General features: G+C 69.9%; 51 protein-coding genes, 2 tRNA genes and 2 pseudogenes (1 of these 55 running past the window's edge). 24 read left to right on the top strand and 31 right to left on the bottom strand.

All coding sequences use genetic code 11. From position 1 onward, the window contains the following. Window positions 1-647 precede the first annotated feature (647 nt). The 3 genes from ACNAVT_RS14990 to ACNAVT_RS14980 all read left to right on the top strand — a co-directional run bounded on the left by ACNAVT_RS14990 (window position 648) and on the right by ACNAVT_RS14980 (window position 5,341). The gene (locus tag ACNAVT_RS14990; protein WP_416296654.1) at window positions 648-2,321 is read left to right on the top strand and encodes a thiol-activated cytolysin family protein; all 1,674 of its coding nucleotides are present in this window, start codon (window positions 648-650) and stop codon (window positions 2,319-2,321) included. A gap of 277 nt (window positions 2,322-2,598) precedes the next feature. Next, entirely contained in the window at window positions 2,599-4,449 is a 1,851-nt protein-coding gene (locus ACNAVT_RS14985; RefSeq protein ID WP_416296652.1) for a caspase family protein, read from the top strand. A 13-nt stretch (window positions 4,450-4,462) separates the two neighbouring features. After that, a complete protein-coding gene (locus ACNAVT_RS14980; protein ID WP_416296650.1) occupies window positions 4,463-5,341 on the top strand; it encodes a hypothetical protein in 879 nt (292 codons plus the stop codon). A 299-nt stretch (window positions 5,342-5,640) separates the two neighbouring features. Here ACNAVT_RS14980 and ACNAVT_RS14975 read toward each other — a convergent pair whose 3' ends face one another. From ACNAVT_RS14975 to ACNAVT_RS14955, 5 genes are read right to left on the bottom strand one after another with little or no spacing between them, the layout of a single operon-like run. Then, window positions 5,641-7,842: a phage minor head protein gene (locus ACNAVT_RS14975; RefSeq protein WP_416296648.1), complete on the bottom strand. Its 2,202-nt coding sequence runs from the start codon at window positions 7,840-7,842 to the stop codon at window positions 5,641-5,643. A gap of 3 nt (window positions 7,843-7,845) precedes the next feature. Next, complete coding sequence (locus ACNAVT_RS14970) at window positions 7,846-8,073, bottom strand: hypothetical protein (protein WP_416296646.1); 228 nt, start codon at window positions 8,071-8,073, stop codon at window positions 7,846-7,848. Further along, window positions 8,066-8,296 (bottom strand): hypothetical protein, encoded by a 231-nt coding sequence (locus ACNAVT_RS14965; RefSeq protein WP_416296644.1) that lies wholly within the window; start codon window positions 8,294-8,296, stop codon window positions 8,066-8,068. The genes ACNAVT_RS14970 and ACNAVT_RS14965 overlap by 8 nt, the downstream gene beginning before the upstream one ends. After that, window positions 8,293-10,170 (bottom strand): hypothetical protein, encoded by a 1,878-nt coding sequence (locus ACNAVT_RS14960; protein ID WP_416296642.1) that lies wholly within the window; start codon window positions 10,168-10,170, stop codon window positions 8,293-8,295. Before ACNAVT_RS14960 ends, ACNAVT_RS14965 begins: the two co-directional genes overlap by 4 nt. Window positions 10,171-10,173: 3 nt before the next feature. Then, on the bottom strand, window positions 10,174-10,488 hold the full coding sequence (locus tag ACNAVT_RS14955) for a hypothetical protein (protein WP_416296640.1): 315 nt from the start codon (window positions 10,486-10,488) through the stop codon (window positions 10,174-10,176). A 166-nt stretch (window positions 10,489-10,654) separates the two neighbouring features. Between ACNAVT_RS14955 and ACNAVT_RS14950 the strand changes: the two genes are divergently transcribed. Next, window positions 10,655-11,272 carry a hypothetical protein gene (locus ACNAVT_RS14950; RefSeq protein ID WP_416296638.1) on the top strand — a complete coding sequence of 206 codons (618 nt, stop codon included), beginning with the start codon at window positions 10,655-10,657 and terminating at the stop codon, window positions 11,270-11,272. Between the two features lie 213 nt (window positions 11,273-11,485). After that, window positions 11,486-12,502: a competence protein CoiA family protein gene (locus tag ACNAVT_RS14945; RefSeq protein WP_416296636.1), complete on the top strand. Its 1,017-nt coding sequence runs from the start codon at window positions 11,486-11,488 to the stop codon at window positions 12,500-12,502. Between the two features lie 128 nt (window positions 12,503-12,630). Here the strand turns inward: ACNAVT_RS14945 and ACNAVT_RS14940 are convergent, their stop codons facing one another. The 4 genes from ACNAVT_RS14940 to ACNAVT_RS14925 all read right to left on the bottom strand — a co-directional run bounded on the left by ACNAVT_RS14940 (window position 12,631) and on the right by ACNAVT_RS14925 (window position 22,482). After that, complete coding sequence (locus tag ACNAVT_RS14940) at window positions 12,631-13,083, bottom strand: endonuclease domain-containing protein (protein ID WP_416296790.1); 453 nt, start codon at window positions 13,081-13,083, stop codon at window positions 12,631-12,633. Between the two features lie 374 nt (window positions 13,084-13,457). Continuing rightward, entirely contained in the window at window positions 13,458-16,085 is a 2,628-nt protein-coding gene (locus ACNAVT_RS14935) for a DUF499 domain-containing protein (RefSeq protein ID WP_416296634.1), read from the bottom strand. Between the two features lie 305 nt (window positions 16,086-16,390). Then, window positions 16,391-19,180 (bottom strand): hypothetical protein, encoded by a 2,790-nt coding sequence (locus ACNAVT_RS14930; RefSeq protein WP_416296632.1) that lies wholly within the window; start codon window positions 19,178-19,180, stop codon window positions 16,391-16,393. Beyond that, window positions 19,177-22,482: a helicase-related protein gene (locus ACNAVT_RS14925; RefSeq protein ID WP_416296630.1), complete on the bottom strand. Its 3,306-nt coding sequence runs from the start codon at window positions 22,480-22,482 to the stop codon at window positions 19,177-19,179. The genes ACNAVT_RS14930 and ACNAVT_RS14925 overlap by 4 nt, the downstream gene beginning before the upstream one ends. A gap of 119 nt (window positions 22,483-22,601) precedes the next feature. Here ACNAVT_RS14925 and ACNAVT_RS14920 point away from each other — a divergent pair, with 119 nt between their 5' ends. The 4 genes from ACNAVT_RS14920 (at window position 22,602) to ACNAVT_RS14905 (ending at window position 25,474) form a co-directional block, all read left to right on the top strand. Continuing rightward, window positions 22,602-22,838, top strand: a complete 237-nt coding sequence (locus ACNAVT_RS14920) for a hypothetical protein (protein WP_416296628.1) — start codon at window positions 22,602-22,604, stop codon at window positions 22,836-22,838. 131 nt (window positions 22,839-22,969) lie between these two features. Next, the gene (locus ACNAVT_RS14915) at window positions 22,970-24,139 is read left to right on the top strand and encodes an ATP-dependent DNA ligase (protein WP_416296626.1); all 1,170 of its coding nucleotides are present in this window, start codon (window positions 22,970-22,972) and stop codon (window positions 24,137-24,139) included. 180 nt (window positions 24,140-24,319) lie between these two features. Beyond that, a complete protein-coding gene (locus ACNAVT_RS14910) occupies window positions 24,320-25,156 on the top strand; it encodes a DUF4352 domain-containing protein (RefSeq protein ID WP_416296624.1) in 837 nt (278 codons plus the stop codon). Between the two features lie 126 nt (window positions 25,157-25,282). Then, entirely contained in the window at window positions 25,283-25,474 is a 192-nt protein-coding gene (locus tag ACNAVT_RS14905; protein ID WP_416296622.1) for a hypothetical protein, read from the top strand. A gap of 1 nt (window position 25,475) precedes the next feature. On the opposite strand, the gene ACNAVT_RS14900 is transcribed toward ACNAVT_RS14905, so the two are convergent. Then, window positions 25,476-25,682: a hypothetical protein gene (locus tag ACNAVT_RS14900; protein WP_416296620.1), complete on the bottom strand. Its 207-nt coding sequence runs from the start codon at window positions 25,680-25,682 to the stop codon at window positions 25,476-25,478. Between the two features lie 178 nt (window positions 25,683-25,860). Here ACNAVT_RS14900 and ACNAVT_RS14895 point away from each other — a divergent pair. Continuing rightward, a pseudogene (locus ACNAVT_RS14895) lies at window positions 25,861-25,947 on the top strand (transposase); the annotation flags it as partial. Window positions 25,948-25,954: 7 nt separating this feature from the next. On the opposite strand, the gene ACNAVT_RS14890 reads toward ACNAVT_RS14895, so the two are convergent. Further along, window positions 25,955-26,290, bottom strand: coding sequence for an STAS domain-containing protein (locus tag ACNAVT_RS14890; protein ID WP_416296618.1), 336 nt, complete (start codon window positions 26,288-26,290; stop codon window positions 25,955-25,957). Next, complete coding sequence (locus ACNAVT_RS14885; RefSeq protein WP_416296616.1) at window positions 26,287-26,766, bottom strand: ATP-binding protein; 480 nt, start codon at window positions 26,764-26,766, stop codon at window positions 26,287-26,289. Before ACNAVT_RS14885 ends, ACNAVT_RS14890 begins: the two co-directional genes overlap by 4 nt. Window positions 26,767-27,325: 559 nt before the next feature. On the opposite strand from ACNAVT_RS14885, the gene ACNAVT_RS14880 reads away from it, so the two are divergent. Both ACNAVT_RS14880 and ACNAVT_RS14875 read left to right on the top strand, forming a co-directional pair. Beyond that, window positions 27,326-28,540 carry a hypothetical protein gene (locus ACNAVT_RS14880; RefSeq protein WP_416296614.1) on the top strand — a complete coding sequence of 405 codons (1,215 nt, stop codon included), beginning with the start codon at window positions 27,326-27,328 and terminating at the stop codon, window positions 28,538-28,540. Between the two features lie 64 nt (window positions 28,541-28,604). Further along, window positions 28,605-28,982, top strand: coding sequence for a hypothetical protein (locus ACNAVT_RS14875; protein WP_416296612.1), 378 nt, complete (start codon window positions 28,605-28,607; stop codon window positions 28,980-28,982). A 58-nt stretch (window positions 28,983-29,040) separates the two neighbouring features. Here the strand turns inward: ACNAVT_RS14875 and ACNAVT_RS14870 are convergent, their stop codons facing one another. From ACNAVT_RS14870 to ACNAVT_RS14815, 12 genes are all read right to left on the bottom strand, one after another. Further along, complete coding sequence (locus ACNAVT_RS14870; RefSeq protein ID WP_416296611.1) at window positions 29,041-29,334, bottom strand: hypothetical protein; 294 nt, start codon at window positions 29,332-29,334, stop codon at window positions 29,041-29,043. A gap of 11 nt (window positions 29,335-29,345) precedes the next feature. Then, a complete protein-coding gene (locus ACNAVT_RS14865) occupies window positions 29,346-30,098 on the bottom strand; it encodes a hypothetical protein (protein ID WP_416296609.1) in 753 nt (250 codons plus the stop codon). Further along, on the bottom strand, window positions 30,095-31,729 hold the full coding sequence (locus tag ACNAVT_RS14860) for a ParB/RepB/Spo0J family partition protein (RefSeq protein WP_416296607.1): 1,635 nt from the start codon (window positions 31,727-31,729) through the stop codon (window positions 30,095-30,097). Before ACNAVT_RS14860 ends, ACNAVT_RS14865 begins: the two co-directional genes overlap by 4 nt. A gap of 88 nt (window positions 31,730-31,817) precedes the next feature. Further along, a complete protein-coding gene (locus ACNAVT_RS14855) occupies window positions 31,818-33,212 on the bottom strand; it encodes a terminase large subunit domain-containing protein (RefSeq protein WP_416296605.1) in 1,395 nt (464 codons plus the stop codon). 3 nt (window positions 33,213-33,215) lie between these two features. Then, window positions 33,216-33,617, bottom strand: coding sequence for a hypothetical protein (locus ACNAVT_RS14850; RefSeq protein ID WP_416296603.1), 402 nt, complete (start codon window positions 33,615-33,617; stop codon window positions 33,216-33,218). Then, window positions 33,599-33,754: a hypothetical protein gene (locus tag ACNAVT_RS14845; RefSeq protein ID WP_416296601.1), complete on the bottom strand. Its 156-nt coding sequence runs from the start codon at window positions 33,752-33,754 to the stop codon at window positions 33,599-33,601. The genes ACNAVT_RS14850 and ACNAVT_RS14845 overlap by 19 nt, the downstream gene beginning before the upstream one ends. After that, the gene (locus ACNAVT_RS14840; protein ID WP_416296599.1) at window positions 33,732-34,346 is read right to left on the bottom strand and encodes a hypothetical protein; all 615 of its coding nucleotides are present in this window, start codon (window positions 34,344-34,346) and stop codon (window positions 33,732-33,734) included. The genes ACNAVT_RS14845 and ACNAVT_RS14840 overlap by 23 nt, the downstream gene beginning before the upstream one ends. Window positions 34,347-34,402: 56 nt before the next feature. After that, the gene (locus tag ACNAVT_RS14835; RefSeq protein ID WP_416296598.1) at window positions 34,403-34,693 is read right to left on the bottom strand and encodes a hypothetical protein; all 291 of its coding nucleotides are present in this window, start codon (window positions 34,691-34,693) and stop codon (window positions 34,403-34,405) included. A gap of 184 nt (window positions 34,694-34,877) precedes the next feature. After that, window positions 34,878-35,798 (bottom strand): ParB N-terminal domain-containing protein, encoded by a 921-nt coding sequence (locus tag ACNAVT_RS14830; protein WP_416296596.1) that lies wholly within the window; start codon window positions 35,796-35,798, stop codon window positions 34,878-34,880. Then, window positions 35,795-36,253, bottom strand: coding sequence for a hypothetical protein (locus ACNAVT_RS14825; RefSeq protein WP_416296594.1), 459 nt, complete (start codon window positions 36,251-36,253; stop codon window positions 35,795-35,797). The genes ACNAVT_RS14830 and ACNAVT_RS14825 overlap by 4 nt, the downstream gene beginning before the upstream one ends. Continuing rightward, window positions 36,250-37,602, bottom strand: coding sequence for a hypothetical protein (locus ACNAVT_RS14820; protein ID WP_416296592.1), 1,353 nt, complete (start codon window positions 37,600-37,602; stop codon window positions 36,250-36,252). The genes ACNAVT_RS14825 and ACNAVT_RS14820 overlap by 4 nt, the downstream gene beginning before the upstream one ends. A gap of 25 nt (window positions 37,603-37,627) precedes the next feature. Next, window positions 37,628-37,700, bottom strand: a tRNA-Gly gene (locus tag ACNAVT_RS14815). A 169-nt stretch (window positions 37,701-37,869) separates the two neighbouring features. On the opposite strand from ACNAVT_RS14815, the gene ACNAVT_RS14810 reads away from it, so the two are divergent. The 3 genes from ACNAVT_RS14810 to ACNAVT_RS14800 all read left to right on the top strand — a co-directional run bounded on the left by ACNAVT_RS14810 (window position 37,870) and on the right by ACNAVT_RS14800 (window position 39,230). Next, window positions 37,870-38,052: a helix-turn-helix domain-containing protein gene (locus ACNAVT_RS14810; protein WP_416296590.1), complete on the top strand. Its 183-nt coding sequence runs from the start codon at window positions 37,870-37,872 to the stop codon at window positions 38,050-38,052. Window positions 38,053-38,362: 310 nt separating this feature from the next. Further along, the gene (locus tag ACNAVT_RS14805; protein ID WP_416296588.1) at window positions 38,363-39,043 is read left to right on the top strand and encodes a hypothetical protein; all 681 of its coding nucleotides are present in this window, start codon (window positions 38,363-38,365) and stop codon (window positions 39,041-39,043) included. Continuing rightward, entirely contained in the window at window positions 39,009-39,230 is a 222-nt protein-coding gene (locus ACNAVT_RS14800; protein WP_416296586.1) for a hypothetical protein, read from the top strand. The genes ACNAVT_RS14805 and ACNAVT_RS14800 overlap by 35 nt, the downstream gene beginning before the upstream one ends. 409 nt (window positions 39,231-39,639) lie before the next feature. On the opposite strand, the gene ACNAVT_RS14795 is transcribed toward ACNAVT_RS14800, so the two are convergent. From ACNAVT_RS14795 to ACNAVT_RS14780, 4 genes are all read right to left on the bottom strand, one after another. Next, window positions 39,640-40,233 carry a hypothetical protein gene (locus ACNAVT_RS14795; RefSeq protein WP_416296584.1) on the bottom strand — a complete coding sequence of 198 codons (594 nt, stop codon included), beginning with the start codon at window positions 40,231-40,233 and terminating at the stop codon, window positions 39,640-39,642. Window positions 40,234-40,388: 155 nt separating this feature from the next. Further along, window positions 40,389-40,736: a hypothetical protein gene (locus tag ACNAVT_RS14790; protein WP_416296583.1), complete on the bottom strand. Its 348-nt coding sequence runs from the start codon at window positions 40,734-40,736 to the stop codon at window positions 40,389-40,391. A 220-nt stretch (window positions 40,737-40,956) separates the two neighbouring features. Next, the gene (locus ACNAVT_RS14785) at window positions 40,957-42,168 is read right to left on the bottom strand and encodes a tyrosine-type recombinase/integrase (protein WP_416296581.1); all 1,212 of its coding nucleotides are present in this window, start codon (window positions 42,166-42,168) and stop codon (window positions 40,957-40,959) included. Between the two features lie 256 nt (window positions 42,169-42,424). Then, window positions 42,425-42,508: transfer RNA gene (locus ACNAVT_RS14780), tRNA-Leu, on the bottom strand. A gap of 234 nt (window positions 42,509-42,742) precedes the next feature. Between ACNAVT_RS14780 and ACNAVT_RS14775 the strand changes: the two genes are divergently transcribed. From ACNAVT_RS14775 to ACNAVT_RS14755, 5 genes are all read left to right on the top strand, one after another. After that, a complete protein-coding gene (locus ACNAVT_RS14775) occupies window positions 42,743-45,181 on the top strand; it encodes a tetratricopeptide repeat protein (RefSeq protein ID WP_416296579.1) in 2,439 nt (812 codons plus the stop codon). Window positions 45,182-45,329: 148 nt separating this feature from the next. After that, window positions 45,330-47,948, top strand: a complete 2,619-nt coding sequence (locus ACNAVT_RS14770; RefSeq protein WP_416296577.1) for a fibronectin type III domain-containing protein — start codon at window positions 45,330-45,332, stop codon at window positions 47,946-47,948. A gap of 30 nt (window positions 47,949-47,978) precedes the next feature. Continuing rightward, window positions 47,979-48,974, top strand: a complete 996-nt coding sequence (locus ACNAVT_RS14765; protein WP_416296575.1) for an AAA family ATPase — start codon at window positions 47,979-47,981, stop codon at window positions 48,972-48,974. Between the two features lie 11 nt (window positions 48,975-48,985). Beyond that, window positions 48,986-50,140 carry a DUF58 domain-containing protein gene (locus ACNAVT_RS14760; protein WP_416296573.1) on the top strand — a complete coding sequence of 385 codons (1,155 nt, stop codon included), beginning with the start codon at window positions 48,986-48,988 and terminating at the stop codon, window positions 50,138-50,140. Then, the gene (locus tag ACNAVT_RS14755; protein ID WP_416296571.1) at window positions 50,134-52,452 is read left to right on the top strand and encodes a transglutaminaseTgpA domain-containing protein; all 2,319 of its coding nucleotides are present in this window, start codon (window positions 50,134-50,136) and stop codon (window positions 52,450-52,452) included. The genes ACNAVT_RS14760 and ACNAVT_RS14755 overlap by 7 nt, the downstream gene beginning before the upstream one ends. 146 nt (window positions 52,453-52,598) lie before the next feature. Here the strand turns inward: ACNAVT_RS14755 and ACNAVT_RS14750 are convergent, their stop codons facing one another. Then, window positions 52,599-53,330 (bottom strand): hypothetical protein, encoded by a 732-nt coding sequence (locus tag ACNAVT_RS14750; RefSeq protein ID WP_416296570.1) that lies wholly within the window; start codon window positions 53,328-53,330, stop codon window positions 52,599-52,601. Between the two features lie 256 nt (window positions 53,331-53,586). On the opposite strand from ACNAVT_RS14750, the gene ACNAVT_RS14745 reads away from it, so the two are divergent. Next, complete coding sequence (locus tag ACNAVT_RS14745) at window positions 53,587-53,832, top strand: hypothetical protein (RefSeq protein ID WP_416296568.1); 246 nt, start codon at window positions 53,587-53,589, stop codon at window positions 53,830-53,832. A 216-nt stretch (window positions 53,833-54,048) separates the two neighbouring features. Further along, complete coding sequence (locus ACNAVT_RS14740; RefSeq protein ID WP_416296566.1) at window positions 54,049-54,558, top strand: hypothetical protein; 510 nt, start codon at window positions 54,049-54,051, stop codon at window positions 54,556-54,558. Window positions 54,559-54,847: 289 nt separating this feature from the next. Here the strand turns inward: ACNAVT_RS14740 and tnpA are convergent. After that, window positions 54,848-55,263: pseudogene (gene tnpA, locus ACNAVT_RS14735) on the bottom strand (IS200/IS605 family transposase). Between the two features lie 23 nt (window positions 55,264-55,286). On the opposite strand from tnpA, the gene ACNAVT_RS14730 reads away from it, so the two are divergent. Together ACNAVT_RS14730 and ACNAVT_RS14725 are read left to right on the top strand one after the other, a co-directional pair. After that, window positions 55,287-56,522, top strand: coding sequence for an RNA-guided endonuclease InsQ/TnpB family protein (locus ACNAVT_RS14730; RefSeq protein ID WP_416296564.1), 1,236 nt, complete (start codon window positions 55,287-55,289; stop codon window positions 56,520-56,522). Window positions 56,523-56,629: 107 nt separating this feature from the next. Further along, a complete protein-coding gene (locus ACNAVT_RS14725; protein ID WP_416296563.1) occupies window positions 56,630-57,523 on the top strand; it encodes an aminoglycoside phosphotransferase family protein in 894 nt (297 codons plus the stop codon). A gap of 143 nt (window positions 57,524-57,666) precedes the next feature. Here ACNAVT_RS14725 and ACNAVT_RS14720 read toward each other — a convergent pair whose 3' ends face one another. Continuing rightward, window positions 57,667-57,671: the 3' portion of a sensor histidine kinase gene (locus ACNAVT_RS14720; RefSeq protein ID WP_416296561.1), read on the bottom strand. Its footprint extends 1,060 nt past the window's final position; only the last 5 of its 1,065 coding nucleotides appear in the window; the start codon falls outside the window, past its right edge; its stop codon occupies window positions 57,667-57,669.

Here is a 57,671-nt window from a genome sequence, read left to right as displayed (position 1 = left end):
GCAGCCCGGTACGGCGGCGGGGCGCCGCGACCATTGCCGGATGCGGCTTGCGGGGATGGGCCTGCGGCGAGCAGCCGCCTTGCCGAGAAGATTGATTGGCTACGGCAGCCGAAAGATCTTGGAAAGGTCCGGGAGGACAAACGACGCCAAATGCCTCCTGCGCAGCGCAAGGTGGTCAGCAGGCCTAGAGAGGCGCATGACCGAAATTTCAGCCGCTGTCGCTTTGACTCTTCCATGCATAGGTGGGACGGCGTTCTTTACCGCGCTAGTAGTAGCGGGGGACGGTGGAACTGGGCTTACCCAAAACACGGCCACGCAGGCGACGCGGAGAGGGGCTAAGCATGGGTGATCGGCTTCGATCTGGGGAATTCCTCCAGGTGGGCGCCAAGCTCACGTCAGCAAACGGCCTGTTCGAGCTCGTAATGCAGGCAGACGGAAATCTAGTCCTCTACCAGAGAACGACTCCCGTTGTGGTTCCAAATATTGGAACCCTACACCAACCGGGACGCGTGCAAATTGGCCCGTTCGGCGCAGTCGTTCGCCGTTTTCCTTTTGGGTCTTCCACCGCATACTGGTCTACTGATACGTGGGCGATCCCAGAGCCTCAGCGTCCTGTTCGAGCTGCCATGCAGGCCGACGGACATTTCGTGCTGTACGACAAGAATGGGATCGCCCGCTGGAGCTCCGGAACATGGGGGCCGGCCTTCATTGATCCCTTCATCGTACTTGAGAATGACGGAAACCTTGTCATTCGGCACGACGGCATTCGACCCATTTGGGCAACAGGGATCCCCGGCGGCGCCGGAGCGATCGCTGGAGTAGGCTTCTTGAACGTGGCGCCAAGCCTGTCGGCCGCCTTGGACCAGCTCGGCCGGCTACCACCGGTTGTGACTGGGTCCAGCGACCTAGCGCCCCCACAGCAATCCACGGTTGACGCAAGCGGCGTAGCCTACATCGTGACTGAACAACGCCGCCGTTTGGTTAACGAGATCGTGGAGCAGGCATTTCTGCAGGATATTGCGGCAATGGGTGTGTGGCCAGGACGAGTCATTCAAGGCAGATCGCTCCTCGCGGGTGATGTAGCGCCAATTGGACCGCTGCCACGGGCACCGGGCAGCATCAGCGTCGTTACCGACCTAATCTCAAGGCAGGTTGGGGTAGGGCAGAGCGAACCGGTGGGCGAGCCTTCCTCTGCCAGCGTCGATGCGGCCCGACGCGCGATTATCAAGCGAGTCAATCCCACCGATTCCCCGGGAATCCTCAAGGTTGGTGTCGATAAGGCGTCGACTCTACGTGAGGCCGGCGTCAAGCTGGGCTTTACGGTTAAGGGCTCTAGCTTCGGCGTTGACGCAAACGCTGCTTTGACGCAAAGCTATAAACAGAGCGTTGCCGTTGCCGTCATCCGACAGGTCTTCTACTCGGTAACCTTCACTCCTGGAGGACCTCAGGCCAAAGGTTTTTGGGATGATTCCGTGCAATTCAAGGATATCGCCCCGTTTGTGGGCGCCGACAATCCGCCCCTATTCATAGACAGTGTCCAGTATGGCCGGCTCATATGCTTGACTGCTCAGGGTTCCTTCTCCAGCTCTGAACTCACTGCCGCACTTAAGGCAAACGTTCAAGGAGCCACATCGTTGACCGGCCAAGTGGACGCCCGGTTCAAGGAAGTAATGGAGAATTCGCAGGTTAAGGCCTATACGATAGGGGTTCCGGGAGGGCTCAATTTCCAGACTCTCTCCGATCCCATTGGCGAGCTACAGCAGGTCTACAAGAGTGGTCTGATGTTCAACAGTCAGAACCTTGGTGCGCCGATTTCCTTCACAGCCCGGCACATCGCCGACGGAACGCTCGCACGCGTCGCGGTGTCGGCCGAATACGTTCATGCACTGTCCGCGCAAGGGGCAGACGTCTCAGGTGCCCACTTTTACCCCTATGATGGACCAGGCGGAGGACTGATCGATACCGGGATCAACGTAAACCCGGGGGACAAAGTCACTGTAAGCACCAGTGGAGAGATATGGTCGGGAATTTTTTTGGCCGGCCTACATGGGCCGCAGGGCTGGCCGGGCCACAAGGCCGATAATGCTGCCCCCAAGCCTGATGGAACCGCATTCGCATTAGTCATCTCGTTCGGCGGTGCCGCCGGCAGCTGGATCGAGGCAGGGTCCTTCTGGGAAGGATCTCCGCCGAACGGAAAAGGCGGCCGGCTTCTGCTCAACATAAATGACAATAACCCATACAACGGAAATGACTGGCGTAAATTCCACAGCCAAGTAGAGGTGCGGCGGGGAAACGCTGGGTCTGCCGGTGTCTTTATTTGAGGCAAAAAGACTACGCAGAGTTGGAAGAAGAGTTCAATGCACCCCCGGACGAGTCACCCCATACCCGACCTTAGACAGTGGCGGGTCGGACGTGATGACGAGGGCTCAATTCCATGGCGACCGCGCCACGCAGGAGCTCTGGTTGGTGGTGTCAATTAGCCGACAAGTAGACACGTGGCTCTCAATTTGAGTAGATGATGCGAATATATGGTGTTGGGATGCCGGGCTTAGAGCCGTAGCGGCGGGCCTGAGTCTGCGATGCCACAGGGGGTGGCTAATGGCCCGACGGATTGCTGTCGCGATCGGCGTGAAATCGGTCCCGGACCTCGTGCCGCTGCCCGGCGCCGTGAACGGCGTCGCCGAGTTCACGTCCTGGGCACGCCAACAGGGCTTCGAGGTTGAGGAGATCACCGACTTCGGCGGTGAGCCCGTCCGGCTCGCCAGCATCTACCGGGTGATCGACAAGGCAGCGCGGGCTCGGGACGTGCAACAGCTCTTCGTCTACTTCGCCGGTCACGGGGTGACCTTGGGACTCGGCGCCGACCTGTGGCTGCTGAGCGAGGCTCGGGACAACCCGAACGAGGCGGTGAACGTGCGGCTAAGTCAACGGCACGCCCAGCAGTCCGGCATTCCGCACGTCGTCCTTTTCGCCGACGCCTGTCGTAGCCCGGCCGGCAAGGCGGAGTTGGATGTGATCGGCGGATCAATCTTCCCAGCCATCCGGTCTGTGGCCCTCGTTTCTGTAGACGAGTTCTACGCGACACGGGCCGGTAACGCGGCGATGGAGAAGATCCCGGACGGGCAAGCGGCGAAGGCGTTCGGCATCTTCAGCCGTTGCCTCATGGCGGCGCTTCGTGGGGATGCGCCCGGCGCGGTCGTCGAGGTCGCGGGCGGCCTGTCGTCGCGGGCGGTACTGGCCACCACCTTGCGGGATTACCTCGAGGAAGCGGTCCGCGACCTCGCCTCTCGCGAGGCGAACGTGCTGCAGATCCCAGAGTGCGTGCCAATGTCCAAATGGGAGCCCAACGTGGTGTCCTGGCTCCGCGATCCACCGACTGCGGAGCCAGAGGCTGGAGACGGATCCTCCAAGAAGGAACCAGACCGACAGCGGGTCCGAAACAGTGGGGACGCTGAGTCCACGTGGCTGTGGGGACCTGGCGAGGATGTTGCGTGGGCAGGGCCCGCCGAAGGGGGTACAGGCGAGGATCCCGGGTGGGCTGGGCCCGGCGAGACGGATGCAGGACCGGCGCGGGCGCCGGACGTGCCTGGCGAGGTGGAGCCGGCCTCGACGGCGCATGAGCCCACACATCTGGCGGAGCAGCAGTTCGTTGAAGAGGTTGCCAACCACTACGCGTCATCCATCGGCCGGGCCAACTTCGAAACCCGTGCCGGCGCGTCCGTCGTCGGCGCCGAGGTGGCCCGTGTCGAGGCCGCGGACTCCTCATCGTTCCTGTTTCAGGAAACCGGCGCATGGCACCTGCGGGGAGCGGGCGGCCCCGCCGCCGTCCTGTTGCGCCTCTTTCCCGACCAGGAGCGCCCCGGCTTTACCGGTTGGACGGGCACCGCACTGCTGCCGGGCTATGTCGGCACCCTCACCGTCGGTTCTCAAGGGGTTGAACACCTGGGCTACCTACCGGTGGACAACAACCGGCTGCCGTTGGAAGAGATGCGACGGGTCGTCGCGCGCGCCGGCGCCGACGACCATGTGGGCCGATTCGACCCGGATTCACGGGACGAGAGTCTCCGGGTGGCTCTGCACGAGCTGCTCAACCCGACGCTGGTAGTCCTAGCGGCCTACTACTACGACCGGCGCGGGCGGCAGGATGACCTCGAAAGCCTCCTGCGGCGGGTAAGCCTGCGCGGCTATGTACCCTTCGACCTGGTCCTGCTCGCCGACCGGACGCCGGCCGAGCTAAACGTTGCCGTGGTGCCATGCTTCCCGCTGATGTCCCGCGGATGGGCGCTGCTCGACGGCTCCGGCACGCCGGTGCCGGGCGTCCTGCGTGCGGCGCGCCGGTTGCTCCTGCCCTCCCCGTGGACCACATTCCGGCGGATGAATGATGACCTGGCGTACGAGCTAGCCCGGCTTTCACCTTCCGCCTTCGAGTCACCCCGCGCCCCGAACTGATGGGAGGTATGCCATGCGGTTGGTCTTCGTACATGGCCGGAGCCAGGGCAGAAAGGATCCGACCGAGCTGCTGCTGTCATGGCAGAACGCGCTCACCCGCGGTCTCGAGCTGGCGGGATGCCCGGCCCTAGATACCTCGGTAGAGGTCCGGATGCCGTTTTATGGGCGGCGTCTCGACGAACTCACCGAGGCCGGGCCAGCGCCAGGTGACGTAGTCCGGCGCGGGCCAGGCAACACAGTCGACCCAGTGGAGGGCGAGTTTGTCCTGGACATCGCCCACAGGGCTGGAATCACGGACGAGGAGATCAGCGCTGAGGCAGGTGAGGCGGTCGTGGCGCGTGGCCCACAGAACTGGCCGTTCGTTCTAGCAGCCGGGCGACTGGTGAGTCGCCGAATCCCATGGCTGGGGCGGGAGTTGCTCCCTTTGCTCACCACGGACGTCGCCGCATACCTCACCCGGCCGCACGTGACCAAGGAGATCAACGGCTTGGTCAAAGCCGATATCGGTGAAGGCCCAGTGGTCATGGTTGGGCACTCGCTGGGATCGGTCGTCGCCTACTGGGTGCTACGTACCGAGCTGCCAGCCGTGGATGTCCGATTGTTTCTAACTGTCGGCTCGCCGCTCGGCATCGACGTGGTCAAGCGGTACCTCCCGGTGCCGCTCGGCATGCCTGGCGGGGTGCGCAAATGGCTCAACGCAGCGGACCGGCGGGACCCCGTCGCACTTTTCTCCAGGCTTGACCGCGACGTCTTCCCGGCCGACATCGAAAACGTCGACGACATTCACAACCCGGAGGACAACCCGCACGGGATCGTCGGATACCTCTCCGATCGCATCGTATGCACGCGACTCAGCGAAGCCCTCTCTGTGTCTGCGGCGAACGGTGGTTGAGCACCCGCCGAGTGCCGTGAACACGAGCGCAAGTCCATCGGGGTTCACGCAAGGCGCCGCTTGCCCCGCGGGTGGCGGCCTATGACATAGACGTTACGGTGCTGCGCCCTGATGGCGCCGCACCGCTGTCTACTTCTGCACCTGGCGGATGGTGCCGCCGCCACCGCGGCGCACGTCGGCGATCTCCGCGTCCGTCTTCGACGCGAACTCGCCGCCCGCGCGGCCGTCCCCGTAGGACAGCACCCACACCGTCGCGCCCCGGCGTCTCGCGCCGCAGTTGCAGCCCACCGTCGTCTTCCCTACTCCCCGTGCACCTCGGCGGCCAGCGCCGCCACCAGCGCCTTGCGGTCCCGGCCGATCGACGCGGCGATCCGCTCGGCCGCCGCCGCAGTGGCCACGCGCTGCCGCTCGGCGGCGAAGCCCGCGGCGACCGCGCGCCGCACCGCCGCGTCGAGGGCGGCCGGCGACAGCGGCTTGTCCCGCCGCAGGTCGGCTGGATCCGACGGCTTCCAGCCGGCCCAGCCGGAGGCGACCATCGCGTAGGCCCGCCCGCCCGACGAACGGCCGCGCACCACCGGGAACCCGCCGACGTTGACGCACAGCGCTGCGACGAGCTGGCGCGCCCCGCCAATCCACCGCCAGTCCCCCGACAGCGGCGACCGGCGCAGCAGCTGCACCTGCTCGTCAGTGGCCTCCGGCACCAGCGACCCGGCGACCCAGGTGCCGTGGGCGTCCCGGCCGGCGCGCACCACGGCCACCTGCGTGCCCGTGTCGTCGTAGTGCGCCACGGCGGACGCCGCGCTCGCCTGCAGGTCGGCGTGCCCGGTGCCGGCCGTGATGTGTCCGACCGCCACCAGCTCCCCCTCGGCGGTCTGGATCTCCGGTCGGTGGAACCAGTCGAAGCCGCCCTCCTCCGGCGGCACCACGCACTGCCCGCCGACCAGGAACGACAGGTGGCAGTCCCGGTCGGCAAGGTGCCCGAAAACGCAACCGTCCGCGGTGACGGTGATCGGCGTCAGCTCGGCCAGGCCCGGGTCGTCGAACCAGGCGCGCGGCGGGTACAGCGGCGCGACCTGCTTCGATGTCGCTGCCGCGCCGGCCGCAGTGACAGGCTCTTCCTCCTTTTCCTCCTCATCGGAGGGCGCGCCGTCAGCCGGCTCCTCGTCGTCGACCAGCTCCAGCTTCGCGTCGGGGAACGCCTGCGTGCCGACGAGCGTCACCGCCATCACCCGGCCCCGGGTCACCGTGATGTACGGCTCCTCGCCGGCCTCCATGAAGGCTTCCCACTCCTCGTCGGACATGTCCTCGATCGGGGTGCCCTTCTCGTCGGTGAACATGAACTCGAAGTCGTCCAGGTCCACGCTCGGGAACAGCACCCCGGCGCGCAGCAGCTCCAGCGCCTCGCCCAGCTCCGGCACCGCGTCGATGAAGTCGCCCGTCCCGGCCAGCTTGCTCTTCTGCACCTCGCCGGCCGTGATCCGGCCGATCGTCACCGCGCCCTCGTGACCGGGGGCGTCCTCCCGCGCCCATCGCAGCGGCAGCGGCAGGTCGCGGAACGACCAGTCACCGTCCGCCGCGAAGATCCGCCGGTCGCCCGACTTGGCACCCAGCGGCGCCAGCACACCCTTCCACGTCGCCATCTGCTTGCCACCCTTCGCGGCTGCCGCCGCCGTCACCGTGATGTCCAACCCGGTGGCCCGGTCACGCCGGGGCCACGGGTGCTTCGGGACCACAGGCAGGGGCTCATCGGCCTCCACCTCGATCATCGTGCAGCGGCAGTTCACCGTCTGCCCGGGCGGCGCGGCCGGGTCGCCCGGGTAGCGCATCGGCACCCCGCCGACCATGAACACGCCGTCCAGGGCGACCCGCTGCCCGTCCGCGTCCCGGTGGTCGTGCCGGGTCCGCTCGTCGTGCGTGGCCACCCACACCTTGTCCAGCTTCTCGTCGAGGACGTCCTCGGCGGTCAGCCAGGCGGTCAGCGTCCCCGCGTTGTACGCGCCGATCGTCTCCGTCCGGGCGATCGTCACCGCCCGGTCCTCCCACGACCGCTCGCCCAGGATCGCCTCGATGGCGTCGCGGATGCGCGGCACGCTCGCGCCTTGGGCGGTGAGCTCGGCGACGGCTGCCGTCACCTGCTGCCACGCGCTGTCGGGCACGCCGACCAGCCGGTGCGGCAGCGCCGCCAGGTACTCGTCCTTCATCTGCGCGACCCGCAGCAGCTCCAGGTCGCCGCCCGCATCGCGCACGCCCGCCAGGAACGTCTGCTCGGCCGCCGGGAGCAGGTGCACCGTCATCGCCTCGAACCACGCCTGCCCGGCGCCGGCGAGGGCGCTCGGTTCCGGCGGCAGGGCCGCCGCGGTGACCGGCAGCGTCACCGCACGCGCGTCGCGCAGCCAGGCGCGCAGCGCCGCCCGGGCGGCCCGCAGCATCCGCCGCTCGGCGGCCACCACCCGCGCCTCGTGGTCGAGGCGCAGCGGCAGCCACGGGTCCGGCTCGGCCACGGCTCAGCCTCCCGCCGGTGGCTCGGGGACCACGGCGACCTGCACGCCCTGGATCTGCACACCGCCGTCGGGGCGGGACACCGGCAGCCCGGCCGGGCTGCGGATGAGCCGCTGGACGATGAGCACGTCGTCGTGCAGCTCCAGCTTCACGAAGTCGCCGCCGAGGTCGATGCCCACCGACGCGAAACACTCGCGCAGCTGGGTCAGGGTCACGCTCTCCGGGTCAGCCATCGGTTCTCCTCCTCGCCTCGTTGCGCCGCGCCACCGTGTCCGGGTCGCACACGTGGCCGGCGTCGGTCAGCGGCGGCTGGTCGCCCTCCCACAGGTCGCCCCACCATCCGCAGGTGCGGCAGATCGTCCACCGCAGCCGCTCGCAGCCCTTCCCGCGCCCGGACCGCCGGCAGGCGTACCCGTGGGCGAGCACCAGGTCCGGCGCGAGGATCGTCACGCTCATGCCGGCACCAGCTCCCCGGCGACGGTGGCGGCCAGGTGCTCGCGTAGCTCGTCGACGTCGTGCCGCGCGCCCGTGACGAGCAGCCCGCCGATGTACGCGGCCAGCGCCGCCGTCAGCTTCTCGTCATCGACGTCGAGCTTCGCCGCGACGGCCGGCACGGCCGTCCACGCTCCCTCGAGGAGCCGGGGCACCGACGCGGGCGCGGCCGGGCGCACCGTGTGGTACTCCCACGCCTTCAACCCTTGGTGCCGGTACCTCTCCCGGCCCAGCGCGCGCTTGCCGGCGATCTCCAGCGCCCGCAGCGCCAGCACCTCGCACGCGGCGACGAACGGCGCGCTCATCGGCCCGGCCGCCGCAGCGGCGATCGCGTTCTGCTCGGGCGGGCCGCGGTCCTCGGTGTCGCCGGGCGGCGGCGGCTCCGTCGCCGGATCCTCGTCGGCGGGCGGCTCCCCGCCGGGCAGCTCGCCCTGGCTCGGCTGCGGCTTCAACGCCTCCGGGTCGAGCCGCACGCTCACCCCGGCGACCTCCAGCAGCCGGGTCACCAGCAGCGGCCCGGCCGCCGGCACCGTGCGGATGATCTCCAGCAGCCGCCGCAGCTCCCGCTCCTCGTCTGTCGGCTTGTCGTCGTCGCCGAAGCCCGTCTCCCGGCGCAGCGCGTCCCCGGACAGCTCGCCCAGCCCGTACAGGTCCTTCGCGTCGGCGCCCTTATCCGGCGTCTGCGTCAGCTCGCTGGTGTCGTACCAGACGATCCACCGGCGCGGGTCGGCCACACCCTGCGCGCCTTCCAGCGCCGGCCACAACATCTGCTCGGTCAGCGCCGCGCAGAACAACTCCAGCTTCGACTCGACGTGGTACTTGATCGTCGCCTCGTCGGTCATCCAGGCACCCCAGTGGTTGGCCTGCGTCATGCCCAGCAGCATCTCCGGCGGGGCGTCCAAGCCCAGCGCCAGCCGCCGAATCGCCCCGTCCAGCATCGCCGGCACCGCGCTGCTCAACTCCGTGGCGAAGCTCATCAGCCGGGCCTTCTCCAGATGCTCAGCGGGACCCTGCACCACGATCGGGACGAGGGCGGCCACGCTGTCGCGATCCTTCACCGCGGTGGTCATCGCCTCCGTCAGCGTCGACAGGAACGACGACACCCCGTCCTCGGCGTCCTCCTCCTGCTCGGGCGCGACGAAGCTCAGCTCATTGGGCAGCAGCAGGATGCCCGCCCCGGCCAGCCGTGAGTCGATCTGCGACTGGACATACTGCGTCAGCCGCTCGATCAGCCGCAGCACCCGCCGGTTGGACTGCACCTGGCTCGACGGCAGCGCGTGCTTGCGGGGGCTCGGCACCCAGATCCGCACGATGACCGTCTCTTCAGGCTCCAACTCGCGCGCCCCGTCGCCCTGGTCGAGGACGTACTTCCCGGCCCGCTCGGTCAGCTCCTCCACCGACGCGATGAACCACCGCTCCCGGTCGGTGGCCTTGCCCTCGGCGTCGCGCTCCGGCTCGCCGATCAGGTAGCACTCGCCCGGCACACCGAGCTGGATCCCGGCGTCGCGCAGCAGCTCGGCCTGCGGGCCAGGCCCACCGAGGAACGTCTCGTTGACGCCCGCCGGCGCCTGGTCGGGCGTCTCCATCGGACGGCCCTCGTCGTCGACCTGCGTGATGTACAGCCGGGCCCGGCCCATCGCCTTCGCGATCAGGTCGACGAGGAACGCGAACTCACCGCACTCCTCGTAGTGCCGCCACGCCTCGTCCTGCCACTGCTGCTTGGTGACCTTGCGCAGGCTGCCGCTGGACTCGTAGCGCATCTTCGCCGCCGACGCGACGACCGCGGTCGCCTTGCCGACCGCGCTGTCGACGTTGGGCTTCGTGCCCCACCACGCCATCCGCTACTCCTCGGGCTCGGCGCGCACCAGCAGGCCGGTCGCGTAGGAGAGTGCGAGGGCAATGCTCGGCACGTCGACCCACCAGCGCCCGGACCAGCGCGGCACGACCGACAACGCCCACCAGCCAGCTGCCGCAGGGACGGCGATCCACACCGACAGGCACCAGCGGCAGAAAAGCAGGTACGCGATCGGGCTGCCATCGGGCAGCCGCCGCGCCGCCGCCTCACGGGCCGCGCGGGTGATCTCGTCGGCGGTGACCAGCCTCGTCAGCCGGGCGACCACAAACAGCACCACGAAGATCTGGACGAAGCCCACCACACATATGAGCATAGGCGGAGGGACTGCGACCGCATACACAGGCAACGAACGACGGCAGCGGTTCGAGGAGCGCTTGGCGCAAACCGGCCCCGCTGGCTAGCTCGCCTACGCCGACGAGTCGGATGGCCGACAGGCAACTTTGAAGCTGCTTTGCCATGATCAAGGTATGAAGCGACCCCTCGCCGCGCTGGCGGCGGCGCTCCCGCTGCTCGCCGTTGCCAGCTGCAGCGCGGACCATGAGCCGCAGGCTACCGGCAGTTCTACGCCGTCCACCGCAACCACCTCGGCCAGCCCGTCTCCGTCCCCCAGCGAGTCTCCTTCCCCATCGCCCGTCGCAAGCACGAGCCCGCCGGCGCCAACCCAGCCGAAGCTGGGCCAGAAGCAGGTGACTGAACTGGGCGACATCACCGTCTACAGCATCAAGTTCCCCGTCCAGGCGCAGAACGACGTGGCTACCCGCATCCGAACCAAGGGCATGCAGTTCGCGGTCGCCGACATCAAGGTGTGCTCCAACGGGACGGTGAACGCCGACGGCTACGGCTTCAGCGTCAGCGATTTCCAGCTCGTGGACACGGACTCCCGCGCATACACCTTTTGGAACGTGCAGGTGGGCGCGCGGTCACCCAACCTCACCGACACCGTCAGCTCAGTGGACACCCCGCGGAAGGGCGCCTGCAAGCGCGGCTGGCTGACGTTCGAGTTGCCACCGAAGACGCGGATCGAGTCGGTGGAGTACTCACCGTACGATGGCACACCGCTCGTCTGGACCGTCCCATCGCGCTGATGGTCGCCGCCGTCTACTGGCGATCGAGCACAGTCTCATCGGCATATCTGCCCATCGGTCGCGGCCGATCCTGCTTGTCCTGCCGCCATGGCTCGAGGTGCAGCTCTGGACTCAGGGCTGCACCCCGAAGATTGCCTGCGAAGGAGCCGCCGTGCCCTTGCTTGGGCTAGTCGATGGAAGCCGGACCGTTAGCTCCTTGCTCTCGGATGAGGAGTGGCAGTCGCTCAAGGCGGACGTTCGCGCCGGCCGAAGGCACGTGCTGCTGCCTACTGCGGCCTCGCTGGCTACCTACGAACCAGCAAACTCGGCGTCCGGCACTTTGCTCACAAGAGCGCCGGAGACTGCGCCAGCCATCCCAGCGAGACCGGTCAGCATCTCCGCGCCAAGAGCATCATCGTCGCGGCCGCTCGGACGGCTGGATGGGACGCCGAGCCTGAAGTACGCGGAAGCAACTGGGTCGCGGACGTCCTCGCGGTCCAAGGCGCCCGCAAGGTCGCGTTCGAGGTGCAGTGGAGCGCCCAGTCGCGCGACGAGTACGAGCGGCGGCAAGCCAAATACAAGGCCGAGGGCATCCGCTGCGCATGGTTCAGCCGCCACGATCGCAGCGTTACGCCGTCGAGCGCCGACGTGCCCGTGTTCCATGTGAGCGTCACCGACGAGGCTGTCACGACATCCATCAGCGGCATCCAAATGCCGCTCGCCGACGCGGTGATCGCTCTCCTCAAGGGGCGAATCCGCTTCCGAGATCATGTCAGCAACGGCCAACCGGCGACCATGAACGTTACGTGCTTCAAACATCCCTGCTACCGCTGCGACAGCATGTCCATCGTCTGGGCGGTCGACGGTGAGACGATCATCGGCCCGTGCGGCACGACCGCCGAACATCGGGAGGACGGAAGCATATGGGGCGATGAAAAGCCAGAGGCAGCCGCGGAAGTCCGTCGCGCCGTGCTCGCCGAAGCCCGCCGCCTCCGCGTATCTCCAGCCAAGCTCGGTCGGCGCTACAGCAAGACCGTCGGCGACTTCTATGTGGCCTTCGCCTGCCCCCAATGCAACGCCTTATTCGGGGACTACTTCCTCAGAAACTTCATGCTCGAACAACGCATGTGTGGAGACATCAGAGGCATCGCGCTCCCAGGCATGCGCCGCAAAATCGAAGGACCGCATTGGTGCATCGACGTGGGCCGGGGCCATTGCGCTACTAGCACCCCTTCAACGACACAGCCTTGAACGGTAGCCAAGGTGACCTGATAGAGACACGCCTCCGCTGCGGCGAGTAGGCTCCAAAACGCCGTTTGTCCGATCACGAGCTACGCTGAGCAGCGCTAGCCTGCAAGCGCTGCCCGCTTCAGGGGACGTCAGGGGGTCACCAGCCCTCCCTTCACCCTGATCTGGACAGGTGGCCGGAAGGATCCATGGCTGCATCCAACGGGGTAGACCCATTCAAAGGGCTTCGCCGGCGGGTTCGCGTAATAGTCGGCAAAGCAATTGGGGTCATGCCAACACTTGTTCTCGGCGTTGTTGCAGGCGGAGCACAGGAGGCCGCGTACGAGGAAGGTGTCATGGCAATGGTCTATCGATTGGGGTGCTCGACGGTGGCAGGCGGCGCATCGTCCGTTCTGTAGGGGGTAGAGCACGTACCAGATGAACCACTTGGGTGGCCGCGGGGTCGGCCACGACTTGGGCGCTGCTGCTGGAAATTCTGCAAACCCTGGCCAATGCACTGCTGGCCAGCCCTCTGCTAGTCCGCTCACTGGGTGTGGAGCACAGCGAACGGCTCGTGGCGTGGAGAGTATCGGCTGCCTCTCCATTGGCGCCGACAGCGCTGGGGCAGGTTCCTGCCCTCGGGCATGATCGCAGAGCGGGATGCCGGTCGCCGGATGCAGGGGGTGCCAGAACCCGTCTTCTCCGAGGCCGGCCTCGGTTGCAAGAGGTAACGGATCGCTCGGAAGCATCTCCGGACACGTACCGGTGCGGTGGTAACGGCTTGTCAGAACTTCCTCTGCACCTCTCAGCCGGTCCACTACTTCCGCAAGGATTTCGGGGTCGACGAGGACGCGTAGGCGCTCTGCAAGAGCGAACGCGTCATCCGTCGGAAGCGTGACCCTCTTGACGGCCACGGCCCCTCCTCAATGCAGGCGAGCAGGACCTCGCATCCTGTACGTCGAACGGTTCGATATCAGCCCTAGAAGTCGTCGTCTTCGACGCGTACCTGTGCACCGAGAGCCTGAGCCTTGGCCTCAATCTGCCCCTGGTCCCCTTCGGCGGTCACCAGGGTCAGGTCGAGGCTCAGCAGCTGATGGTCGGCGGGGTTGGCACTGTCGATGACCTTCGCAAGCTCCTTGAGTAGCTGCCAGGCCTGGTCGCGCTTGTCCGCACCGGTGATGCTGCGATTGGTCAGCTCGATCTTGTACCGCTTGTACACGGTCGGCCCAGAGGGCTGCGGCGGCGTGGGGTCGGGCTGGTCAGGGTCGGCGCGGTACTCGTCGCCCCCGAAGAGGGTGGCGCCACCCCCGTCCCCCCCGGGCCCGACGAGGGCGGGCACCGTCGTGCCAGCAGGTTGTGTGCGCGGCTTTGGGATTGGGCTTGGCTGTTCGACTCGGCGGCGCAGCGACTGGCTGATCGAGTTGATGGAGATCTGTCCAGGGCCGGTGATCGACAGCGGGTTCCCGTCCGCGTCGATGAGCTCCCAGCCGGTGGTCAGCAGCCCGAACAAGACGCGTCGGATCTCGTCCGTGGAGGTGACCAGCGGGAATGACGGGTTCTTGTAGAACGACTGCACGACCTCGCGTGGGGTCAGCGCACGATTGAAGCCGTCGAGGAGCGCGGCCAGGTAGCTGGCGGACAGCGCCGTGGGCAGCGTCGCTCGACCCGCCTCCACGAGCGCGGTCCATACGTGGCCGCCATTGAGCGCGGTCCTGCTATCGTCGTCGAACCGCTTGAACTCGACGTACAGTTCCCCGGCACGAACCAGGTAGGCGTAGTGCTGGTAGGCCCGTTCGACGTCGCGGCGCAACTTCCCCGCCGCGTCGTCGTGCTTGCTGCGGGCGTCCCGGAGTTCGTCCTCGGTGTCGTCGGTGAGCTGCTTGATCACCTCGCGCCAGGCCAGAACCTCCGCAGCCCGCTTCAGTGCAATGTCGCGGCGCTGGGTATTCACACAGACGACCACGCAGCTGGCAGCGTTGTCGACGCGCAGCGGGTGGTCACCGAGCCCGAGCAGTGCGGTGATGTCGTCACGGCTGGCCGAGTCCTTGCCGTTCAGCAGTGTCCATCGGCGCGGATCCAGCAGCACGAGACGGTTCTCGGCACTGTCGACGCCCTCGAACACCTTGTCCAACGGCGCCCGGTCGTCAGCGGGCTTGTCTACAAGCACGAGGTCGTCGAAGGTGCCCTTCGACGCTAGCCGCTGCGCCTCCCGCCACACCAGCTCCCCACGGGCCTCGGGCGGCACCAACGCCATCGCAGCGGTGAAGTACATCCGCAGTGTCTGCTTGATGGACAGGTGCCATCTTGCTGGCGCGTTCGTTGGCGTGGTGACCTCCAGCGCGCCAAGACCCTCGTCGCCGGTGAGCTTGTTGAACACCTCGTCGGCGGCAGGATAGGGCACCGCGGCACCAGCCGGCCCGAAGATGGCAGCCAACAGTTCTGCCTTCGTCGCACCGCGCCGGCCTTGAGGCCGGCCAACGATCGAGTAGCACAGCAGGGCGGTAGCCATCCGGACGGCTGGCGCGGGCTGCGCGACGGCCACGCCGTCATGACGAAGCGCTGCGTCGACGACAACGGCGCGACCCGTGCGGCCGTCCGTGCTGGTGACGTCGGTGCTAGCGACCGCCCGGTAGCCCTGGATGGCCCGGTCATTGCCGAGCAGCAGTCCAGACGACAGCAACTGCTCAAGGGCCACCGTAAGCGGAATGTCGCCGACGCCGATCAGTGGCGGCGACCACCGCCCGGCCTTGTGCTCGGTCACCCAATGCAGGGCGGTGCGGGCGAAGATGGCGACGGTGGAACGGACCCGCTGGAATCCGCTGACCTGCGCCCACTCCTCGCGGACCAGCCGCATCAGCTCAGGATGGAACGGATAGCTGGCCCCAGTCCTCTCCTCGAAGCCGGACAGGCCACGGTTGGGTCCAAGCTTTTCGAACGCCTTGTCGCGCCAGGCCTGCTCAGCCGCGGCCACGTACCGGCGGGCCAGGTCGTGGATGGGCAGCTCACCGTCGGGAAGCTCGAACAGCCGTCGGCGGATGATGGCGGAGAAGTCCTGCGCCTCGGTGACGGCGACGGTCTGGCCGTTACGGACAAGCCGAGCAGCGACATAGTCCCGGAAATCGAGAGCCTGCGGAGGGTAACCGCGCTCGTCCAGTTCCGAGCGGATCATGACGACGACGAACGCCACCCGGGGCACGTCGTCGCAGGCGTCCAACAACGCGTTCAGAAACGCCTTCTCGCTCGGCATGGTGTCGATGTGCGCCGCGTCGGAGAGCGCCAGGACGTAGTCCATGAGCTCGTCCAGCAGGATGAGCACCGGCCGGCCGTTCTCAGTCAGCGCCTGCTGGATCGTGCCCTTGTTCGGGCCGGCGGCAACGTAGCGCTTGTAGCGATCCATGTCGCCGCCGACCAGCGCCCACACAAACCGCTCGAACAGGTTGGTCGCCGGACCGAACACCTCGTTCGTGCTCCCCGGGCTGAAGTAGTCCGCAGTCAGCGTGACCACGGTCGCGCCGGCGAGGTCCACGGCTGCCGCCCCCCGTGCCGCCTCCTGGTACACCCGCTGGCCGAGCTCGGTGGCGAAGAACTCCTCCGGGCTGTTGGCCATGTGGTACAGCCCGACCAGGGCGTGGCTCTTACCGCCACCCATCCCCTGGTCGAGGTGGAACAGGGCCGGAGCGTCGGCTCCGGTGCCGAGCCGACGGGCGACCCGGGCGAAGAACCCGACGAGGTTCGGGGTGGGCTCCGTGATGTCGCCGTAGTAGCCGACCTTGCGGTAGGGCACGTCGATGGTCTGGTAGACGGCCTTGTACAGGCTCATCTGCAGCTCGCCGATGGATCCGTCGGAGGCGCGCACCTCGGGGCGCAGCTCGAGGACGTCCGCCCAATGGGGAGAAGTTGTGGCGGTGGTTGTCACGACAGGTCCTCCTCGAAGGGCAACGGCAGCTGGGCCTGGGCTTCAGCCTCTCTCTCAGCGGCCGCGGCGGCGTACTGAATCATGGTGCCGATGGTTCCGGCGTTGCGTTGCACCGCCGTGAGTGCCTTTGCGACCGGGTCACTTGCTGGCAGCTGCCGCACTATCTCGGCGACGACTGCCCACAGGTGTGCGTCGTTGGCCTGCCTGTCTGCCTTCGCAAGCATGGCGGCCACCGCTTCGCTGCCGCCTTCTTCCCAGGCCTTCGCCATTACCCGGGCGATCTCGAAGGTCGAAGACCGGTCGCTGAACGAGTCTGGGGCGTCCAAGCGCAGCTTGAACCCGCTCTTGCTTTCGGTCAGCAGTGCACCGCGCATGTCCTCCAGCCGCAGGTTGTCGGCCTGTGCGAGGAACCGGGCCTCCCCCTTCGGGACGTCCGTCCGGCCGTAGAGCCGCTGCCAGAAGACGGCGAACCGGGTCGGGGCGTCGAAGGTCTCCAAGGGCAACTGGTCGAGCTTGAGCGCGGTTGCGTCTCGCACGGAGGTTCGCGCCAGGGTGAGGTAGCGGTCGAGGCTGGCCTGTTCACCGTTTGGCAGCAACACGGAGCTGTACCGGCCGTAGACCTCCATCGCTGGGCCGTACGCAGCCATGAGCTGATCGGTGAGCGCCAGGCCGTCGGCGTCCCACTGCTTCACCGCGGCCTTAGCAGCCGTCGCGACTTCACGGTCAACCTGCGCCGCGGTAGCGATGGGCCGCTGCGGGGCCGCTACCCGGCACCCGATCGTGACCGTCACCTTGATGCTGGCGACGCCCGTGTTCGATGTCTCCGTTCGCGACGGCCACGCGCTGGTTACGACGAAGCCAGCGTCACGCAGAGCGCCCAGCAAGCGGAGCCAAGCGTCAGGGTCGGAGTGACCGAAGACGACGACAAGGTGCCCGTCGGATCGAAGTACCCGGCGTGCTTCGTGGAATGCCCGGGAGAGCGACCGCTCATAGAACTCGCGGTCGTGCCGGACGCCGCCGTTGAATACGCGGCGGACGATGATCTCGTCATCCTTGTTCTGCAGATCGGGAGCGACCTCGGTGCCGATAGTCTCGGCGAACAGGTCCGGCTGAACGTCGACGAGGATCCGGCGCAGCCACACGTAGAAGTAGTCCGATGCGTCGGAGTACTCGATCATGTCGTAGTACGGGGGGTCCGTGACCACGGCATCGACGGTGCCGTCGCGGAACGGCAGCGCCATCGCATTCGCCTGCCGAAGCCGAGCAGGTTTGCCCCTCGCGCCACGGACGTGAGCAGCGAGCGATTTCAACCCTGTCTCCGAAATGCTGCGCCACGTTCCTGGGCCACCCTCGATACCGGCCTCGAAGAAGTCGAAGTTGAACGCCAGGCTTGCCTCGTTCGAGAAGATGTGGTCGATCTGGACCCGGTTCTGACTGGTGCCGTCGGGGCGTCCGTGGGGGTGGAGGCGGGCGCCACGCGTCGCCCGCTTGATCATCCGCATTAAGGTCGCGGCAGTGAAGCTCGCAAGTGCGTGCGCGTAGTCGTCGGACGCACCCGCCGCGAGCACGTCCTCGTGGCAAGCCCGGATTTGCTGGGCCAGTGTGGCAAACAGCAGCGTCTGCCGGTCGCACATGAGCTGGCCATAGTTGGTGTAGCCGTAGCCGCTGGCCATGACGGTGTGCACATTTCCGGCGGGGATGGCCTCGTCGGGGATGGCCGTCAGTTGCCCGGCCATTGGCAGCGTGCGCGGGTTGGCTGTCAAAGCGGCCTGCCGCTCGTCGTCCCTCAGGACCCGGAAATGCTTCTTGATATCGGCGTCGCCGGCGGCGAAGTCGGCGGCAACGAGTGGCTCGTCGCGGTACTGGTCGGCGAAGCCCTTCGCCTTGACGGTCTCCAAGCTGTGCACGTGACTGCAGAAGGGGCAGCGCGCGCTTTTGCCCTTCTTGCCGGCCGAGGCGTAGGTCGGCTGGCCGGTCGCCGGACCATCGACGACGTCCACACGCCAGGTGTCCCCGTCGGTGACCAGGCTCATCGATTGACCGAGGTCCTGAGTGCGGTGATAGGGCTGACGCAGCGTGTAGCTACCGAGGAGCGGGAATCGCCGACGGCACTGGTCACAAGGCATCGTCACTGTCCAGAGGTAGCCCCATGGTCGGCGACCGTCCGGGTTCACCGGATAGAAGTCGGCAAGCGCCTCGCGGGTCCGCCGGCCGACCTCCTCGTGAAATAGCCGTACGTCGACAACCAGTCGGTCGACACTGACCAGCTCCAGAGGAGCGTCGCTGTTGAACGGCAGCGGCGGTTCGGCGGACCAGTCCCGCATCGCCCAGTCGGCGAGGAGGCGTCCGGCGAGCGTGGCCACCGGGCTCAGATCGGTGCCGACGGCCTTTGCGCCTACTCGTGCCGCCTCGAGCGGGATGATGCCGCGACCGGAGAAGATATCGACGACCACGGGCGTGCGGCCTTCGTAGTTGTCGGCCACGCATTCCGCCAGCCTGTCGAACGCCTCGGAGGAGCCAGTGCGCACGGCGGCCTCGACAAACTTCCGGAGCCCATCGTCGTTCGGTAGCAGCGTCGTGAGGACAGCGGCGCGCGCCTGAGCGATGGGACGGGACGCGAACCACGGGAAGATCGCCTTCTCGCTACGGCCCGACCCGGCGGGCGTCCCAACGGCAGCGTCAACGGCGGTGCAGGGGAACCAGTGGTCGATCAGCCGCTCGCGCACGTCGCCTGCCCTGCTGGAATCGGCCGGCGCGTAAGTCGGCTTGACCTCGTCGACACTCATTGCTCGCCTTTCATCAGCCGTCTCAGGTCGGCCACCTTGATCTGGAACCGTTCGATGCGCCGCGCCCCGGTGGACAGCTGCCCGGCGGGATCCTGCGCGCGGACGACGACCGTGGGCGCGGTCGCGCAGTTGATGACAACGTATAGCCAGTAGTCCTGGCCGCGTTGCTGAGCCTGCGCCCACTCGTGCTGCTCGAGCCACACCGCCTGGAGATTGCTTTGGAAGCCCTTCACCTCGACCAGGCGTTGCTCGCCAGCATTGCGGTGGCGGGCGAACAGGTCGTAACCGACGCCGGCGGTCTGCCGGTCGTCAACGGCGTAGCCGAGGCGCTCGAGCTCGTCGAGGACGGTCGCTACGGCGGCGCGCTCGCTGTCGGGGTCGTAGCCGAGCTCGGCGCTGCGGGCGCCGGCGACGACGTGCGCCCAACCGACGAGGCGGGGGGCGGTGCCGGTGACCTTGCCGATGTCCTCGAGCTGCCGGACGCGCTCGGCCTTCAGGACTGCGAACTGCTCGCGCCGCTCGCGGCGGAGCTCGGCAGGAAGCTCGTCAAGCTCGTCGAGGTAGCGATACTCGACCTGGTCGAGCTGCTCGCGGGCCTTCTCCACCCACGCCGTCCGTTCGGCACGCTGCCGGTCGACCTCCCGCGCCAGGGCTGCCTGCGCCTGTGCCAGCCCCTCGATGCGCATGGCTGGCGTGAGAGTGCCGCCAGCGGCGTCCGCGGTGCCGGGCCGCAGGGTCATCAGCGATTCCCAGGCCACCTCGAACGCTCCAGCGCCGGAGAAGCGGATAAGCAGCGGCGCCTTGCGGCGTAGCCGTCGGAGGCCGTCGTGGACTTCGACCTCAGAGTCGTAGACGAGCAGCGTGTAGCCGGTCAGGGCGGCGGTGTCGACCAGGTGGGTGCCGCGGATCAGCTCAGCCTCACCGTCGTGCAGCGCAAGGTCGACCAATTCGGCGAATGGTTCCTCAGTCGGGCCTAGAACGACGACGTCATCCAAGCCCTGTGAGCCGTCGTTGATCGCCTGTCGCACTGATGCGCCGTCTGCGGCGACAAGACGCTGGGTAGAGCCGCCGAGCGCGGCTGGCAGGGGGGCACGGGAGGTGATCTCGCGGATCCCCTTCGCCGGCCCCGGCCCGAGCAGCCAGCCGTGGGAGCGGGCGAGCTGGTCGAGGAACGCATCCACGATGACCGGGTTGATGGCCTCAAGCCGGTCGGCGCGGAACCGAGCCATCGCGGCGTCGGTGTTCGCCGGTGTGTGCAGCCTGTCCTCGTCGGCAACGAGTTCGCGGGCGGCCGCGAGCAACTCCTGCGCGCCGGGCATCGAAATGCGTCCTGCGCCGCCGGCCTTCTGCGCCTCGACGAGCGCACGGCCGTAGTCGAACCCGGCACGGGCGGCGGTCGCGTCCAGCAGGTCAAAGATCCGGCCGCCGAGCGCGTCGCCGGCGTTCTCGAGGTTTTGCAGCATGACCTCTTGGACACGGCCTTCCCGGGTCGCGGGCGCGACCAGGTGGTAGATGTGCACCGGCCGGGTCTGGCCGATGCGATGCAGTCGGCCCATGCGTTGTTCGAGGCGGACCAGCGACCAGGGGATGTCCCAATCGATCATGACGTGGGCGCTCTGCAGGTCGATGCCCTCGCCGCCGGCGTCGGTGCTGATCAGCACCTGGAAGTCGCCGTCGAGGAACCGCTGCTGCAGCTGGTCACGTTCCCGGTGCCCCACGGCGCCCTCGAGCGTTTCGACAGTGAAGCCAGCGTCGGCGTACGTGCCGGCTAGCCAGCGCGCGCTGTCGGCGAACTCGGTGAACACCAGCAGCTGGCCGTCCCCGGGGCGGATCCCGTGCCGCTCCATCAGCTCGCGCGCCCGCAGCCATTTGGTCGGCATGCCGGTGGCGGTGGCCAGCCGGAGCGCCTCCAGGACAGCTTGGATCCGCTCGAGTTCTTTGGCCTTGTCCTTGCTGCGGGCAGAGACGACCGCGTCCTCGGCGCGCTGCCACGCCTCGTCGTCGGCGACCTCGAGCTGCAGGTTGACCCCGTCACCGACGAACTCTTCGGGGACCGGCGCGTCGGAGCGGCCGCTCGCCGGGCCGCGCAGCGCCGCCTCGCGTCGGCGGATGGTGGCTGCGGCCGCTACGACGGACGACGCGGCGCGCTTGCCGTAGATGGACCGTGCGAGGGTTGCGTTCTCGCCGTAGAAGTTGTCGACGTAGTCCATGACCGCGGTGTAGGCCGTCTCCTCCGCGCCGGTTAGGTCGACCGGGACGGTCTCGGCGTACCGCGGCGGAAAGAGCGGTTGGCCCTCCAGGTCCTTGAGCTCCTCCTTCATTCGGCGAAGGAACGACAGGGTGCTCGGCCGCAGCGCCGTTTCGTACTCGGTCTGCCGCGGGTCCCATGGATAGAGGGTGGGGTCGAGGAGGTTGAGCAGTCCGCGGAAGAAGTGCTCCTTGCCCCGGTGCGGTGTGGCGGTGAGTAGCAAGAGATGGTGGGTGCGGGCCGCCAGTTCCCGGGCCGCGGTCAGGTACTGGGAGGTAGGGGTCAGCCTGTGCGCCTCGTCGAAGACCGCGAGCGACCAGGAGGCCCGGGTGCCTGCAACCTTGCGCCGCACGTCACGGTTGTAGGTATACAGATCGACCGAGACGACCCACACGCTGACGCGCGGGTCGAGATCCTTGGGGTCGCGGGCGAGCTCCGGCGTGAGCCGGTCAGCCTCGATGGCGAAGTACCGGCGCAGGTCCCGCCGCCACTTCTCCACTAGGTGAGCGGGGACGACGATGACGGTGCGCCCGGGGATCAGCCCGCGGCGCGTCCCCTCGGCTATATACATCCCGGTCATGATGGTCTTGCCGGTGCCGGGCTCGTCAGCGAGCAGGAAGCGAAGGCGCGGCTGGGCGAGCATGTGGGTGAAGACAGCCTCGTCCTGGTGCGCATACGGTCGCAGCGGCCTGGTGGCCAGCACTGCGGAACGGATGCGGGGTACCGCGTACTGCATCCAGCGGCCCCACAGGCCGGTCAAGGCGCGCTCCGGGTGTCCCCCGGCGTCGTTGACGGGCACTAGAGCGCGGCGCAGGTCGTCGGCATCCAACGACGCCTCATCTAGCGTGCCATCGCTGCGACGGAAGACCAGATCGGCCCCGGACAGGTTCGGCGTCACCGCCAGCAGCGTGACGAGCTGGCCATCGACGGTCAACTGCGCGCCTGGATCAGGCACAACGCTCACGTGCACACCCGTCACGGCCCCTCCCGTCATCACGTGCGGCGCGGTCTTTCCCGGCAACGCCCGCAGCACCGGAATGGCGGCCGTCAGCATACTCTCGCCGACCGGCGAATTGGATCCCCCGGGTCCGCCAAAGTCCGCCCTCGCCCACCGTGGTCTACGTCCGCGATGGATGTCAACCACAGCGAAGCGCGGGGCGGCATGATGGCCGGATGGCGGCAGTAGAGGCGTGGTTCCTGGGCGGACCGGTCGACGGGAGACTGATGCCCGTGGAGGTCGCCGCCGACGGCAGCCCACCGGCGGTGGTCAAGCTGCCTCAGACTGACTTCTACGTCGGGGCAGGCGACGTCGCCGCGCCTGCGGTGGAGCACGTCTACGTCCTCGCGGACAGGCTCGATGACGTCGAGGTCTACCAGTACCGGCAGCCCGCTTCGGAGGCGGCCGGCTAACAGCTACCGTCGACGGAACGGCTCGTGTCGCCTTCGAGACACTGCTTGTCTGAGGGCAACCAATGCCGCTGATGATCACTAAGATCCACGCGCATGACCGACGTGCGCGGGCCGTCGTCGTGTCAGGGGTATTGAGCCATTCGCCCTGCCCGATCTGCGCCCGCGGCGCCATGCCGGTCCGGCACGATCGCGGCAGGGGGCCGGATGAGCACGGTGCGCAGCCAGGGCGGCTCGGCCCGGCCGGGGTGACCCTCGGCCGGGCCGAGCCGGTGCTGCGCAGGCCGGTCGCCCCGATGCTCGCGGCCCCGGTGGACGCGGTGCCGCAGGGGCCGCGCCTGGCCTACGAACCCAAGTGGGACGGCTTCCGCGCTATCGCCTTCGTCGAGGCGGCCGGCGTCTACCTGCAGTCGCGCGCCGGCAAGAACCTGACCCCGTACTTCCCGGACATCACCCGGGCGATCCGCCACACCTTCCCGCCGGGGGTGATCCTCGACGGTGAGCTGATCGTGTGGGATCGGGGGCGGACCAGCTTCGCCCGGCTGCAGCGCCGGATCACCGCCGGCCGGGGCCTGCTGATGATGGCGCGGGAACACCCGGCGCACTACGTCATGTGGGATCTGCTGGCCGACGCCGGCGGCCACGTCGTGATCAACGCCCCGCTGTTCGAGCGGCGGGCCCGGCTGGCGGAGCTGCTCGAGGCCGCGCCCGCGCAGCTGACCCTCACGCCGCAGACCACCGACATGGACGAGGCCGGCGACTGGCTGACCACCTACACGGCGGCCGGGATCGAGGGGGTGGTCGTCAAGCGCCTCGACAGCCGGTACGAGCCCGGCCGGCGCGGATGGCAGAAGTTCCGGGTGCGCGCGGCGACCGAGGCGATCGTCGGCGGGGTGACCGGCAGCCTCGGCAACCCGAGCACCCTGCTCCTCGGCCGGTTCGATCGACGGGGATCCCTGCGCTACACGGGAAGGACTCACCCGTTGGCGATGGTCCAACGCCGGGAGCTCGCGGCGCTGCTGTCCCCACCCCGGCTGCAACGCCGGGGCATCGTCGCGCACCCCTGGCCGCAGCCGCTGCCCGCGAGCTGGATCGGGCAGCTGGACCGGCCCGAGCCGTTGCGCTACGTGCAGGTGGAGCCGACGGTGGTGGCTGAGATCGAGGTGGACACCGCCTTCGAGCACCGGCGCTGGCGCCACCGGGTCTGGTTCCTGCGTCCGCGGCTGGACCTGTCGGTGTACGACGTGCCGCTGTTGCTCGGCGAGGAGGCCGACCCGTTCTGGGACGCCGCAGCCGGAGCGTGAACAAGTTGGTGGCTCAACGGCTGACGGCCGGGTCACCAGGTCGGGTGTTTCTCGAGCTGACCGGGTGTGTGGGTCAGGCCAGCCGGAGGACCGTTGCCCGAGGCAAATTGTGCCAGAGTGGAAAGTATTGCGCTCAACTAACCGGGCAGCACGAACCAAGACCTGGGAGAACACCACTCAATGACCACCCCCTACGACCCTGCGCAGAACCAGCCGCCGGCCGGCCAGCAGCCGATGCCGCCCACCGCTCAGTTCCCGCAGGTGCCCGCCGGCCAGTTCCCGCCGCCGGCGCCCGGGCAGTTCCCTCAGCAGCCCGGCCAGTTCCCGCCGCCGCCCGGCACGCCGGCGCCCGCCGCCCGCAAGCGGCCCTGGCTGATCCCCACCCTCATCGGCATCGGCGCGTTCGTGGTGCTGTGCTGCGGCGGCTCGACGGTGATGGGCCTGGTCAGCGGCGACGACAAGAAGACCGATGTGTCCGCCAGCAGCGACATCCCCGCTGCCAGCCCCAGCACCTCCGCCCCCGCTGCCGTCGCCCCGAGCACGTCGGCCCCCACGCCGGCCAAGCCGGAGCCGGCGGAGACGACCGCGGCGCCTGCCCCTGCCAAGCCGAAGACCTTCGGCGTCGGCGACAAGGTGCGCGGCGGTGACTTCGAGTTCACCGTCAACAGCGTGAAGTGCGGGATCTCCCAGGTGGGCAGCAAGTACCTCAACACCAAGGCGCAGGGCACCTTCTGCAAGGTCAACGTGACCGTCAAGAACGTCACCAAGAGCGCGCACACCTTCCACGCCGACGGCACCCTCACCGCCCAGGACGGCGCCGGCCGCGAGTACGAGGCCGACGGCGAGGCCGGGATCTACGGCAACAGCGACGGGCAGGGTTTCCTCGACAAGATCAACCCTGGCAACTCGGTGAAGGCGAACGTCTACTTCGACGTACCCAAGGGCACGAAGCTCAAGACCATCACGTTCGACGCCGGCCTGTTCACCCTCGCCGAGGACGCCGTCGTCACCCTCTGACCGGCCGCCCGCAGACAAGTGTGACCTAGCGACGACAGCCGACAGCCCCGGAGATCCTCCGGGGCTGTCGCTGATGTGGCGACCCTGATTGCCTTGCTGATTCCCAGCGGGTCATCCTCACCGGACATGCTCTCCCGCATCTGCGCCAAGCTACGGCCGGCGATCGTGGTGCTGATGTCCGCCCAGGGCCAGCCGGCCCCGGACATCGACCACCGGCGGGTGGCGGGTGTGGGCAGCCGACTGGCCGCCCTGGTGCGGTCTGCACGTCCGGGCAGATGCCTGCCGTTGAGCGCCAACCGCCAGCGACCGGCCGGTTAGGTCAGAGACTCCCGCCGCCCACGCCGCGGCTGTCGATGTTGCTGCCGTCCGTCCGGTTCCGGTGGTCGTCGAGCCGGCGGCGGGCCTCGGCCGACGCCTGCAGGTCACGCACCTGACGGCCGTCGACGGGGGTCCGCCGGCTGCGGCGCCACAGTCCGGCCGCAGCCACGGCCGCCGCGATGATGATCAGAAGGATGAGCCACCGCATCTCGACCTCCGCATGTGAGCTGCCTACGTCCAGTGTGCGCAGCCGGTCAAGGGCCCGACCCGCGGTCGGTGCAGGACTAGTGAGTCCGTCGGTGGTTGGACTCTCGCCGGATTGCCTCCATGAGATCCCGCCAGGTGTCAGCCGAGGTCTTCTGGTCGACCATCGACCGGGCGGATGCTGGCGCAACCAGCGCGCGAAACCGAAAACCGCATTCGCCACCGGATCCAAGATCCGCCACCCGGATTACCCGGTCAAGGCTGCATGACGAGGAACTAGTCGCTGGAGTCGGGCTTGGCGAGCATTGGCAGGATCCCGGTCATCGACAGCACACGCTGGACATGGCCGGTGGGATTGACCAGGGCGAGGCTGACGCCCCTGTCGGTGGCACGGCCGTGGGCGTTGACGAACGTGTTCAGCACGGTGGAGTCGATGAAGCTGACCCGCGCCAGGTCGACGTGGACGCGGGGCGCGCTGGCGATCGCCGCCTGCAGGACGTCCCCCAGGGGGCTGCTTGCGGCGATGTCGAGTTCGCCGAACAGCGCCACGACGGCGGTGCCGTCGCTCACTGTTGTCTCCGACTGCCACGTCTGTTCCACGCCGAGCCTCATCCGCTCGACTGTAGCCCGGGGAGGCGGGCGGTGACGGTTGCTGTCGTCCCGTGCGGCCCGCTGTCGATAACCAGGCTGTCGGTGAGCTGCTGGGCCAGCCACAGACCCCGGTGGCCCGGGGTTCCAGGGCGCGGCAACGCGATCGGAACATCCTCTGTTCCAGGACCGTGGTCTATGACCTGGCAGGACAGGGATACGGCGTCGCACAGCAGGCGGAGGCGTCCGCTGCCGCCGCCATGGCGCACGACATTGGTGACCAGCTCGTGCACGGCCAGGACGAAGTCTTCCAACCCGTCACCGGCGAGACCGGCCGCGCCGGCAGACGCGGCGACGGCGTGCCGCAGCCGCGTCACCGCCACCTCGGTGATCGACTCCGACAACAGAGTCACGCCCCGGACATCGTCCGGATCGCCCCCACCGGCCCCAACGGGGCCACGCCAGCTCACCTGCGCACCGTACATGCGGTGGATGACCACCGCATGCGATGGGGCGTCGTTGCGACCGCTTCATGGCCTGCCGCAGCCTGGCTTAACCGGCGCCGCTTCTGCAGGTGCCGCGAATCCTGCCTGGTATGTTCCCCCGATGCGCCAGTGACCGGTTTGGGAGGTCGGAGTGCGCGACCACCATCCGGCGCGGGTATGCCCCTCGACCCCCGGGGTTCCCATATGGCGCACAGGAAGGCCCCGTTCCCCCCCAGAACGGGGCCTTCCGCGCGGCGAGCAGCCGCCGGCATTCGCCACCCGGCCAGCTCGGATCGAGCAGACAGTTGTCTATCCGCGCTGCTGTCTATCCGCGCGGCTGATGGCGTCGGATCTGCTCCGCGAGCACTGCAAGGCGCGCATGAATTCGGCCAGCTCAGGGCAGCGCGCGGTCCGATTCGACGATCACTCGGACCTGGCAACTTGATCCAGCAACGCGCGGCCGGCACCCGAGGTCTGTTGTCTGTTCGTCCGATGAGCTGGGTGGACTTTTGGCTGATGGTGAGTAAGGTCGTCTAGCTGTCCGCACCTGTGCGTTCAGAGGAGGCCGGCGACCGTGGCCGAGAGATCGACTGCTCGCCCCGCCGATGGGGCTGCCCAAGACGACGACCCAAGTGAAATTGACAGCTGGATCGCTGACCTGTCGCGGCCGGCAGCAAGCGACTCCGACACGTACGACGAGTGGTCGGAGGCCGCCGCGCCGCAGTGGCGCGAGGACGTGTCGGACCCGTACGAGGAGTCGTACCAGCCCGAGGACACGGAGCGCGAAGCGCGGCACGCAAGACACCGGCCGGACCAGCAGTACGAGGAATACGAGCAGTACGACGGGGCCTACGGTCAGGACGAGTACGCGTTCCGGGGGTCCGACCGGGTGGCAGAACCCGCGCCGGCGGGCTACGAGTCCGACCAGACCTACCGGTACGACGAGCACGAGCAGGCCTCGTGGGAGGAACGGCGGGCCGAGGCGCCGTACGGACCGAGGGATGCCGGTCCGGTGCGCGAGGACGCGTATGTCGGGCTGCAGGACACATACCTCCCACCGGACGTGGGCTACGCCCAAGAGGAGCATCTCCCGCACGACGATTACGGCGGCCTCAACGAGTACCGCTACGGCGGGTCCGCCCAGCAGGATCCCGAGGCGGTCGACGACGCTCCGACCCAGGTGCTGCACCCCCTGGAGCTTGGTGCCCGCCCGCGGCCGGCCGGTCGGCGGCGCTGGCTGATCGGGGTCGGCGGGCTCGCGGTGGGGGCGCTGGCCTGCGCCATGGCGTTTACCTGGGGGTCGGGCGGGCCGCCGGAAGGCGCGCTGCCGCTAGTGATAGCCACCGTCCCGCCGGAGGCGTCTGAGGAGCCGGTTGCCCTCCCGGAGATGCCGACGGCGCCGCCGAGTTCCGCGACCCCGCCCAGCTCCTCCGCCACGCCCAAGACCACACCGAAGGTCACCCGTTCGCCCAGCGTCGCACCGTCGGTCACCCGCCCCGCCGCGCCGCCCCCGACACGCGCCGCGCCGGCGCAAACCCGAAGCGCGAGTCCGCTCCTGGTCGGGCCATCGAGCAACGGCGGGGTGGCGAACATGGCTCAGGAATACTGCGATCGGCACGCTGGCGGGAGCTCCGCGGAGCCCCGCAACGACGGCAGATGGCAATGTACGAGGCTTCTCTCTGTTTCCGCCGTCGACATGGACGTCGCCTGCCGCGACACGTACGGTTCGGACGCCTACGCACGAACATCGAATCCTGGCGATCCATACGCCTGGCGGTGCTACCGGTGACCACCGGCGCCGCGCCGAGCAGGTTTCCGGCCTGCTCGAACATCTGTACGAGTAGTCTGCCCTCGTGGAGTGGCGCACGCGCTGGCACATCGCGATCCGCTGGGACCGGGCCGAGAACTCGCCCGCCGGCGTGACGCTGGTGGAGCGCGTCGTCGACTCCACCGCCGGGCTGCGCCGTCTGGTCGACCGGGCCCGCGCCGACCCGCACGTGGTCGCCTTCCCATACCGCCAGGTCCGCGAATTGGTAGGCGACGAGCCGCAGCTCTGCCGGGCCGGGCACCCATACTCGGGCGGGTCGGCGACCTGGCCCGTGCGTGACTGGTGGCCGTGCTCCTGCGGCGGGCACCTGGTGCTGCGGTGCCGCCGCTGCCCAGACGTGCTGGCGGACCCGCCCGTGGACGCAGACTGCGACACGAAGGGGCGGGCCATGGACTCGCCGTGACCCGCCCTGGTTGGTCCGTTGAGCGGACTAGCCTCGCGTCGCTGGTCCGCTCAGCGGACTAGCCCAGCTTCCGCGGTCGGCCGTCGCCGCCGCCGAGGTGCCCGATGACGCCGCCGCCGCGCTGCCGCTGCACCTGCATGGCGCACACCATGCACAGCACCACCGCGCCGTCGCCGAGCAGCGCCCGCGCCTGCCGCTGACGCGGCCCGATCCACACGCCCGTCCCGCACTTCTCGCACGTCGCCAGCGCGTGCTCGACGGTCGGCGCGTACTCCGGCACTCCGGTGCCCTCCAGCAGCGCGTTCAGGTTCGTCGGCGGGCAGCCCAGGATCGCCCGGTCCCCGATCTCCATGTGGAACTCCCTCACGTCTCCTCGTGGCTCCCGGCCACGACGTTGCCGTCGGCGTCGATCCGCACGCCGGGGCCGGCGACGTCGCCGCCCGCCCGGCGCACCGCCGCGATCCGCTCGAACACCTGTTTGCCGAAGCCCAGCCGCTCCACCGACGGCACCACCACCACGTCCGCCGCCCCGTCCGCGACGTCGGCGACGGCTTCCCGCCAGCCGCGGGTGCCGACGTGCTCGCCGACCACCTCGTAGCCCTGCTCCGCGCAGTACCGCCGCGCCTGCTTCGTCAGCTCCTCGATGGTGGCCCGGCCGCCGCGCACCGCCCGGGAGAACAGCACCGCCCGGCGCCGCACCCAGCGCCGCGCAGGCTGGTCCCACCGCGCGTGCTCGTACAGCCGGGACAGGTCCGGCCCGGAGCCCTCCACCTCGGGGGCGCAGCGCACGAACCGCCGCGCCTCGACGTCCCAGCACACGTGCCAGCCGAACTCACGGGCCTCCGCGTGGCCCGGCCACCGGCCGGTCCAGTCCGCGCGACCGCAGTCGTGGCCGCCCGTGTCCGGCTGCGCCCGGCACCACATGCGCTTGTGGCCGGTGGCCAGGCACTCGGCCACATCGCAGTCGTCGGCGTGCTCTTTGCCGATCGCCACCTCGCATGCCGGGCAGGTGCCGCGCAGCAGCTCCGGCTCCTCAATGCTCTCGGTCGGGCCTGCGCCGGCGGCGCGCACCAGCTCGGTACGCGCCGCCGGCTGACCCGTCGGGGTCAGGCTCACTCGTCGCCCTTCGCGTCGGGCTCGCCCGCGTCGAGGTCGGCCTCCGGGCACGGGTCGGGATCGGCCTGCGCCTGCGGCTCGCCGTCGCCGTCGGCCTCGTCGTCCGGCTCGGCCTCCGGCTCCGCGTCGCCCTCCGGCAGCTGCACGTCCACGACCGGCGGCACCCCCTCGGCGTCCTCCACGTAGCCCTCGGCGTCGTCGTACTCCAGCGCTTCCTCGGCCTCTTCCTGCTCCCTTGCCCGCTGCCGCTCGGCCTCCTCCTCGACCAGCTCGGCGTGCCAGGTCTTCTCGGCCTCCGACAGCTCGTAGCCCTCGGCGACGAGGCGGTCCAGCCACGGCAGCACCAGGTGCTCCCGGTTGGAGTACCGCCCGGCCGCCACCGTCGATGTGTTGGCCTCGTGCGCGGCGACGAACCGGGCGACCAACAGTCGGTTCAGCCGGTCGATCCCGGCGGTCTGCCCGTCGCGCGGGTCACCGCCCGCCAGGGCCGCGACCAGCTCGTCCTCGGCCCGGTCGTAGAAGCCCGGCATCACCACGGCGGCGCGCATCGCGTCGACCAGCAGCGTCTTCGCCGCCTTGGCGCTGCCCCACTTCTCGGCGAGGAACCGGCGGCGCACCTCACCGGCGTCCAGCAGCTTCTGCCGCCGCTCCTCGGCTTCCCGCTTCGCCAGCTCCTCGGCGACCTTCTGCGCGGGGCTCTTGTACTGCGTCCACTTCGTGCGCTTGTACCCGTGGGCGTCGGGGTCCTCGCACACGATGACGGCCCGCATGTTCCCGTACGAGCCCTCGATGATCGCGCCGAAGCCCTCCAGCGACTTGACCTGCTCCACGTCGATCGGCTGGCCGTCGGCGTCGGTCAGGTCCTCGACCTTGGTCATCGCGCAGTTCCACGGCCAGTCCTTCGGCTTCTTCAACACCCGGACGCCGACCTCGGTCAGCTCCTCGGTCAGCGTCTCGGTCGCCGACTTGTCGTCGCGCTTGCGCTTCTCCTCCTGCACGCGGTGCCGGACGCCCCAGCCGCTCTCGACGCCTTTGAGGATCCGCTCCATCGCCTTCGGGTCGTCCTCGAACTGCTCCAGTTCGGCGACGTCCTCCAGCGTCAGCTTGCCGGCGTCGGCCGCGCCGGTCGCCACCTCGCCGAGCTTCGTCAGCTTGAGCGCCGCGTTGACGTGCTTCTGCGTCCGGCCGGTCCGCCGCGCGATCTCGGCGACGTCGAGGCCGAACAGCTCCAGCTGCGCGTACCCGGCCGCCCGCTCCGACTCGGTGAGGTCGGCGCGCTGGTCGTTCTCGATCAGCATGGCTACGACCTGGGAGGGGGCCATGCCTTCCATGTCGGGCCGCACCAGGCACGGCACGGTGTGCGGCGTGCCGTCCGGCCACTCGCCGGCCTCGATCGCCTCGGCGGCGGCCGCTGCCCGGCGGTGCCCGGCGATGATCCGCATGCCGCCGTCCTCGGGGACGACGGTCAGCGCCTGCAGAACGCCGCTGGCGGCGATGGAGGCGCGCAGCTCGGTCAGGTCGCCGAGCTGGGTGCGGAGGTTAGTCGGGTGCGCGACCAGCTCCCGCGGGTCGATCTGCGCGAGATACGGGGCCTTCTTGCCCCGGGGTCGCGCCTTCACTGCTGCTGTCACTTCCGGTCTCTCCACTTCCACGTGAACACGGAGGTACGGCGAAGGCCGTACATAAACATTGTATCAATCAAGATCATCTGCCGTCCAATCAGAACCCGCCCTGACCTGCTGTTTTGCCGCGCAGCGGCGACGCCACCACCGCCCGCCGGGACTCCTTCGACCGCAGGTACGTCACGCCGTGCACCAGCGCGTCCAGCCGGTCCGGGGAGTCGCCGGACTCCGGCGTCCAGGTCGTCAGCTGGTCCTCCAGCGCCGAGAACGTCCCCACGTGGTGCACCCTCGGCGGGTCGACTTCGTAGCGGGCGGCCACCGGCTCGGCGCGCACCCGCTTCGACTGGCGGGCCTGCACCACGTCCAGCGGCGGGTCACCGCCCGGCAGCAGGTCCTCCCGCTGCATGGCCACCCACGCGTCGACCAGGATGTCCCGCAGCCACGCCGACGACCCCTCGTACACCACGACGTCCGCGTCGACGTCCAGGTAGCACTGCCAGATCCGGCGGGCCGCCGCCATGCCGGCGATCTTCATGCTCCGGTCCGCCAGCACGTAGTGCTCGCCGTCCTCACCCCGGCCGACCGCGACGATGCCCGTCTCGTCGCTCGTCTCCGACACCGTGTCCGCCGGGTCGACCGACACCACCGTGCGCACCAGCGGCGGCACGTCGTCGGAGTCGACCCGCCCGGCCTCGATCCACGCGTTCTTCCACAGCGCGCCGTCGACGTCGGACAGCAGCTCGGCGTCCAGCTCCTGCCGGCCCAGCCGGGTGCCGCCGTACTGCTCCAGCAGCTCCTCCAGCGCCTCCGGCGACAGGTTCTCCGCGTTGTCGAGCGTCCGGCCCCGGGTGATGACCACCCGGGGCCGGCGGCTGCGCGCCTTCTGCTTCTTCGACCGCGCCAGCAGCTTCTTCACGTGCGGCAGCGGCTTGGGGGTGGTGGAGATGACCATGCGCGGGCTCGCCGCCTCGCGCATGCAGAACCACAGCATGTCGAACACGCCCTGCGCCGTCTGGATCGGCCAGGCCGCGTACTCGTCGAGCCAGCAGCCGTCGAAGTCGTAGCCGCGCAGCACGTCTGGGTCCTGCGCGCCGAACCCGCGGATGATCGCCCCGTTCGTCAGCTCCAGGTACGGCTCGCTCTTGTTGAACGTCCGCACCTGCTTCGGCGGGATCACCGCCAGCAGGCCGGCACGCCGGGCGGTGAAGCAGACGTTGAACACCTCCCGGTGCGTCTTCGCGATCACCGCGTAGTGCCCGCCCGGCTTCCCCCCGGCCCACTTCCGCACCGTCTCGGCACCGGTGCGGGTCTTGCCGAAGCCCCGGCCCGCGAGCAGCATCCAGATCCGGTACCAGGCCGGCTCCATCTGCTCCGGCCGGGCGTGCCTCGGCCAGTCGTACCGGACGAGGCCCTGAACCTCCGACACCTCGCGCAGGTACGCGGCCAGCTCGGCGTCGGTCATCAGGGCCGGGTCCGGGTACGCCAGCAGCACGGCTCAGCTCCCGGCCCGCATCTCGGCTTCGCGCTGGCGTAGGTCGACGGCCGCGACCCAGGCCAGCACCAGCAGCGCCGCCAGCATCAGCGCCGGGCAGCCGAGGGCTGCCGGGCCGACCCACCGCAGCCCGGCCCAGACCGCCAGCACCATCAGCGCGAACCACGCGCCGAGCAGCAGCCGCCACGTCCAGGCGCGGAACCGCAGCGTCCGCTGCTGCACCCGGGTCAGCCGCCGCGGCGACGGCGGGGTGAGGCGGACGGGCGGCGGGGGCTTCGCGTCCAGCTCCGCCCAGCCGCGCACCACTCCGCCCGGCTGGTACGGCGGCCGGGCGGCGACCGGCGCCCGGTGGTCAAGCAGCAGCCTGCGCGAGCGGGGGCCGTGCCTCACCGCGCGACCGCCCACGCCACGACGGTCACGCCGCCGAGGGCCGCCGCGCCCATCAGCAGCAGCCCGCCGGCGGCGCACCACGCCGCCCAACGGGGCACCCGCAGCTCCACCGCGATCCACACCTCGCCGTCACCCTTGCTCCGTCGCCCCACCGGGCTCCTCCTCGTCCTCGTCGTCGCCGCCCGGGTCGTCCGGTCCGGCGGTCGGGTTGGCCTGGCCGGCGCGGGCGGCGGCCTCGGCCATCAGCGCGCGGAAGAAGTCGGCGCGCTGCTGCTCGGTCATCTGCTCGACCTCGGCGCGGATCGGCCCGCCATCCGGACCCGTGTGGGCTGTCGTGGAGTCCGGCAGGCCCAGCGCCAGCCGCTCGACGCGGGTCGACACCTCCAGCCAGCGGGCCACGTCGCCGGGGGTCAGCTTCGACGCGTCGAGGGTCTGCAAGCGGGCGACCAGCTTCGCCTGCAGCGCCGACGCCACCCGGGCATGCCGGCGGGCCATGTCGCGCCGCTGCTCGGCCAGGCCCTCGGCGTACAGCCGGTCCTCTTCCCGGTCCCACGCCTGCGCCCGCTGCACCCACTTCCATCGGGTCGCCAGCTTGTGGAGGTAATCCCGGGATTTGTGGACCTGCTCGGCGACCTTCGCGACGGTGCGGGTGCGGCCCAGGTTGCGGTACAGCGTGAAGTACCCGTACGCCTTCTCGGGCTCGCCGCGCTGCCGGTCCCAGGGCAAGACCTCCGGCTCGCTCATGGTCACCTCCTCCAGCTGCGGGCGGCCCGGCCCTGGTCAGGCCGGGCCGTCCCCGGTCAGTGCCCGACCTTGCGTCCTCCGCTCATGGGCGGCCGGGCGATCGCCGCGTTGCCGTACATCAGGGCGTCGTCCAGCGAGGTGAGGACCATCGACGTCTCCCGGCCGGCGGGCAGGCTGCGCATGGCTTCGGCCATCACGACCTTGATCGCCGCGCGCCACCGGGCGTGCGCCTCGGCCGTCTCCAGGTTCTTCGGCGGGTGGTGGTCGCACCGCCGGTCCAGCTCGTACCGCTGGCGCTCGTCGAGGCTGGTGTACAGGTCCTCGCCGCTCTGGGCGGGTCCGGTCATCTCTCTCCTCCAGGGGTCGGGCCGCGGCCGCTGACTGCGGCCGGATCGCCAGCCGGCGGGCTGCCGGCCGGGGGGTCGAGGGGCCCGGGTCAGCCGGGCCAGTGCGCGATGCAGCCGGCCGCGAGGCCGCCGACGACGACCACCACGGCGGCGATCGTCAGGGCGTACGGCACGCGCACGCCGGTCACCCGGCCAGGTAGTCGGCGGCCAGCAGCTCCAGCGCCCGCCACCGCTGGTCGGCGGGCACCTCGCCCGAGCGGACCAGCTTGTCCACGGCGCGGTGCAGCACCGCCGCCGCGTCGGCCGGCATCGAGCGCGTCTCCAGCACCGTCTCGATCGGCACCAGGCGGTGCGCGTGCCCGATCGGCTCGCCGGACTCCGGGTCGAGCCACACGCCGTCGCGCAGTTCGCCGAGGTGCCGCTCGAACACCGCCAGGATGAGGCCGAGCGCGGTGGCCACGTTGCCGACGTTGTGGGCGCCGTGGGCCGTCGCGAGCGCGTCCAGGGTGGACTCGTAGTCGCCGTACCCGGCGAGCCAGCGGGCGTCCGCCTGGGTGAGCTTCCGCGCCTCGTCGAAGCTGGTCCGGGCCGCCTCGAGTTCGTGCGGCAGGAACACCAGCTGCACCGTGGCGAAGTCCAGGTTCGCCTCGGACAGGCCCTCCAGGTCGACCTGCGCGAGCAGGTCGAGCTGCTTGTCGTCCAGGCCCGAGTAGGCCCGCCAGTCCACGTCGTCCAGCTCCTCGTACAGGTGCTTCAACGTGGCCGGGTCGTCCTCGCCGGCGATCGCGTTGTGCGACAGCTGGAGCGCGACCTGTCGGGCACGCGACAGCTTCTGCTGCACCACCATCACCGTGATCTCGGTGAGGCCCGCGTCGATCGAGGCGGTGACCCGGTGGTTGCCGGACAGCACCACCTTCCGGTCGCCGTCGACGTCGTGCCACACCAGCGGCACGCTCGTCAGGCAGCCGTCGCGCCTGATGTTCGCCACCAGGCGGTCGTACTGCTCCTTGCGCATGTACCGCGCGTTGACCTCCAGCAGCGTCAGGTCCTGCGGCCGGACGGTCATCAGCCGCGGGTCCAGGGGCAGCTCGTCGACGTCGCTCACCGCCCGCCTCCCTCGCGGTACTGGATCGCGAAGCCGGGGATGCCGAGGCCGAAGTCCGGGTCGGCGCTCGCCGGTCGGATCGGCGCGTGCAGCACGAACTCGTCGGCCGAGCACGCCGGCCGGTTCGGCATCAGGCCGGCGGGCACGCCCGACCAACGGAACCGCTCCTGGCACGCCAGGCAGCGGATCGAGAGCTCCACGATGTACGCCACCACCGTGGGGTCCTCGTCGGAGGCGGTCAGCCGCTGCACGTCGGCGTCCAGGTGCATGTCGACGTGCTGGCACGGCTTGTCCGGGTCCGCCGACGGCGGCGGCATCCGGAACCGCCCGTGGTCCGGGCACACGCCCTTCTCCGCACCCTTGTCGCACTGGTAGGGCGTCATGCCGTCCCACAGCGTCTTCGGGCAGCCGGCCTGCTCGGCGGCCGGCGGCTCGCCGCTCTGCTGGTCGCTCATCGCTCGTCCTTCCCGTGGCGGCGCTTCCACTCCGCCAGCGCCTCTTGCAGGGTCCAGTCACCCAGGGGGCCGCCGTACTGGAGCTGGTAGCGGTGGATGCCGTCGGCGGCCGGTTCGCTGCGCTTCTGCAGCTTCACGCCGGGGATGCCCCGGCCGTACTTCGCCGAGTTCGGCCGGTCCGTGAACGCCGTCGTCGACCAGCCGGTCAGCCGCTTCGACAGCGACCGCTGCAACAGCAGCTGCGCCTCGCGGCTGGCGGCCGCCATCACGATCAGCTTCGCCAGCCGTCGGTACCGGGTCCACGACACGGGGAAGTCGCTCATCAGGTACGCGGTGCTCGGGTCGAACTTCGGCGGCAGGTACGCGAACGCGCCGATCAGCTTCCCGTCGACGGACACCCCGCAGGCGAGCAGCGGCGACCCGGGCAGGATCGTCTTGCTCATGAACTGCGACCGCACGGCCGCGAACTGGCCGCCGGTCAGCACGTGGATCGCCATGCGGTCGCCGAGGTCCTCGTCGGGCCCGATCTTCGGCAGCAGGATCGGCGCGACCTGCTGGGCGGGCGCGACCACGCGCCGCGCGCCCGAGCTGGCGTACACGTAGATCGGCATGCCGCGGTTGGACGTCTGCACGACGCCGCGCAGCCAGGGGCGAAGCTCGTCGCGGGCGATGTGCAGGCCGAGGATCCAGTGCGGGCGGTCGAGGACCGCCCCGATGATCTCCTCCTTGCCGTCCTCGTCCAGCAGCTCGTAGCTCGGCGCCGGCCAGTCGAAGAACTCGTCGATGCCGGCGAACTGCTGCTCGTAGTCGCCCGCGTAGAACGGCGGGAACATGGCCACCGGCGCGTCGGGGGGCACCACGTCGCGTAGGTAGTCCCGCACGTCCCCGCAGTAGTAGTCGGCCAGGCGCAGCGTCAGCCCGGACAGCTTCGCCACCGTCTTGGCGTGCATCGTCGGGAACTGGCCGACGGTCGCGCGGACCATCCGCTCGTAGTAGACGCCCTGCCGGCCGACGTGCTGGAGGAACCGGGTGCCGAGCATCAGCGTCGCCAGGGTGTCCGTCGACGTGGCCAGGTACGGCTCCAGCCAGGCCAGCTCCTCGCGGTGCTCGTCCTTCAGCCGGTAGTCCAGGTCCCGGCCGGCCAGCCACCAGCCGAGCGCCGAGCTGTACGCCTGGACGTCGTTGCCGTGGATCGCGCGCCGCTCGCCCGGCCGGCTGTGCAGCGTCCGCTCGATCGTGAAGTTCCCCGAGCAGCCGACGTACAGGTCGGTGTCCGGCCAGGACTCCGCGTGCTCGTAGATGATCGAGCGCAGGTCAGCCGGGATGCTGCCGTGGAACACGCCGCTCACCACCTTCCCCCGTGGCCGGGCGTCGAGCGCCAGCCAGGACTCGAACCTGGGCCTCCACCGTGGAACGGCGGCGTGCCAGCCAACAGCACTTCCAGCGCACCGCGCGAGCCATGCACGCGCAATGTTGGATCGTAGCCGTACATCCGGGCGCAAACGAGCGGGGCTTTGGCTCCCGCTCGTGTCGTAGCCCGACGTGGCTCACCGTAGAGCAATAGGGCCGCAATGGTCTACAGTGACCCGGCAGACCGAGAGCAGGAGGAGGACGAGGTGGCCAGGGACTACACCTACGCCGAGGCCGCGGCGAAGCTACGCATCGCGGAGACCACCCTCCGGCGCTGGGTGTCCAAGGGCCGTGTCCCCTGCCACCGGCTCGGCCGCAAGGTCCGCTTCACGGACGAGGACCTGGCGGCCGCCTACCAGGTGTGTCCGGCGCTGGCGGCGCGCCGCTGATCGTGGGGGCTTTCGGAGAGGTCGCTTTCTCAGCTCGTCGTTGCCACGCCGGCCCGATGTCGGCGCCCGGAGGCCCCCCGCACCACCCCTAGGCCATCCTAGGATACTCCGGTCCCGGCGATCCCGTGAGGGTCGCCGGCTTGGCCGGCAGGCTCTACCGCCGCGCAGCGTTGTCGAGGAGCGGCAGCTCCTCAATCCACCTGCCCTGCAACTGTCGGGCATGCGACCTACCGCACGTTGCCCGACTGAGCTTCACTTGTATAGAACCCCGGGGTTAGCGCCGGCCGAACGACCCCCTTTTGGAGATCGCATGTCCTACAATGGATCGCCGCCGCCGTATTGGGGGGAAGGCCAACCGCCGGATTCGTACACCGGACGAGCAGATGAAGCACTTCGTGCCTACAGTCAGGGCGTCGGCCGCGAAAGGGCCTGGCAAGAGCTCGAGGAACAGCGCCGGAGGCACGGAGAGCAAGCGGCCGAAGAGTGGGCACGACGCCGGGCAGCGGAATACGACAGCTGGCAACGGCAGCAGGCCGCCGCCGTGCAAAGAGCGGCCGCAGCGGACCATGGCGTTGATAGTCATCAGGCAGTTCCGGCGACCGACGACACGCCGCCTCGTTTGATCCTGCCCGAGGGCTTCGAGGAGCAGACGACTCGGAGCAGCGGCTCGACGCCCAGCTCGCTGGCGGCGGCCAATCTCCCGGCTCCTCCCCTGGCGGGGCCATCCCATTCGAGCGGCAGGGGCAGGGGAGCCCTGGCGTTCTTTCTGGTGTTGGCCCTGCTCGTCGCTGGCGCCATCGGATGGCACTACCTCGACGTGAAGCGCCAAAAGGATGACCTCATTCAGCGGCTGGCGAACGTATCGTGTGCCTACGCCTATAACCAGATGAAGGACAACTGGAACCAGATGCGAGGCGCCGATCAAAAAGGGCCGGGCTACCACTGTGTATGTCGCGGTGGATCTGCCGGAGTTGTCCTCGGTGAACCTTGAAAACCTCGACTGGAAGATCGATTACACCTGTGACTGCCAGAGGTACACGGTGGATCCGAACGCACCCACCGTTGTTTTCTATGCGGGCATCCGGAAGCCGGGCAAGTACCCGCTGCAGATCCAGATGAAGGACAAGGAGTCCATGGTGGTCGCCGAGCGAAGCTTGTCGCTCACCATCGTGAAGTGATCCTCCGGGAATCTCGCCCGTCCTGGCTTAGCCTGCTCGACCGGGCCGCGGCTTGTGCTGCTGCGGACTCGTTGCGGACTGAGCATAGGGGTGGCTCGCGCTTCGGCCGGACTAGCCGCCCGTAGTCGCGCTTCGGGATGTGCCGGGCGGTGCGACATCACCGGGCGCAGCGGGTTCCGACAAAGTCGTGGCGATATCCCGGGCACGTCCGTCCACGGCGTGCAGGTACCGACGAGCCGCCGCCTTGGACGAGTGACCCAACCGCTTCGTCAGGTCGGCCAGGGGCGCGCCAGTCTGCGCGGCGAGGGTCTGATCGGTGTGCCGCAGGTCGTAAACGGTCAGGTCAGTCACCAACGTCGCGTCCCGCGCGGCAGCCCAAGGCTGTGGCCGGTACGTGGGATCGTGGTCTTCATTGTCGACGCTTTGCCACTAGCTCGGCGGCGACGTCCAGGAACGTGTCAAGCGACTTGTGGAGGAGCATCGTGCCGCCCTCCCAGGAGGAGTCTTTGAAAGTCCCGGCGTTCCAGCGAATGAGCCCGAGGTCGCACAGCTCATCAAGGCTGTATTCCGGAGCTGGGGGTGCCATCAGCACCGGAGTTCTGACAGAAAACGTGGACGTCCCGTGCTTCGGGACCGCGACGCTCAACGAGGTCAACCAGTTGTGGAGCCCGAACGACCAGCCGGTTGGCGTTACCGTCCCGGTCTTGCCGAATCTCGGTCTTTTGAACTTCTCCATGAGACAGACGGCGTACCTGCCCTGTACCTCCAACACTGCACCACGACGACGGTACGTCCAGTCCCACTCTGTCAGCCTGTACGGAGCATCGAGTGGGAGCGCAGCAACCGCAGCAATCGCTTCCTCGACCGCTGGCTTGATCTCCAACGCCTTCGTCCGAGCTGCGACGACCTGGTTAGCGGCCTGTGACCGGGCCTCAGCTTCTGCATCCCGCTTGGCGGCGTTGACGGCACGGGCGGCGGCAATCCGCTCTTCGAAGGTCCCCATCCATCGAAGGTACGACCTGGATGGGGGGCCGGCATCGGCCAAGTTGGCCGGCCACGCTGACGGATTCCAGGACCTCGAAGACCTCCGGGCTCTGCCCCGAACCCCGACCTCCTCAGAGGTCCGCCCAAGCTGCTAGGCACGCCTCCATCATCCGGCTATGAGTTCGTGTCCACGAGGCTGGCAGCGGTGCTCAGAACGACACCGGCGGCCAGGAAGAAGACGGTAGCCAGTGCGCTCCGCGCGGCCGAGCGACTGATTGCCTCGGTGATCAGGGTCCGCACGAACGGAACGTAACCCCAGGTCATGTCGGGCTCAACGCCCCGGCCGCGGCGGTATTCGGCCGCCTTCTCCGGGTCGTCCCTATGGCGTTCCGAAGACTCCCGGATGATCCGAACGCGCGCCCGAACCTTCTGATACGCCAGCACGGCGGAGACGGTGGCGATACCGATGGCGATGAGTTGGAAGATGCCGCCGGCCAGCGACAGCCACATGCCGAGAGTCATGAGGCAATGATGGTGCACCTGATCAACCCCGACGAGTCGCCCAGACGCCGGCAGACCGCCGTGCAATCCAGGGTGCGACAAGGGGCTGCCTTCGGCGGGATCCGGAGACAACGAGGGCCAGACCGGACAGACACGATCCTGGGCCGCAAAGCAGAGCACCGACCGGCGTATCCGCTGGTCGGCGCTCTGGTTGCCCGGCGAAAGGCTATGTGGCCAGGGGCTAAGCCTCGCTCGCCGGGATGGCGTTCGGTAGGAAACCGCCGACGATTCGGCGGACCGGCTCGTGATGCCGACGTGTCGCGTGCACGTAGACGTTCATCGTGGTGGTCACGCTTGCGTGCCCAGCCATCGTCCGCAGCGCCGCCAAGTCGACGCCCTCCGTTGCCAGCAGGGTCAGCAGCGAGTGCCGCAGCCCGTGCATTGTCATCCGGCGCGGCAGGCCCTTCTCGCGGGCCAGGTCGCGGATCTTCACCCACCGGTCCGTGTAGAAGTCCTCGTACCGCCAGTGGTTGCCGCGCGGCGCGACGAACACGAACTCCCGACCCGGCTTCGCCACCCGCTCCGCGACCATCCGCATCACCGACGCTGGCAGCGGCACCTCCCGGTAGCCCTGCTTCGTCTTCGGCTTGGGCTCGACGACCCACCGCCGGTTCACCTTCCGCAGGACCTGCACGATGGACACCGTGCTGCGGGCGACGTGCACCGCCCGGGGCGGCAGCGCGCTCACCTCACCCCAGCGCAGCCCCGTCGCAAGCTTGCACAACAGCAGGTCCGCGGCCTCCGGGTCGACCTGGTACGCCGCCTCGAGGAACAGCCGGGCCTCGTCGGGGCTCTCCAGGATGTCCCGCTCGGCGCGCGGGCCCTCCGGCAGCGGCAACCCGTCCATCGGGTTGTACGTCCGCACGGCCGGTTCCTCGTCCTCGCCGGGCCGGCACGCCGCCTTGAAGATCGGCACCACGCTCTCGCCCCGGATGTTGGCGATCGTCTTCGCCGACAGACCGGCGTCGCGCAGGCCCTGCTGCCACTCGCGCATCTCCCGCCGGGTGATCTCGGCGATCGGCCGGTCACCCAGCCGCGGGAAGACATGCTTCTCCATCCGCTCCCGGTACTTGCGCACCGTCTCCGGGTGCGGCTTCACCAGCTGGCCCACCCACTGCTCGGCATACGCCCGGAACGTCAGCTTCTCCTCGGCGGACTCTGGTGCAGGCGCGGCGACGCCGGCCGGCAGCAGATAGCTGAGCCCGTGCTCGACCAGCTGCTCCGGCGGCGGCATCGTGTGCCCGTTGGCCTCCACGAGCGCCTTGAAGCGCTTCGCGTCGCCGTTGCGGTCGAACTGCCGGCCGTCCCACGGGCCGCTGCCGCCGGTCCGCCACTTCACCCGCCAGCGGATCTCCTTGCCGCCCTGGTATGGCCTCTTCTCGATGGTCGCCACTCGCTGTCCTCCACGTGAACAGGCGGCCTGGCCGTCGTCCCGGGCCCGCCGTCCGTCGCACCTATATGCGAAACGGTGGGACCGTAACCGTCGCGGCGAGCCCGACGCAATGCCGGGCTTGATCCCGCTGTTGATGATCGCTCGGGAGCCCATGTTCCCGAGATGTTCCCGGCGCGGGGTACGCCCCGGAAACGACGAAGGCCGCCTTGCTGGATTCTTCCAGCTCAGCGGCCTGTTACGTTGGTTCTCAAGATCGTGTCCGAGGGGGGACTTGAACCCCCACGCCCTATACGGGCACTAGCACCTCAAGCTAGCGCGTCTGCCATTCCGCCACCCGGACCTACTCGTCCAGCCTACCCTGTCGGCCGCGGCGATCTTCTCGCCGGTTCGGCCGCCCCGGTGGGCCGCACGGGGCATTACTGTACACGGCCCAGATGGATCATGCACATCGCCGCCCTCGGGCCACGTTTCCGCAGGTCAGCGACCCGAGATGAAAGGGCACATCACGAAGCCGGGTGCTGGATCGGGCGGGCCGGGTAGCGTCCGGCCGTCGATTCCGGGCAGCATTGCTCACGTGTCCCACCCCTCCCCCCTGACCGCCGCGCAACACCAGGCCCTCGCCCTGCGCTCCGCGGGTGATCTGGCCACCGCCCGCCGCCTGCTCACCGACGCGATCAGGACGGCCCGACCGGCGTACGGGGAGGACCACCCCGACGTGCTGACCACGGGCCACCTCCTCGCCCGCCTGCATCGGGAGGCCGACGACCCGGCCGCCGCCCGGCGGGTCCTGGAGGAGGCGTACGCGGCCGGCGAGCGACGCCGCGGCGACGCCGATCCGCTGATGCTCGCACTCAGCTTCGATCTGGCGCAGGTGGCGGAGGAACTCGGCAACCGGCACGAGGCCCGCCGCAACTACGCCCGCGTGGCCGGCGCCGGGCCGGCGGTCCTCGGTCCGGACCACCCCGCGGTACGCACGGCCCACCAGTACCTCGGCGGCTCCGCCGCCGCTGCCGGCCCGCAGCACGACCCGGCGGCCCTGTCCGGGCCGACCATGTCGCTGCCGGCCATGGCGGCTCCGCACCAACCGCCGGCCGCCCCGCCGGCGCCCGATGTCACTGCGGCACCCCGTCCCGTACCGCCGGGCCCGGTAACGCCGGCTCCTCCGCACGCCGGGGCACCCGGCGCCCAGTGGGCGCCGCAGACCGGACCAGTCCCGGGGCCCGCGCGACCATCACCCTGGGCACCCCCCGTCGCCGGTCCAGGCACACCGCTGCCCCCACCGCCGATGGTCCCCAGAGCGGCGCCGTCCGGCATGGCTCCGGCCTCGACGCCGCTGCCACCGCCTCCGGTCATCCAGCCGCCTACCTCGGCCGTCCCTGCTTCGCCGCCGGTCGTCACGCCGCCCGCGCCGGTACCGCCGGCCCCCACGTCGGCGCCACCGCAGCCGCGGACTCCGGCACCCGCCTCCGCACCGCCGGCATCCGGTCCGCTGCCTCCACCACCGTCGATTCCGGTGCCCACCGCACCGGCGGGTCCGGACGCCGCGCCAACCTCCGGGCCACCGTTCTCCGCAGCCACCCCGGTGCCGCCGGCAGCACCCCCGGCGAGTCCAGTCGGACCGCCACAGCAGACGACCCACCAACCGGCCATGCCCAGCCGGGAAGAGACGTCCGGCTCGGGCCGCGGCTCGAACGATCCACCGGCGACGTCCGCACCAGGCTGGGACAAGCCGACCATCCAGGTGCAGCAGATCGGGCCGCTACTCCGGGAAGAAGCGGAACGAGCCGCCGCCACCTCGGCCGCAGCCGCCACCCCGACCGCCCCGCCGGTCAGCGCGCCGCAGGCCGGTGGCCCGCTGGGCGGCTCCACCCCCAGCGAAACGGCCGCCGGGCCACCCGCCGCCACTGCGCCGACGAGCGCTCTGCCCATGACCGTGCCACCCGTAGCTGCACCAGTGAGCGCGTCACCGGCCAGCTCGCCGCCGGCGAGCAGCCCACCGGTCAGTGCACCGCCCGTCCGCACCGCACCGGTCAGTGGCCCACTGGTGAGCAGCCCGCCGTTCAGCGGTCCGACCACGAGCACGCCCGTGAGCACTCCGCCGATGAGTGGTCCGCACGTTGTCCCCCCACCCGGCCCACCTGCGTCGGTACCACCGATCAGCGGACCGCCGACGCCCACGTACCAGGCGCACCCGCCGGTCGCGCCGCCGCCGGTGAGCGGGCCGCCCGCTGCGACGCCGGTCAGCGCATCACCTGCGCCGCCGTGGGGGTTGACCGCCCCGCCGTGGAGCAGCGCGGCGCCGCCGCAGCCGCTGGACCGGCCGGCCGACCCGCATCAGGAGCCGGGGCCGTCCGCGGACGAGGACGACCAGCTCGACCCGGGTCACCCGGACCCGGCGGCGCCGGAGACCGATGACGGGACGCCCCGGCCGTTGCCGGTCTACGACGAGCTGCTCGAGTTCCCGGAGCCGACCCACCCGGACCCGGCGCCGTACCCCGATCAGGGGGTCTGGCCGGCGGTGCCGGCGCCGTTCCACCAGCCGCCCGCGTACCCGGTGGCCGAGGAGCCCGAGTCGCGCGGGCGTAACCGGACGGTGGTGGCCGTGGTGGCCGGTGTCGCGGTGGTCGCGGTGGCGGCCGTGGCCGGCGTTGGCGCGGTGCTGCTCAACCGCGACCCGGCGCCCCCGCCCGCGCCGGGCCCGACCGCGGCGCAGCCGAAGGTGAGCGGCCCTCCCCCCGGTGACCTGCGGCTGCAGGACGACGGGACCACGATCACGGTCACCTGGACCGACCCGACCGACGGTGGTGCGCCGTTCATGGTGGCCGCTGGCCGCGCGGGGAAAGAGCTGCGCGTCACGGGCAAGGTGGACGCCGGGGAGACCCACTACACCGTGACCGGCTTGAGCACCAAGGTGGACTACTGCTTCACGGTGTTGGCGGTCTACTCGACGGACACGTTCGCCACCTCGGGCCAGGTCTGCACCGACCGCAAGGCTGGTACGGCGACCCGCTGACCCGAGCGGCCACCCGCGACACGCTGGGTGTCCACAGCAGGACGGTGCGGGTTTCCCGGCCGTCGGCCGGCCCCTATGATGGCTCCCGGCTCTGGGGAGGGTCGGCCTGACGCGCGCCTCCCCCACCGACACGGGGAGGCAGCCGGCTGTGGCCACCATCGAGGACGTCACAAGCACCGGAGCACAACCCCGTTCCCGCAGGATGCGGGGCGGGCTGGTCACCATCGGCACAGTGGCCGCGCTGCTGGCCGCGATGGGGTTGACCGTGCTCGGGTTGGGTGCGGCCGACAACGCGGTCGCCAACTACGACGCCTCCTCCTGGTTGTGGAGCACCACCCGCAGCGAGATGGCCCGGGTCAACGGGGTCACCGCGCGGGTGGACACCCGGATGGAGGTTCCCGGGGCGCGCCGCCACCAGATGCAGGTCGCCCAGACCGACCGGCTGCTGATCCTGCGTGATCTGAACACCGGCCAGGTCAGCTCGCTGGACCTGGCCACCCTTCAGATCATCGCCACCACCCCGACCACCCCGGGCCTCGGGGTGAACGTGGCGCTGCACGAGGACTCCGCGTTCGTCGTCGACGCGGTGCAGGGCATCGTCCGCCAGCTCGACCCGCGCTCGCTGACCCCGGTGGGCGAGCCGGTGCACTACCCGCCGGGCATCACCGGCGGGGCGTTCGACGGCGCTGGCCGGCTGTGGGTCGCGATTCCGAGCGAGGGCACGGTCTCGGCGGTCACCGCCGCCGACCTGCCGGACACGCCGGGGGCGGCACCCCCGGCGGGGCTGAGCCCGAAGCAGGTCGAGACGTACGAGGTCGCGGAGCCGAGCCACGAGCTGGTGGTGTCCACGCTGGATGCCGGGGTGGCGGTGCTGGACCGCACCTCCACGTCGCTGGTGACCGTGCAGGGCGGCCGGACGCAGCGGGCCAAGCTGACCATGACCGCCCCGGGCAGCCTGCCGCCGCGCACCAGCGGCCCGCAGGTGCCGGTCACCGTGACCGGCGAGCGGAAGGTGCACGTGGTCCGCGACGGCGGCGAGGTGCGGCAGTTCACCGTCCCCGGCGCGGGTGACCGGCTGACTCCCGCGGTCGCCTGGGCCGGCCGCTTCTACTGCGCCGACGAAAGCACCGGCAAGGTCTACTCGTTCGACGCGAACGGACAGCTCGTGGACACCATCAAGGGCCCCGGGCGGCCCGGCCCGATGGAGCTGGAGGTCCGCGAGAACCACCTGTTCATCAACCCGCCGAACTCCTCCACCGCCCAGGTGGTGGACGACAAGAACCAGGTCCGCGAGGTCAACAAGTACGCCAACGACGTGCTCGGCGGCGACCCGCCGCCGGCTCCCCCGCCGCCGCCCCCGCCGAAGAAGCCGAAGGTGGGCAAGCCGGGCGCACCGCGCGCCGTCACCGCCTCCGCGGGTAACGCGTCGGCGCGCATCAGCTGGCGGCCGGCCGCCGCGAACGGCGCCGAGATCACCAAGTACGTGGTGGTAGGCGCCGGGCAGCGCCACGAGGTGGGCGCGAACCAGCGCGCCCTGGAGATCACCGGGCTGACCAACGGCGAGACGTACCGGTTCGAGGTGCACGCGGTCAACGCCAAGGGCGACGGGCCGGCCCGCAAGAGCAACCCGGTCACCCCGACCGCCGAGGTGCCAGACCCGCCGGCCAGCGTCACCGCCGAGGCCCGACCCGACGGCACGGTGCTGGTGAAGTGGCCCGAGGCCAACGGGCAGGGCAACACGATCGCGAAGTACGCGGTGACCGCCACCTCGGCCGGCGCCAGCGCTCCGGTCGGCGACTCCACCAAGACGGAGCTGGTGATCCCGGCCGGTCAGCTGGAGTACGGCACCCAGTACGCGTTCACCGTGGTCTCGGTGAGCGACAAGGGCGCCGGCTCGACGGCCTCCCCCGTGAGCGAAACGGTGGTGCCGTTCACCGCCCCGGACGCGCCGACCGAGCTGCAGGCGTCCACCGTGGCCGACAAGCCCGGCACCATCTTCGTGCAGTGGGCACCGGCGGTGGACAACGGCCGCCCGGTCACCAAGTACCTGGTGGACGTCGGCGGGAAGACCAGCGAGGTGACCGACGTGCAGACCACGGTCGGCGGCCTCGGCAACGGACAGAACGTCACGGTGAAGGTGAAGGCGGTCAACGAGGCCGGTCCCGGCGCGGAGGCCACCAAGACCGCGCGTACGGTGGCCGCGCCCCGGATCACAGTGACCGGCTCGTCGGCCGACGCCACCTCGGTGACCGTGTCGTTCACCGTGGACGCCGGCGGCGGCAACGCCACCTGCACGGCCGCCACCGGCGGGCAGAACGCCAGCGGCAGCTGCTCCAGCCTGCGGGTGACCGGCCTGACGCCGGGCACCGCGTACACGGTGACGGTGACCGCGACCAACGCGGCCGGCAAGAACACCGCGACCCGCGCGCAGAACACCGACCCGCTCTACGGCATCGCGACCTGCAAGAACGGGCCCTCCGGTGACCAGCGCACCTACTGCAACGCCGACGTGCCCGGCCGCAACGGCAACGAGATCTTCGAGATCACCCAGCAGGTGGACAGCCGGCAGGCCGGCTGGGTGCCCGACGGCACCCGGCTGCGAACCTACTGCAAGAAGCAGGGCGACAACGTCGACTCCTGGATCTACAACAACCAGAAGCAGAGCACCTGGTGGGTGCAGGTGGACTACAAGGGCAAGAACTACATCCCGTGGGCCTGGCTGAACCTGGAGGGTGGCGACAACATCAACCTCCTGCCCACCTGCTGACCGCGCCATCCCCGAGGAGTATCCGCGCACGTGAACACCCCTGAACCGCTCACCCAGGCCGAGGTGCAGGGCTTTGCCGCCCTCGCCGCCCGGCTGGCGGAGAACGTCAACGCGGTCGTGCTGGGCAAGCCGGAGGTGGTCCGGCTCGCACTGACCGCGCTGTTCGCCCAGGGGCACGTCCTGCTCGAGGACGTGCCCGGGGTGGGCAAGACCACCCTCGCCCGGGCGGTGGCGGCAACGGTGAAAGGTCAGTGGCGGCGGATCCAGTTCACCCCGGACCTGCTCCCCTCGGACGTGTCCGGGGTGACCATCTTCAACCAGGCCACCCGGGGTTTCGAGTTCCACCCGGGGCCGGTGTTCGCCAACATCGTCATCGCCGACGAGATCAACCGGGCGTCACCGAAGACCCAGTCGGCGCTGCTGGAGGTGATGGAGGAACGGACCGTCACCGTGGACGGCGTCCGCCACCCGGTGCCGCAGCCGTTCCTGGTGGTGGCCACCCAGAACCCGGTGGAGATGGACGGCACCTACCGGCTGCCCGAGGCCCAGCTCGACCGGTTCCTGGTGAAACTCTCCGTCGGCTACCCCGACGAGGCGGTCGAGGTCGAGGTGCTACGTGGAGCGACGGTCCGCTCCCCCGACTCGCTCAACGCGATCACCGACACCGCCACCATCGGCGAAATGGTGCGGATGGCCCGCCGTGTGCACATCGCCGAGCCGCTCTACACGTACGCGGTGCGGCTGGCCGCGGCCACCCGCAACCACCCGCAGGTCCGGGTCGGGGTCAGCCCCCGCGGCGTGATCGCGCTGACCCGGGCGGCCTGCGCGTACGCGCTGATCGACGGGCGGGGCTGGATCATGCCGGAGGACCTGAAGGCCCTCACCGAGCCGGTCTTCGCACACCGGCTGCTGCTCACCCCGGACGCGCAGGTGCGCGGGGTGACCGCCACCGAGGTGCTGCGCCAGGCCGTCGCCTCGGTGCCGGTGCCGCTGCCGTCGGGCCAGCCCACCCCGGTGCACAGCTGAGACAACGGATCGTGGGAATCACCGCCCGCGGCGTCGGGCTGCTCGTCACCGCCGTCGTACTGCTCGGCGTCGGCTTCCGCTACGCCTACCCGGAGCTGACCGTGCTCGGCGCGGCGGCTGCGGTGGCCGTCGGCTACGCCCTCGTCAACGCCGCCTGGCGGCCCCGGCTGCTGGTCGAGCGGGTCGCCGACCCGGACCGGGTCGCCCGGGGCGAACCGGCCACCATGACCCTGACCGTGCGCAACACCGGACGGCTGCGGGCGGCGAACCTGGTCGCCGAGGACCGCTGCGGCCGCGCCCTGGTGCCGGTGCCGCTGCTGCGGCTGCGCCCCGGCCGCAACACCGAGGTGCGCTACGAGGTGCCGACCCACCGCCGGGGCGTGGTGCCGGTCGGGCCGCTGCGGGTCACCCGCCGCGACCCGCTGGGCCTGGTGGCGCTGGCCCGCCCGTACGGGGGCACCGTGCCGGTCTGGGTGCACCCGCGCATCCACCCGCTGACGGCCGTGCCGACGGGGGCCGGGCGCAGCCTGGAGGGGCGGACCGACAGCGTGCCGCACGGCTCGATCACCTTCGACTCGCTACGCGAGTACGTGGTCGGCGACGAGCTGCGCCGGGTGCACTGGCGCACCAGCGCCCGCGTCGGCGAGCTGATGGTGCGCGAGAACGTCGACACCAGCCTCCCGCGGATCGTGGTGGTGCTGGACAACCGGGCCACCGCCCACCCGACGCGGGTGGCCGGGGAAGCCGAGTCGTTCGAGTCCGCGTGCGAGGCGGCCGCGTCGGTGGTGGCCGCGACGGTCCGGGAGGACCTGCCGATGAGCCTGCTGCTGGTCGCACCCACCGAGACGGAACCCGCCGGCGCCGGCGGGCCACTGGACCGGCTCGCCGCCGCGGAGCTGACCGACGGCGGCGAGGACGTGCTGCCGACCGCGATGAGCCGGCTGCGGCAGGAACGGCTCGGCGACACCCTGATCTTCCTCACCGGGCCGGGCGGCCACACCGACCTGGGGCACGTCGGCGCGCTGCGCAGGGCGTACCCGTCGGTGGTGGTGGGGGTGTTCGGCGCGACGCAGCCGACGCCGGCCGGCGCGGCCGGCCTGGTCGTGGTGGACGCCGCCGACGGCGCGCAATTCGCCGCCGAATGGGACGGGATCCGCCGATGGTGACCGTGACGCGAACGCGGGCGGACGCCGACGCGCCGGCCGGGCCGGCCGGCGGCGGCAACGACGGACCGCTGACGCGGCTGCTGCGGGCCGTGCCGGTGCCACTGGTGTTGATCACCATGATCGCGCTGTCCGGCGTGGTGCTGGGCCGGGTGTACGCGGGGCCGCTGCTGACCCGGCTGGTGGTCGGCGCGGCGGTCGGCTCGGTCCTGGTGAGCATGGCCGCCCGGCGCCTGCCGTCCTGGCTGGTGGCCCCGGTGTCAGTGGTCGGCCTGACCGGGTGGACGCTGCTGTCGCTGCGGCTGGCGGCCAGCCACGCCGAACTGCCCGGCAGCCTGGGCGAGGTGGCCGCGGACGCCGCCCGCAACGCGATTCCCCGGCTGCTGACCGCGATGATCCCGGTGGAACCGGCGCCGGACACCGTGCTGGTACCCGTCGTCGCCGCCTGGCTGACCGGACTGGCCGCCGCCGAGGTGGCGCTGCGCACCGGCCGGGTGCTGCTCGGCTACCTCCCGCCGGTGCTGCTCTACGCCGGCGCGCTCTACGTGGTCGGCCCGAACGCGGACCCGGCGATCGCACCGACCATCGTGTTCGCCGCCGTCGCCGCCGCCGGCCTCGCGATGCCGTCGCACCGCGACGGCCCGGCCACCGCCGACCCGACGGCCGGGCTCGCCCCGGCGGTGCGCGCCGCGGTGCGGGTGCGGCTGCTCGCCGCCGGCGCCGCCGGTGTGGCGGTGGTGGTCGCGCTCGCCGCCCTGATCGCCCCGCTGGTGGCCGCCCAGGTCGACGACCGCCCCGTCGACCCCCGCCGCTACGTCGAACCACCGCAGGTGGAATCCCTCGACGAGAACCCGCTGATCCGCATCTCCGGCTGGGCGCTCAACCCCGACCAGAAGCTGCTGGAGGTGCACACCGAGACGGGCACCCCGACGCAGGCCCGTATCCGGCTCGCGGTCCTCTCCGACTATGACGGCGTGACCTGGCGGGTCGGCGCCACCTACCGCAACGCCGGGCGGATCCTGCCCGCCACCGAACCCGTCCCCGGCGTCGCCACCGACACCATCCGCCAGCAGATCACCGTCGCCGACCTCACCGGGCGGCTGCTGCCCGCCGTACCGACCCCACGCGAGGTCACCGGCGCCCGCGTCGCCTACGACCCGGCCACCGCAACACTGATCCGCCCCGAAGGACTGACCCCGGGCCTGCACTACACCGTCACCTCCACCCGCGAACACCTCGACGCAAACCTGCTCGCCACGGCGAACGTACCGGCCGGCGACCCCGTCGCCCGGGTGCTGCGGGTGCCCGACGGAGCCCCGGAACAGCTGCGCCGCCTGGCCACCCAACTCGCCGAGGAAAACGGCGCCCCCTACGCCCGCGCCACCGCCATCCAGGACTTCCTCGCCGAGCACTACCGGGTCACCGCGGACGCGCCCAGCGGGCACGCCTACCCCAACCTGACGTTCTTCCTCTTCGGCCCCCGCAACGGCGGCGGGCAGCGGGGCACCTCCGAACAGTTCGCGGCCGCGTTCGCGGTGCTGGGCCGCCTGGCCGGCCTGCCCACCCGGGTGGTGGTCGGCTTCGCCCCCAACACCGACGGCCCGGTCCGCGCGGCCGACGCGTCCGCCTGGCCGGAGGTCCTGTTCGACGGCGTCGGCTGGGTGCCGTTCGACCCGATGCCCCGCCCGAACGAGGAACCCCGCCCGGTGGAGGAGGACTTCCGCCCCACCCCCGACGACCCACCCCCGTCCCAGATGCCCGAACCAACGGTGGAACCCACCGCCACACCCCCGCCCGAGGCCGCACCCGGCCCGCAATCCGACCGGGGCGGGCTGAGCACGCCGGTGCTGATCGGTGGCGGCACCGGCACCCTGATGCTGCTGGTCGGACTGGCGCTGCTCACCCTGGCCACGCTGCGCCGCAACCTCACCCGCGCCCGCCTCCAACGCGGCGACCCCGGCCAGCGCATCGCCGGCGCCTGGCGGGAACTCACCGACACGCTGCGGCTCGCTGGCCGACCGGCCGGCGGCGACCTCGCCGCCGCCGAGGTGGCCGAGCAGGCCCGCCGAACCCTCGCCGAAGCCCGGGCGGCAATGCCCGCACAGCCCGGCGCCGACCTGCCGGACGGCGAGCCCGACGAGCTGGCCGGGCTGCTCAACCAGGTCGCCTTCGCCCCGGGCACCGCCACGCCCGACCAGGCGGACCGCGCCGCGGAACTGGCCCACCGGTACGCCACGGCACTGCGCGCGACCCGACCGTGGTGGCGGCGGCTGCTGTGGACCGTCCACCCGGGCCCGCTGCGCTGGCGCCGCTGACCACTCGCCGACCGGCCTACCCTCGCAGGCATGTCCGCACCCGCCTGGGGCGGTCATCGCCGCCCTCACCGGCGCCCTCCTCGCCACCGCCGGCTGGCGATGGCACGCGGGTCCTTCGCTCAGCGGCGGGCGTGCGCGTGAATGCCTCAGCCGTCGCGCCGTAGCCGGCCCATCTCCTTGCCCTCGGCGTTGAAGAGCACGAGCACCTGGTCGTCCAGCCCTGCCCGCCGAGCCATGAAGAGCCAAAGCCCCACCGAAACGTTGTCACAGCCGATCAGCGTGCTGGGGCCTGAGGTGCCGAGGAAGGCACCGTCCGGGCCCGCGACCCATCGTCCACCCTGACGGTTGCACCCGTCGGAGCCACGCCATTCGCCGTCATCGCGCAGCTCGACGTACGGCACCTCCGGCCGGTGCCCCCGAACATCAGCGGGCACCCACCGGCCGAGGAAGGTTTCTCGGCGCACTGGTGTCACGGCGGCTGGCAGGGCGGCGGCCGGCGCCAAAGCACGCCGGACCTCGTCGGTCACCTCGGGCGGCTCCGCCCACTCTGGCAACAGGTTCGGCCCTGCGGTCGGCCTCGCCCCGGGCAGCAACCGGGCTACGCGTAGACCGTGGTCGTCGAGCAGGACCCGGCTGTCGCCGTCCACGCGAAAGGCAACTGCCCGACGTAGCCAGGCATCGGTGACCCCAGGGTCGGGCCGGCATCCTTGGTCGTTGCTCGAGAACGTATCGCCGGGAACGTCGGCAACGAACAGGCCGTTGACGTCGGCCCGCCACGTCCCCATCTGCACGCCGCAGCGGCCGAACAACAGCAGGCGGCCGTCGCTGTCCGAGGCGAGCCGCAGCACATCACCCGCGCCGTCATCGACCTCCGCCACCGTCCAGGAACCGATCAGCGCAACCGGATCCGCCTGCGGCGCTCCACCCCCGGTCGGCCCATTGTCGACCCCCTGGCCCCTGTCCGGCGCGGACCGCTGCGACCCGGCCCGCTCACCGCAGCCGACGAGCAATGCCCCGACCGCCACCATCGCTACGACGTGCCTGATCCGCCTCATTGTCTCCCCCATGTCCCACCGGCCGCCCGGTGGTGCCGGTGGCCGCACTGAGACTTGGACGAAAAGTCGCGGTCAACGGTTGCGCTGCAACCGGGAAACCAGCGACACCGGTGCCAGCGCCGGAGAGATCCTGCCCGCTCTCGCCGCGGCCGGCGCGGACCTGCGTACCCTCGGGTATCTGGGCTACGAAGGGGTAGCCGACACGGTCACGGTCGCGTTCAAGAAGCCCAAGAACGGCGGACTGCTCCTGGTCCAGCAGCAGTTCAACAAGGCCCACAACCGGCTGCGCGCGATCAGCGAGCGCGGGGACTCGCTGCTCAAATGACCTTCAAGGCGTTGCGCAACGTCAGCCTCGACCCGTGGCGGATCAGGAGGACCCTCGCTGCCACGTTGGTCGTCCTCCGCATCGAGCACGGCCGCACAACATGACACCGTCAGTAGTCAGTTCCTTCTCGTACAGCCTCATGACCCTACGTCGACGGCGCTGCGAGTCCACTTGCCGTGATCACCTACCCTCCCAGGTGTCGGAGGGGTGGATCGCGTGACTATGGCCTTGGCGCTCGTTGCTTTCGCCATTCCTGTTGCTGTGCTCGTCGGCGGCGCCGTGGGCGGCAAAGCGCTCTTCAAGGCGTGGGAGCGGCGGAGATCGGCCGACCGTGACTGGTCGACCATCGACGCCGTGGCGTGGGGCGCCTACGCCCTGCTGCTGTTCGGCGTCATCTTCTGTTTCTCACCGGTGCTGATATCGAGTCTTCTTGGCCTTGATCCCCTCAGCAACGAGGACGTCAACGACGGCCGTCCATGCACGGCCACGATTTTGTCTGTGACCGACATGAACAGCAGCGTGAATCGCAAGGAAGTGTTCGAGTTCCGGATCCGGGTGCAGCCCTCGGAAGGCGCGGCCTACGAGACGACAATCCGCGATGCGCTCAACTCCGTTGAGGGTGGCCGCGTGGGGGCCGGCGGGACCGAGTTCCCCTGCGTCATCGATCGTGACGACCAGTCCAGGGTCGAGGTGCTGTGGCTCGAAACGACTGCGTTGCCGCGTTGATTCGCGCGGTGGGCGGCTTGACCGCGAGCTGCGACGTGTTCGAACGACCTGTACCTCCTACGAAGATCGGTGAGGGGGCAGGCATGGCGTTCAGCTAAGTCTCGGCGCCGCGCCCGCGCAACCAAAATCTCCCACTCGCCCGATTCCGCTGGCCGGACGCGCTCGCGATGCGCCGCTGGGCGCCGCGCAGAGCTTCCACCACTGCTACCGAAAATGCGGGCCCAGTGCTCCGGCCTTTAGGTCGGGGGTGAAGGCCCGCGCGGGAGGGCCGTGAAGGCCGGAGCATGCTCTAGGTCGGCTGGTTCTGCTGTTCGATGTACTGGCGCAGGACGGTGAGGGGTGCGCCGCCGACGGATCCAGCGAAGTACGAGGCGGACCACAGCTTGTTGGCCTGGTAGTAGTGGCGTGCCAGGTCGGGAAATTCCTGGCGCATTCGCCGTGAGGACACGCCTTTGAGGCTGTTGACCAGCTTTGACAGGGCGACTTTGGGTGGGAAGTTGACCAGCAGATGGACGTGTTCGCCTTCGCCGTTGAACTCGACCAGTTCGGTCTCGAAGTCGGCGCACACCGCTCGCATGATCGCCTCTAGGCGGTCAGGTGTCGGTCGGTGAACACCTTGTGCCGAAACTTGGTTACGAAGACCAAGTGGGCGTGGAGGACAAACACGCAGTGTCTGCCGGTGCGAACATCGGACGGGATTGCCATAGACCAATGTTAGACTGTCCGATGTGCAGCTCCGGTACAACTACCGCGTCTACCCGACGCCCGGGCAGCAAGTGGCGCTGGCGCGGGTGTTCGGGTGCGCGCGGGTGGTGTTCAACGACGGGTTGCGCCTGCGGCAGGCCGCGCGGGAGGCTGGGCTGCCGTACGTCTGCGACGCGGAGTTGTCCAAGCGACTGATCACCGAGGCTAAGCGCACCCCCGAGCGGGCGTGGCTGGGCGAGGTGTCCGCGGTGGCGCTCCAGCAGGCCCTCGCGGACCTGAACGCCGCCTACCGCAACTTTTTCAACTCGCTGTCCGGCAAGCGCAAGGGGCGCAAGGTCGCGCCGCCGCGGTTCCGTTCACGCAAGGACAGCCGGCAGGCCATTCGGTTCACCGCCAACGCCCGGTTCAAGGTGCTCGACAACGGTCGGCTGCGGTTGCCGAAGGTCGGCGATCTGGCAGTCCGCTGGTCTCGGGCGCTTCCAGCCGACCCGTCGTCCGTGACGATCGTCAAGGACGCGGCCGGGCGGTACTTCGCCTCATTCGTGGTGACCACCGCCGACGAGCCGCTGCCGCCGGTCGACGCGCAGGTGGGTATCGACCTGGGCCTGACTCACTTCGCCGTCCTTTCCGACGGCAAGAAGACCGCGGCGCCGAAGTTCCTGCGCCGGGCCGCCCGCAAGCTGCGTCGCTTGCAGCAGGACCTGTCCCGCAAGCAGCGTGGCAGCAACAACCGTAAGAAGGCCGTTGTCAAGGTTGCTCGGGCGCATGCCCAGGTGGCCGACACCCGGCGGGACTGGCAGCACAAGCTGTCCACGGCGATCATCCGCGACAACCAAGCGGTGCACGTCGAGGACTTGTGCGTTGCCGGTCTCGGCCGCACGAGGCTGGCCAAGTCGGTGCACGACGCCGGGTGGGCCAGCTTCACCGCAATGCTGCAGTACAAGGCCGCCCGGTACGGGCGGGCCTTCGCAAAGATCGACCGGTTCACGCCCACCTCGCAAACCTGCTCAACCTGCGGCCGGATCGACGGACCCAAACCGCTGAACGTCCGGACCTGGACCTGCCCCTGCGGGACCGTCCACGACCGGGACGTCAACGCGGCCATTAACATCCTCGCGGCGGGACGCGCCGAGAGCCTAAACGCCTGTGGAGCGCAGATAAGACCAGCATCCGTGCCGGCACAGCGCCGTGAAGCAGGAATCCACCCAGGCGCTGCACGCTGTTCCGCGCGCAGCGCGGAGGGAATCCCCGCCCTTTAGGACGGGGAGAACGTCAATGCTCTGGCAACCGCTAGCGGAAATGAACTTCTGGGTCGTGGTCTGACTGTGCGACGCTCTTGGCAGGAATCGAGAGATCTGGTGGGTACATGGGCAAGATGCACGCGGACGAGGCGGAGATCGACGTCGACCTGGTCCGGCGGCTGCTGCGCGCTCAGTTCCCCCAGTGGGCGGACCTGCCGATCACCCGGCTCGCCTCCGGTGGCACGGTCAACGCGATCTACCGGCTCGGCGAGGACCTGACCGTCCGGCTGCCGCTGCGCCTGGGCGGCGCCGAGGACATCGCGAGGGAGGCACGGCTGCTCCCCCGGCTGGCGCCGCTGCTGCCGCTGCCGATCCCGCATGTGGTGGCGACCGGCGCCCCGGGTGAGGGCTACCCCCTGCCCTGGGCGGTGCACCGGTGGATCCAGGGCCGCAACCCGGTCGAGGGTGACCTGGCCGAGGCCGAGCAGGTGGCCCGGGACCTCGCGGAGTTCGCGGTCGCCTTCCGCAAGATCGATCTCCCCGGCGGTCCGCCCGCGCACCGGGGCAAGCCGCTGATCGCCGAGGATCAGGAGATGCGGGCGGCGATCGAGGCGCTGCGCCGCACCGACGAACCCTTCGACGCCGAGGAGATCACCGCAGCTTGGGAGGAGGCGCTCGCGGCCCCACTGTGGACGGGCTCCGCCTGCTGGACGCACTCCGACCTCATGCCGAGCAATCTGCTGCTCGCCGGCAACCGCGTCTCGGCAATCATCGACTTCGGCACGGTGGGCATGGGTGAGCCGGCCACCGACCTCATCCCGGCCTGGAACCTGCTTCCTGCCTCGGCGCGGCAGGTGTATCGCGAGGCAGTGGATGTGGACGACGCGACCTGGGCCCGCAGCCGGGGCTGGGCCCTGTCCATGGCGGCCATCCAACTGCCTTACTACCGGTCGACCAATCCGATCATTTCCGCCAACGCCCGGCACGTCATCCGGGAGATCCTCGGGACCTCCCGATAGCAGAGATCAGCGACGGCACACATGGGTGTCGGTTCTCGCCGGAGACTGCCCTCGCGGTCCACTTTGGCCAGCTACAAGTGGCTACGTGGTGTGAGCGCTGCACTACGCGGATCTGCACACTGGCCGGCTCGAGTCCCCTGCCCTCACA

Origin of the sequence: Micromonospora sp. SL4-19 (assembly GCF_047921475.1) — a bacterium.
Taxonomy (GTDB): domain Bacteria; phylum Actinomycetota; class Actinomycetes; order Mycobacteriales; family Micromonosporaceae; genus Micromonospora.
Note: the sequence above shows the minus strand (reverse complement) of the source record. Positions and strands in the feature narration are given on the sequence as shown.

Coding starts and splice junctions, on each gene's coding strand:
- ACNAVT_RS14795 (WP_416296584.1), bottom strand. CDS start 40,233: ATGGGGACCTTCGAAGAGCGGATTGCCGCCGCCCGTGCCGTCAACGCC.
- ACNAVT_RS14970 (WP_416296646.1), bottom strand. CDS start 8,073: ATGGCTGACCCGGAGAGCGTGACCCTGACCCAGCTGCGCGAGTGTTTC.
- ACNAVT_RS14905 (WP_416296622.1), top strand. CDS start 25,283: ATGCTCTCCCGCATCTGCGCCAAGCTACGGCCGGCGATCGTGGTGCTG.
- ACNAVT_RS14900 (WP_416296620.1), bottom strand. CDS start 25,682: ATGCGGTGGCTCATCCTTCTGATCATCATCGCGGCGGCCGTGGCTGCG.
- ACNAVT_RS14920 (WP_416296628.1), top strand. CDS start 22,602: ATGGCGGCAGTAGAGGCGTGGTTCCTGGGCGGACCGGTCGACGGGAGA.
- ACNAVT_RS14840 (WP_416296599.1), bottom strand. CDS start 34,346: ATGAGCGAGCCGGAGGTCTTGCCCTGGGACCGGCAGCGCGGCGAGCCC.
- ACNAVT_RS14910 (WP_416296624.1), top strand. CDS start 24,320: ATGACCACCCCCTACGACCCTGCGCAGAACCAGCCGCCGGCCGGCCAG.
- ACNAVT_RS14790 (WP_416296583.1), bottom strand. CDS start 40,736: ATGACTCTCGGCATGTGGCTGTCGCTGGCCGGCGGCATCTTCCAACTC.
- ACNAVT_RS14940 (WP_416296790.1), bottom strand. CDS start 13,083: ATGGAGAGGCAGCCGATACTCTCCACGCCACGAGCCGTTCGCTGTGCT.
- ACNAVT_RS14950 (WP_416296638.1), top strand. CDS start 10,655: ATGAAGCGACCCCTCGCCGCGCTGGCGGCGGCGCTCCCGCTGCTCGCC.
- ACNAVT_RS14805 (WP_416296588.1), top strand. CDS start 38,363: ATGTCCTACAATGGATCGCCGCCGCCGTATTGGGGGGAAGGCCAACCG.
- ACNAVT_RS14870 (WP_416296611.1), bottom strand. CDS start 29,334: ATGGAGATCGGGGACCGGGCGATCCTGGGCTGCCCGCCGACGAACCTG.
- ACNAVT_RS14890 (WP_416296618.1), bottom strand. CDS start 26,290: ATGAGGCTCGGCGTGGAACAGACGTGGCAGTCGGAGACAACAGTGAGC.
- ACNAVT_RS14930 (WP_416296632.1), bottom strand. CDS start 19,180: ATGAGTGTCGACGAGGTCAAGCCGACTTACGCGCCGGCCGATTCCAGC.
- ACNAVT_RS14960 (WP_416296642.1), bottom strand. CDS start 10,170: ATGGCGTGGTGGGGCACGAAGCCCAACGTCGACAGCGCGGTCGGCAAG.
- ACNAVT_RS14925 (WP_416296630.1), bottom strand. CDS start 22,482: ATGCTGACGGCCGCCATTCCGGTGCTGCGGGCGTTGCCGGGAAAGACC.
- ACNAVT_RS14835 (WP_416296598.1), bottom strand. CDS start 34,693: ATGACCGGACCCGCCCAGAGCGGCGAGGACCTGTACACCAGCCTCGAC.
- ACNAVT_RS14755 (WP_416296571.1), top strand. CDS start 50,134: ATGGTGACCGTGACGCGAACGCGGGCGGACGCCGACGCGCCGGCCGGG.
- ACNAVT_RS14965 (WP_416296644.1), bottom strand. CDS start 8,296: ATGAGCGTGACGATCCTCGCGCCGGACCTGGTGCTCGCCCACGGGTAC.
- ACNAVT_RS14935 (WP_416296634.1), bottom strand. CDS start 16,085: ATGGCCAACAGCCCGGAGGAGTTCTTCGCCACCGAGCTCGGCCAGCGG.
- ACNAVT_RS14725 (WP_416296563.1), top strand. CDS start 56,630: ATGGGCAAGATGCACGCGGACGAGGCGGAGATCGACGTCGACCTGGTC.
- ACNAVT_RS14825 (WP_416296594.1), bottom strand. CDS start 36,253: ATGAGCGACCAGCAGAGCGGCGAGCCGCCGGCCGCCGAGCAGGCCGGC.
- ACNAVT_RS14980 (WP_416296650.1), top strand. CDS start 4,463: ATGCGGTTGGTCTTCGTACATGGCCGGAGCCAGGGCAGAAAGGATCCG.
- ACNAVT_RS14985 (WP_416296652.1), top strand. CDS start 2,599: ATGGCCCGACGGATTGCTGTCGCGATCGGCGTGAAATCGGTCCCGGAC.